Genomic DNA, 54,399 nt, shown 5'->3' with positions numbered 1-54,399 from the left:
GCACCGCCTGCTCGTCCAGCTCGGCCTGGGCCTGCTCGGTGCGTCCGGCGTTCTGGAACGCCTCGGCGGCCTCGCGCCGCTTCTTGGCCTCCTTGGTCAGCACCTTGATGACCTCGTCATCGCTGAGCTCCCTGGCCGCCTTGCCCGCCACCTCCTCGACGTTCACGGCCGCCAGAGCCATGCGAATCGTCCGGAGACGGACTTCGTCCCGGCTCTTCATCGAGGCCGTGAGATCGGCCTTCAGCTTGTCCTTCATTGCGCTCATGCGGTCCATCTTGCCGTCTGCCGGGACGGCTCGTGCCCGTTGTCAGGCATCATGAGTACGTGAGGAAAGCCGTCGCAGTGCCCCTGTCCATGATCGGTCTCGGCCTGGCCGGGCTGGGCTACGCCTCCGTCGTGGAGCGCAACTGGTTCCGCCTGCGCCGCTTCGACGTGCCGGTGCTGGAGCGCGGGCGGCGTCCCGTACGCGTGCTGCACCTGTCCGACCTGCACCTGACCCCCAGGCGCACGATGCTCATCAACTGGGTGCGCTCCCTGGGCGCCCTGGAACCCGACCTGGTGGTCAACACCGGCGACTCGATCGCCCACCCCGAAGCGGTCCCCGCGCTCCTGCACGCCCTGGAGCCGCTGCTGTCCCGTCCCGGCCTGTTCGTCTACGGGTCCAACGACCTCTACGCCCCGCAGCCGAAGAACCCGGCCCGCTACCTCTGGCGTACCTCGAAGAACGACCGCCGCCAGCACATCCCCAACCTCCCGTGGGAGGAACTGGGCGCCGGCATGGCCGCCGAGGGCTGGCTGGACATGAACAACACCACCGCCCGCGTCAAGATCGGCGACCTCGACGTCGCGGTGGCGGGCATCCACGACTCCCACATCTCCCGCGACCGCTACGACCTGGTCGCCGGCCCGGCCCCCGCCGACGCCGACCTCCGCCTCGGCGTCATGCACTCCCCCGAGCCGCGCAACATGACCCGCTTCGCCGAGGACGGCTACCAGCTCCTGCTCGCCGGCCACACCCACGGCGGCCAGCTCTGCGTCCCGTTCTACGGCGCCCTGGTCACCAACTGCGGCATCGACCGTGCCCGCGTGAAGGGCCTGAGCCGGCACGAGAACGCCTGGCTGCACGTGTCCGCCGGCCTCGGCACCTCGCCGTACGCACCGGCCCGTTTCGCGTGTTTCCCGGAGGCGACGTTGCTCACGCTGGTTCCGCGGCGCTGAGGCGGTCACGAGTACCCGCGAAGTCCGCTAGACTTTCTCAAGCACGCGCAAGACGGGCGTGCACCGGGGTGTAGCGCAGCTTGGCAGCGCGCTTCGTTCGGGACGAAGAGGTCGTGGGTTCAAATCCCGCCACCCCGACACAGTTTGACCAGGTAGAGGGCTTGATCCGCTTAGCGGGTCGAGCCCTTTTCCGTTTCCGGAAGCCGAGGGGAGCCATCTCACTCGGACTCAACCTGTCGGAGCAGCGCTGCGGTCCCCTTGCTTGACCGCGCCGCGCGGACGGCCGAATCGGAGCACTACAGAGGTTGGGTTGAGGTTCTTCGGTGTGCTGACGGGGTTGAGCCTCGCCGTGCCACTGGGACGTAACGGTGCATCGAGGCCCGGCTAGCAGTGGAAATGCGGCGAACTGCCCGTCGTCGGGCGACTTGGTTCGCTCGCTACGATACGCGGCGTGAGTGATGACTCTTCGTGATGAGCACCGGGCGCCTGGAGGCGTTCAGCGACGGCGTTTTCGCCATCGCGATCACGCTGCTGGTGCTTGAGATCCGGCTGCCCGAGGGCTGGAAGAGGACCTCGGGGGTGCGCTGATCCGCCTGTGGCCGTCCTACCTCGCCTACATGGTGACGTTCCTGCTGGTGGGGATGATCTGGATGAACCACCATCGGATGTTCCACTTCATCCGCCGGACCGACGGCCCGCTGCTGGCCCTCAACGTGCTCCTCCTGATGGATGTCGCCTTCTTGCCGTTTCCCACGCACGTGCTGGCCGAGGCGCTGCACGCCGACCACGGCACCCAGATGGCCGCCGTCTTCTACGGAATCGTGCTGGTGATCGGCGGCATCTTCTACAACGCCGTGTGGTGGTACGCCTCGTCGGGACACCGCCACCTCGGCGGGCACATCACTCCGGCCGAGGCGCGCTCGTTGCGATTCCGCTGGGGCATGGGGCCGGTGCTCTATCTCGTCGCGACCGTCATCGGCGCGTTCAGCGCGATTGGCGCGCTCGTGTTCTACGTGTTGCTGCTCGTCTTCTACATGTTCGACATGCGTCCCAGGCGACAGGCTGCGTAGCGCCCCACGGAACGTGAGGCGAACACGAGCAGGCCACCGTCGACGGGCGACGGGGGTGTTACCGTTGCGCACGCTGGTGCGGGAGGGAGGCGGGGCAGGGCGATCAGATTTGTCCGGGGTGGCGGATGGGGGTGCCGGACAATTCTCCGGCGGCCGAGACTGAGGGTCGTGAGAGCGCCGGCTAGTGGCGCGGCGCTCGCCGCGCAGCCCGCGTCCGGGCGGCTTCTCGCGCATCCCCTTCCTCCAGAAAGGCCGCCGCCATGCCTCGAAGAATCCCGCGCCCCGCGGCGCGGCCGGGCCGATGAGTCCGTCCTCGCGGTGGCGGCGGTGGCTGGCCTTCGCGGGCGTGCTGGCCACGGTCGCCGCCGGCTCGGGAGCCGCGGTCCCGACGCCGGCGCTCACCGCTTCTCGTGATCCCACGCCGCGGGACGAGGCACTCTTGCACGACGCGGAGGAGCTCCTCATCCAGCGATGCATGCGGCAAGGAGGTTTCGCCTACTGGGTCGTCGAGTACGCGCCGCCCCCGCGTTCCCCTACGTCGTGGACGACGTGAACGCGGCCGGCGCCCGCGGCTACGACACCGGCGGAACGCGTGGCGGATCACCCCACCCCAACCAGGTGCACGGGATGAGCCTCCCGCCGGAGCGGCGGCACGCCTGGCTCCTCGCCATCCACGGCAGCCTGACGGACGAGCAGTTCGAGGCGAATCTGCCGTCGGGCGGACGCGTACGTCACAGCTCGCGCGGCTGCACGTCCCAGGCCCAGCAGCAGCTCTACGGCGACGCCCGGACGTGGTTCCGCGTCAAGGAGATCAGGACGAGCCTGCGCGCGGTCCGGTACGAGGCCGTCAGCGGCGATCCGGCCTTCGCCACGGCCATGGCCGGATGGGCGGCCTGCATGCGCGGGCAGGGGCAGGCGTTCGCATCCCCCGTGGAGATCCGGGTCGCCCTCGACAACAGCCGCCAGAACGGGACGGAGGCCCGGTGGCGCCGGACCGCCGTCGCCGAGGCCACCTGCGCCCTGCGGACGGGCTTCGCCGCCACGGCGCGCCGCCTGGACCGGCACTACGAGCAGCGCATCCGCGCCCGATACCGCGAGGAGCTGGCGACCTGGCGCCGCCTGGCGCTCTCCGCGCTTCCGCGAGCCCGAACCGTCACCGAGTCCCTCTGAGTTCCCGCCTTCTGTCGAACGCGAGAAAGGATCACCATGCGCACCATCATCTCCGTGGCCGCGGGGCTGGCCGTCGCCGGCCTGGCCGCCGTCCTGCCTGCCGGCCAGGCCGTGGCAGACGACACCGCGCCCGCCGCGCCCGCCGTGTCCACCTCGTCCGCCTCGTCCCCCTCGTCCGGCGCTCCCGCCGACGGCACGGCGGAGAAGGCGGTCACGCCCGCGAACCTCCTGATCCCTGACGGGTTCTTCTACGCGGCCGAGCATCCGAACGGGCTGGGCAAGTACTGCAGGTGGCTCCTCTACGACACCTCCTGGGCCGACTGCCTGAACGGCGAGAACCAGACCATCAGCATGGAGAACCAGGCTTCCCAGATGTTCAACAACGGGTTCCCGGGCGGTTACAGCGTCGTCAAGCTCTACTGGGGCCGCAACTACACCGGCGCCTGGCGCTGCCTGGCGAGCGGCAACCACTGGGACAACCTCTCGCTGGGACGCGAGACCTTCAACGGCGGCGCCGGCCTGTCCGGTTACGGGCAGTCCCTCAACGACAACGTCGCCTCGCACAAGTGGGTCGACGCCTGCTAGGACGTTCGCGAAGGACCCGCCGGTCCATCGAGCCGGAGAGCTCCCGGGCGGCCTGCACTCCATCGGCACACCCAAGCCTCATCCGGAGTCACGGCCACAGGCGGGCCGGAAGGCCCGGGAAGTAGGCGGCCGCCTACTGGTTCCCGGGTCGGTAGCCGGGCGGCGGGCCGTTCTTGATGTGCCAGGTCCTGCCGGTCGCCAGGTCGAGGAAGAAGTTCTTGCGCTCCCCGTCCCCCGAGTCCCGGCGGACCTGGAACGGGCCCTTGCTCGACCAGCCGGTGCCCGAATCGATCGGGTCCCCGTCGGGGAGTCGGGGGCGCACGCGATGGATGCGCTCGCCGGTGGTGAGGTCGTAGGTCTCGACGAGGTTCCCGTCGTCACTGATGATCAGAAGTCGGCTTCCGTCCGGTTTGAGGAAGGCGGTGTGGGATCGCAGGAGCCCGTCCGGGATGGCGGTGCTCAGCAGCTCCTTGCCGCGGTGGTCGTAGGCGATCAGGCGGGAAGCCGTCCTGACCACCGTCCCCGCCGAGTTGACTTCGAGCACCTTCAGCACGCCGGGAAGCGTGATTCCGCTCCAGGCCCTGGTGTCGATGACGCGGGTGCCGTTCCTGGTCAGGGCGACGTACCTGCCGCGTTCGCTGATGCTCACCTCGGGCACGTCCGTGTCGGCGAGCGGCCCGCCGAGTTCATGCCGGTTCGCTTCGTTCTGGTGGACCATACGACGCGAGGTCCGGTCCAGGTAGACGACGGATCGCCGATCGGGGCTCACCACGAACGGCGCCGCCTTCGGCGCCCCACCCTTCATGACGACATATGGCGCGGCCTGCGGGAACGGCACGTCGTCAACCAGCCAGTAGCGGCACGGCGCGTCCAGTTCGTCGATCCACGGACAGGTGGGCCGCTTGACCTCGCCGATCTCCTGGAACGAGACCTGCTGCTCCTCGACCCGTATGGGCATCGTGTACTGCGGCGATTCGCTCGGCAGCGCCCGTCCGGGAGCCAGGAAAACGCCAGCCAGCACAATCGCGGCGCCCGCCGAATAGCGCGCGCGAACAGACCATCGGCCAATGGCGGACTCGGTTTCATCTGCCTTTTCCGGCCCGGCATTCCGCTCGGCGTACAGTATCGCCGCTATCACCGCGACCACGATGACGGCGTGCGCAAGCCGCGTGAGAGTGATTCCCTGCGCTGCCAGGAGGTAGCAGCCTGTCACGGCGGACGCGAATACGGCGAGCAGCCATGCCTGGCGATATACGGCCTCCGTGACCGGCGCCCGTACGACGCGGAACACCGAAACGGCGCACCACCCCACGACGAGATAGAACGGATCCGCGGTCAGCCCCGCCACGGGGGCCGCCAGGACGACGGCCGCCAGCCGCCACCGGCGCACACCGGCGAGATGGCCGACGACCCGGCGGGCGTCGGTCTCCTCGGCCGGGAGGCCCGTCAGGGCGACGAACCTGCCGAGACGCCCCTGACCGAGGGGCGCGGCTGCCGCCGGCACGGTGATCAGCGCCGCCGCCCAGAAGATCAAGGGGGGTATCGTCACAAGGCGTCACGATATATGGTTCCGTCTCGTGAGTTCAGCGGATATATGGCAGCAATTTGGCGTCGCCCCGCGTACACGATTACCGTTCGTGGTGTCCGGTTGTCTCGTGCTGATGTGCGTCGCGGGCGGCTTGTGGTGGACGGGGTCGATAACGCCGAACATCCGCTGGAGAATCGACAGCTTCTTTCTCACCGCCCACGTTGACGACAATGGCGTGTTGTCCACCAGAGCCTGGATCGAGCTGGAGAACCAGGCGATTTCTCCATTCACCATCACGGATATCTCGATGGCCATACCGGGCCTGCGACTGCTCCCTCCCGAGGACACGCAGGACGATCCCGCCAAGTTCACCGTCAGGGGCGACGACTCGGAGACGGTGATCCGGCGGATCGTCATCACCGACTGCGCGGCGGTGCCGCACGAGCCGCAGCCGATCCGATTCACCTACCGGACCTGGCTGGTCTCGGGCACGTCTGAGGTGGTGCTGGACCCGTGGCAGATGACGGTGGGCGAGCGTCGCGTTCCCGTGGCCTGGCAACGCGCCCTGGCCGGCACGGTGTGCAACAAGGCAGTGAGCGGCGAGTTCTGACGACCACCTCAGGGCCTCGGGAGAGAAGGGCACCACGTGCGTCCCGTCACGAAGATCGCCACCGGGCTGGTCATCGCCTTCGGTGCGCTCCGCCTCAATGGCCTCGACCTGCTGTTCGACCCCGTCGGCTGGGGCCTGTGCGCCGCCGGGCTGCTCTCGTTGCAGCGACCGGGCGACGCCTTCGCCACGGCCCGGCAGTGGGCGTTCTGCATGGGCCTCGTCTCGCTGGTGCCCGTCGCGATCGGCCCAGGCACGGACGAGCCGATCAGGCTGGTGATCGGCTTCGTCGGCACGGCCGGCCCACTGATCACGGTCTGGCTGATCGCGGACGCCCTTATCACCGCCATGCGCGCACACGGCGACAACTCCCAGGCCGCCCTGCTGGACGTGTTGCGCTGGGCCGTGGCCGGTCTGGGCGCGGCCGGCCTGCTGGCCGGGTACGGCTACGCCGAGCTGTCACCTGTGCTGCTCGTCGCGTGGTTCGCCGCCTTGGTCGTGCTCATCGTCGTGCTCTATCGCTCGTCCGGCCTGCCGTACTTCTCCGCGCCCTCGCCGATCCCCGACGACGAGGTGAGCTCGACGTAGCACGCGCACGGGCGGCGGGTGAGTCAGCCGGCTGTGCCCGGCCGTGCCCCCGATGCACGGCCGGGCACCGGTTCAGCCCACCGCGTAGGCGCGGATGACCGTCTGGGTCAGCCGGGTGGTGGGGGTGTCCGTGACGGTTGCGCGCAGGGAGACGAATCCCGCTGTGCGGGGGTTGAGGACCACCGCCAGCCAGCCCCGGGCGGATCGTGTTACCGGGACGGGACGCCAGGTTCGGCCGTCGTCGTCGGAGGTCTCAAGGCGTACCCGGGTGCCCTCCTGGCGGGATGAGGGGTCGAGGGTGAGGGGGGTGCGGGTGCCCGGGCGAGCGCGGTTGTGGTCGTCCAGGGTGGGGGTGAGGCGGACCGCCGTCAGGGGCGGCGGGCGGTGGCCGTCGGCGCTGGAGGCGCGGAACGTCCAGACGGACTCGACGGCGGTCGAGAGGGCGGAGTAGGGCACCCCGCGGCGGGCCGACGCCTTCAGGGTGTACGTGGCGGGCTCCGGACGCAGGGCGGCGTGGAGCACGCACTCATTGGGCCGTTCCGTCGCGCATCCCGCCAGGTCGGTCTCGGCCAGCGTCCGGCCGCCGGCGGTGAGGGTGGCGGTGCCGGTGGCCGCGTCGTCGGCGCCCCTGTGGCCGGCGACGCCGTCGGCGAACAGGTCGCCCACGAACGGTCAGCTCGTCACCCGATCGGGTCGCGACGGGCGCGGACGGGCCGGTCACGGCGGCGTTCCACACCTCCGTGGTGCTCCCCCGCTCCAGCCTGACCGGGGCACCGGCCACGAGGGACGTGCCGACCTGGAAGCCGCTGTCCCACACCAGTCCCGGCGTCCGGTAGTGGGTGAGGATGCTCGGCAGTTCCACGTCCTGCCCGGGGGCGGCCATGATCCCGGGCCTGTCCTCGACGAGCCTCGGGCCGAAGTACGGAAGTCCGGTCGCCGCCGCGGCCGCGGCCCGGTACGTCGCCGTCACCTTGACCAGGTCAACCCGCCGGGCGGCGTAGAAGGGGTTGTCCGGCAGCCCGTCGGTGTGGGTGTTGACCAGGTCGTAGACGTACGGGCTCGGCGTGCGGGTCCTGCTCGTCCACATGTTCCTGGTCAGGAATCGCAGGCCCGGCGCGCGTGCCGGGACGACGTAGGTGTCCCAGCCCGGTGCGGACCAGCTCGAGAACCCGTAGGACCACGCGCCGTCAGCCAGTTCGACGATGAGTTCGGCGCCCGGCACGGCGTCCGGGTCGTCCACGCTGAAACCGGCTCGCCTGCCGTCGCGGGCGTCGACGGTCACCTGCCGGTCCTGGTCGAGATCGAGCCGGGCGTGGGCCAGGGTGTGTCTCGCGTCGTCGTAGATCTCGGTGTACAGGTTCCACTCGCGCTCGGGCAGCCTGAGCCGGGCCGTCCCGTCAACGAGGGGGACGTCGCGGCCGGCGCCCGTCCGCGCGTCGTACACCTGGATGAAACCCGCTTCGGCGGGCCGGCCAGCCCGGTCGAGCGCCTTGACGGTCACGTTGTGGGACTCGGGCTCGACGTACGCGCCGGCCAGGGTGCGGATCACCGTGTCGCCCGACCTGGCGATAATCGTGGCCAGGTGATCGCCGGACGCCTGTCCTTGGCGTCGATCGTCACCGTGACCGTCGCCTGCCCCTTGGCGGGCACCTGGAGACGTCGCGCGGAGAGCCGCACCACCTCGCCGTCGGCGGTCAGGTCGAGGTCGACGGGGGCGTCACCGGCGTTGTCGTACGTGACGGTCCCGGTGGAGACCCGCTCGCCCGTCCCGTCGGAGGGGAAGTACGCCCACACGCGCTCCGGCACGGCGACGACCTGCTGGGCCAGCGCGCGGACGACGTCCACCCGGCCGGTCCCCTGCCGGTACGGCGTCAGGCCGGGAAGCGGCGTGGCGCTGCCCGTCAGCGCGGCCTTGAGCCGTTGCCCGGTCCAGTCGGGATGAAGCTGGGCGAGGATCGCCGCGGCGCCCGCCACGTGCGGCGCGGCCATGGAGGTGCCCGACATCGCCACATGCGCCTCGGTCCCGGCCCCGCCCGCCTTCGCAGCCACGATCCCCACGCCGGGCGCGGTGATGTCCGGTTTGATGGCGTGATCGCCCTCACGGGGGCCGCTGCCCGAGGAGGCGGCGATGCGGTCCTGGTGGTCGACGGAACCGACGGTGAGCGCGGCGTCCGCGCTGCCGGGGCTGGTGACGGTGGTGCTCCGGTTGCCCGAGGCCGCGACGAACAGCGTGCCGTACCGCTGCGACAGCGTGTTCACCGCCTGCTCGACCGGGTCGAGGTCCAGGGTGTCGGGGGCGCCGAAGCTCAAATTGACGATCTTGGCCTTGACCTCGGCGGCGGCCCACTCCATGCCCGCCAGGATCGCCGACTCGGTCAGTCCGAAGGCGGTGCCGGCCTTCGCGACGGCGAGCTTCGCGCCGGGCGCGATCCCCCGGTACTTCGCGTCGGCTCCCGCGATGATCGAGGCGACGTGGGTGCCGTGCCCGGTGTTGTCGCGGATGTCGGGCTCGTCGGTGAAGTTCTTCTCCTGGGGGACCACGCCTTTCAGGTCGGGGTGGTCGGGGTCGTATCCGCTGTCCAGGACGGCCACCGTGACCCCCTTGCCCGTCATACCCTGCTTCCAGGCCTGGGTCGCGCCGATCTGCTCGGCGCTCTGGTCGAGGCTGTAGGAGCGGCGGCCGTCCAGCCACAGCTTGGTGGATCCGGCCGTCAGGGAGCGGGCGCCGGCCGCCAGGTCTGCCCGGCGGACGCCTTGGCAACGTTCATCGCGCTCATCCCGAGCCCGCCGAGCGGCCGGGCCCGCTCGGTCCCCCGGAGCGCCGGGGCCGTCCCTCGGGACGACTGGACGATCAGCGGGATGTCCGGCCGGTCGGCGTCGCCGTACCGCCAGGCCAGCAGTTGGGTGACGTCGAACAGCCGCCGGTCGAGCAGGTTCGCCGCGACCAGCGGCCGGGCGTCGGACGGGATCACGTACAGGTGACCGTCCTGGACCTGGCCGCTGAACGCCACCCGCCGGCCCGGACCCGGTTGCACGCGGTATCCGCCGCCGCCGGTGACCACCACGCGGTCACCGGTGATCAGCGTGACGCCGCCCGCCCGGCCCGCGTCCACGGGCTGCGGAAGGTCGTCCTGACGGTCCGGCGCGGGCACGACGCCGACCGTCGCGGCCACCAGGACGGCGGCCAGCGCCTTGTTCGGGATCACGGGCATCCGGCCTTCTCCTTCAGCGTGCGCACGAGGTCGGCGGGCAGGTCCGAGTCGCTGACCTGGACTGCCGCCTTGCCGGCCATCGTCAGGTAGCCGCCGACGACGTGCATGGACTCCGGGACCGACGTCTTGGTCACCGGCTCGGTGTTCTTGCCCTCGTCCGTCCAGAAGGCGGGACCGAGGACGTCGAACGCCTGGATGTCCACCCCCCGGTCCTTGAGCAGGGCGCGCACCTCGCTGACGGGCCTGTTGTAGTACGGCGCGCAATGCATGGGCTCGCCGGGCACGTCGAAGCCGGTGATGATCTGGTATTCCTCACCGGGACGCGCCTCCCGGCCGAGGAAGAGCTCGGCCGAGCCCTTGAAGTCCCGGCGGACCTTGATGCTGATCGGGCAGCCGCCCACCGCCTCGCAGCCTTCCTGACGGTCGATCACCTTGATCCCGTCCGGTTCCACCATGCTCGGGGCGACCGAGCCGACGCTGCTGGGCGTGGAGGGCAACAGGCGCAGCTTGATGTCGAGGCCGGCGTCGCGCAGCTGCCGCTGGTACTCCTCCGGCTTGGCGAACACGTCCTTGACCTCGATGACGAAGTAGCCGCCCTCCTCCTTGACGTCCAGGGCAGAGGCCGAGGCGGGCCCGAGGGCGACGACGACGGCCAGCGACGCCGCGAGGGCGCCCAGCGCGGCCGGCAGCACGAACAGGGCACGCCGCCTTTTGGGCGCGGGCACGGCCGGAGCGGGCTCGTCCTCCATGATCTTGTACATCGTCTCCATGGCGCCGGGCGTCAGTCCCGGCCCGGCGGGCGGGGCGAGCCGCCTGACGATGTCGTCGGGCTGCGGGTTCATGAGGTCTCCTTGGCGAGACGGACGGCCCGCGGGCCGTACCGGGCGAGATCGGGGTCGGCGGCGGCGAGCTCGGCGGCCAGGCGCTTGCGTGCGCGGTGCAGGCGCTGCCGGACGGCGAGGCGCGAGCAGCCGAGCACCTGCGCCAGCTCGGCGTTGCCGAGCCCCTCCCAGGCGACCAGCGAGAGCACCTCCCGGTCGTCGGCGGACAGCCGCATGAAGGCCGCGCGGGCGGTCTCGGGCACGGGGTCCGCCGCCGGGCCGGTCCATTCCGCGAGCTCGGTGCGCAGGCGCGTGGTGAGCGCCGCCCGGCGGGACTCGCCGCGGCGGTGGTTGGCCAGGGTGCGCCGGGCCACGCCGTACAGCCAGAGCCGGGCGCGGTCGCCGGTCGGCACCTCGCCGAGCCGCCGCCACGCGGTCGTGAACGTCTCGGCGATGACGTCGGCGACGTCGTGAGGGTCGTCGCTGCGCCGCCGCACATAGCCGGAGACGGTCGCGTAGTGCTCGGTGTAGAGCTCCTCGAAGCGTTGCCGGGGGTCCGGTGGGCCCACGCGGTCGTCCCTTCCGTAGGGGTATGTCACAACAAGCAGGTGTCCGGATGGTTCCAGGCGTGACAGACGAATACGGAGAAGGCCGCTCGGCGTCGGTGCCGCTATCTCGGAGGGTCGGTGACGCCGCCTTCGCCCTGCCGGTCGGCGTTAGCGCGGGCCCCGGAGGTCGTCTGGCCGAAGAAGAAGCCGAGAATGACCAGGAAGGCGCTGGCCACGAGCTCGGGGATCGCGGTCGCGGTGAACATCGCGATGACGAGGGCGACGCCCAGCAGAATGAGCAGCACCGCGCCGATGAGAATGGCCACCGGTTCGCGCTCGAGGAACGACCAGCGCATCCGCCATTTCCGCTCGCTGATCTCGATGTCCCTCAGGGCCATGTCGATGTCGTCGAGCTGCGAGGCGGCGGTCTGCTCAGCCAGCGCGCGCTGCTCGGTGAGCAGAGAAGAGATCATCCCGTAGAGCTCGTCGCGGACCTCCGGGTCGTCGACCTTCCGGCTGACGACCTCCTGGACGTCCTGCAGTTGTTCCTGCGGATAGACGACGCGAATACGGTCGATGACGGCTCGCTTTCGCTCCAGCAATATGGGCAGGGCGCCGATGGAGACCGTCGCCTCGGCGCCGGTCTTGGCGATTATCGCGCCGGCCGAGGCGCTGATCTTCAGCGCGAGCGTGCCGAACTGTGACGGGTGCGCGATGGCCCGGTTCACCCGGTCGAGCGAATCCTTCAGCTCGGTCAAGGACTGCTGCTCGATCTGCTGCTGGCCGAGCCCCATGAGCTGCATCTGAGGTTCGTAATAAGCCCGCGCGGTCTCCACGTAACTCGCCAGTTGTGAAACCGGGACGATGGGCGTTCGGCTCATGACCGGAAACCCTAACCGGACCGGCAGGTGAACAGCGGCGGAAATCTGGGACTGGCGTTATCGATGTTATTGATGGGATGATCCCACAACTGATTGTCGATTCCAGCAGAAGGGGTTGTCGAATGAGTCCGTCTTCCCGGGCGCTGCCGATGGCGGGGTTCATGTTCTCCGCCGTCGGAGTGGGCGGCGTGGTTCTGCAGATGTTGAGCGTGGCCTATCCGGACGGCGATCCGGCGAAGGCGCGGGCGGCCGCGGGGTTGTTGCGGCAATTGGCGGGACGCGTGGACGCCAGCCTTGACGACGTCGAGGAGGTCGCGTCCCGGGTCTGGCTGCCGCCGAATTCCGGCGTGGGCATCGACGCGTTCCGGACGTATTTCAACCAGGAGATCGCGCCCTATCCGCCGCGCGTCGCCGCCTACATCCGAGGACTGGCGGACGCGGTCGAGGATTACGCCGAATTGCTGGAACGGACCCAGCACACATTGCGCACGATGGCCATGATCCAGTGGATCGAACTGCTGATGTTCTTCTGCTGGCCGGCGATCGACAAGAAGGTCCAGGTGATGATCAACTGGGCGATACGCAGGTCGCAGGCGCGGCTGTTGCTCAAGATGTTCGAGAACGCCGTGGGCAAGCGGTTCATCTACGCCGTCGGGGGCAGCCTGGCCTACACCGTGCTCGACCAGGCGGTCGTCGACGGGCTCAAGCTCGCGAGGGGCGAGGACACCGGCTCCTGGGGGGACCGCGGCGAGTACATGCTGAAGAACTTCGCCGCGGCCATGGTCTTCTACCACGTGGACCCGGCCAACTTCGGCAAGGCCGCCAACGTGCTGCCGAAGAACCCGGCGGCGCGGAACGCGGTCGTGTTCCTGACCGGGTCCACCATCTTCAGCACCACCGCCAACGCGCTCAACCGGCCGGGCGACGTCGTGGACGACCCGGTCAGCCTGTTGCCGACCTGGCAGCAGATGCTCGCCAAGCTGGGGGTCGCCGCGGGCCAGGACCAGTTCAGGCGGTGGCGCCGGTACTGAGTGCCGGTCACGTCGTCAGTCCCGGGTGAAACGACGGATCTCGTCGGCGAAAGGGCTCAGACCGGTCGTCATCAGGCCGGTCATCTGGGCGGCGAGGTCCTCGGCCGCGGCGTTCGCGGCGGCCAGGACGGCCTCGGCCAGGGCGTCCGCGCCCAGTCGCATGGCCCGCGGATCGATGCGCAGGCCGCCGAGCGCGCCGGTCGGCAACACCTCGGCCGTCACCTGGCCGTCGGCGGCCTCGCCACGGCCGCGGACGGCGTCGAGGCTCTCCTGCAACTCCTCCAGCGGGCGGACATCGGCCTGGAACTGGCCGAGAAGGTGGCGCATCTCGTCGTCGAGGTAGGGGGTGGGGTCTTCGGGGGTGGTCATCGGGGGCTCCAGGGGTGTCAGATGAGCTGTCCGTCCTTGGGGGCGAGCTTGGGCGGGTCGGACACTTCGGGCAGGGATGCGATGGTGGCCCAGTTGGCGACGTCGAAGCTGGTCCGCATGTCGGCCAGGCGGTCGGCCACCGCCGGGTAGACCTCGCGCAGGGCGTCGACGTAGGTCTCGGCCTTTCCCAGGGCCGTCGCGTAGTTCTTCTTGAAGGTGTTCGCGGTCTCGTCGGTGCCTGCGAAGTCGCCCAGTGCGTCGAGGGCGTCGAGGATGCGGCGGGTGTCGTTCGCGAATTCGGTGCGCTCGGCCAGGAAGGCGCCGGCGGCCTTGGTGAAGGTGGTGCCGTGCACCTCGGTGGTCGGCATCCCAGGGCCCGGGGGGCCGGCCGCGCCCGGGGCGGGGGCCGAGGGGGTGGCGCTCGGGGCGGGAGCCACCCCTGAAGGGTTCGGTGTCGCACTGGGGGTGGTGGTCGCGGTGGGGGTCGGGCTTGCGGTGGGGGTCGGGGTGCCGGTGGGGGTCGGGGTGCCGGTCCCGGTCGGGGTCGGCGTCGGCGTCCCGGTCGGAGAGGCTGTCCCGGTCGGAGTGGGGGTTCCGGTCGGAGTGGGGGTTCCGGTCGGAGTCGGGGTCCCGGTGGGCGACGGGGTTGCCGTGGAGGTGGGGGTCGGGGTGGGGTACGGGGTCGTGGGGCTGGGGGTCGGGGGCTCACTGGGGGTCGGGGGCGTGGGGCTCGGGGCGGGCGTACCGGTCGGGGTGGGGGTGGGCGGCTCGTAGGTGGGCATGGCGGTTCTCCTGTCGGTACGTGGCCGCCGGCGGCGCACGGAGTTGTCCACAATACCGACAGGAATAGCAGGAACGCGTTACGCCTCGTGGACGGGGGCGAGATCGGCGAAGATGCGGTAGTCCGAGATCAGGCCGTCGTCCCGGGTGCGCCAGATCGACACGGCCACCACCGCGGCGTCCTTGCCGTCGAGCCGCCGGTACGTCACCTCGGTCTCGGCGATCGTGTCGGCCCCCACCTGCCAGTCCCGGACGATCCGGTGCCGCAGGCCGCCGATGGTCGAGTAGAACGTCCGCAGGCCGGCGGCGACGGCGTGGCGTCCCACCATGGGCTCGGCGTTGCCGAACACCAGGGTGGCGTCCTCGGCCAGCAGCTCGGCGAACGTGTCGGGGTCGAACGAGTCGACCGCCTGGAAAACGCGTCGTACCACATCGTGGGACATGTTGATCATTCCTCACGTGGACGGGGTCCGCTGGTGGGGACGATACGGGACGACGCGTTCCCGTGCGACAGGCCGGCGCGTCCGGCGCTTCCGGCACACAGCCGGGCGTTCCGGCGGGTGCTCAGGCGGGCGAGGTCCCGCCGGGAGCGGCCGGCGACTCGAAGGTGATCGACACGATGGCACTGATGGCGAGGTTGTGCTCCCGGACGCCGGAGGTCCGCTCCGAGGACTCGACGGTGACGACGGAGTCGCCCCGGCGGGTGACGTGGCCGGTGAAGGAGTCACCGCTGAGCAGGCGTACCGAGATGACCCGGTTCTCGTGGCGGGCGTTGTCGAGGAGCGCGATCCAGGAGGTGATGAGCCCGGCTCCGGGGGGTTCAAAAGGGTCTTGGGTCATGAGCAGCCCTCTGCCCCGAACAAGGGGAAGGGAACGGCCGGTCCGGGGACCTCACCGGCAGGAAAGGACGCCCGGCTCGGGCTCAGCGCGTGCAGCCCTCGCCCGACAGGGAGCCGTTCCAGGAGAAGGCCGTGCGGCACAGGTACGTGCCGAGGTCGGGGCCGGCCATGATCGTGACGTTGACGTTCACGTAGCCGACGCCCTCGCAGTCCCGGCCGGAGATCGTGCCGTGGTCGATCCGGCCGAGGAAGCAGGTGTAGGCGCCGTCGGCGCGGGCGGCCTGCGCGGGCAGCAGCGAGCAGATGAGCGCGGCCGCCGCGGCGACGGCCGTACGCCGGATGAGGATCACGGCTCCACGGTAGGAAGCCCTCGGAGGACCACCTAGTACGACATGTCACCGGCCATCGATAAATTTCGCAGAATGTCGTGTGACGAATTCACGCGCCCTTCAACGGCAGGACATCCAGCGTGGATACCTTTCGACCCTTATCTGTAGATTTGCTGTCAAGGGAAGCGTCATGTCTCGTTCGTTCATCGCCCTGCTGGCCGTCGGCGCGGCCCTCGCCACCACCGTCGCCGCGCCCGCCGACGCCGCCTCGGGACGGCAGCCGCGCGTCCTGTCCGACGTGACGCTGCCCGCCCCCGACCTGGCCGCCTTCGAGCCGGACATCGTCAAGAACTCCCGCGGCGTCAAGCTGGGCGGCCTCGGCAGCGGCCTGTTCCCGGCCAGGCGCGCGGGCGAGTACTGGATGGTCACCGACCGCGGCCCGAACGGCGAGCCCAAGATCAACGGCGAGAAGCGGCGCACGTTCCCGGTGCCGGAGTTCGCCCCGGCGATCGTCCGCGTGGCCGTGCGGCACGACACGGCGCGCATCGTGCAGAGCATCCCGCTGAAGACCTCCGACGGCACCCCGATCACCGGCCTGTCCAACCAGTCCGGCCACGACGAGATCCCCTACACCTGGGACGGCCTGACGCAGCTCCCCTACGACCCGAACGGCCTGGACACCGAGGACCTCGTCACCGACGGTCGCGGCGGCTTCTGGCTGGTGGACGAGTACTCCCCCTCGCTGCTGCACGTGGCGGGCGACGGCCGCGTCCTGGCCAGGTACGTGCCCAAGGGCCTGAAGCTGACCGGCGCCGGCTACCCGGTCCACGAGACGCTGCCCGCGATCCTGGCGACCCGGCAGCAGAACCGCGGCATCGAGGCGCTCGGCGTCTCGCAGGCCGAGCGCGCCCTGTACCTGGCCGTGCAGAGCCCGCTCGCCAACCCCGACAAGAAGACCGGCAAGGCGTCGAGCACGGCCCGGATCCTGCGGGTGGACCTGCGTACCGGCCGCCCGACCGGCGAGTGGGCCTACACCATGGAGAACGTCGCCGCCTTCGACCCGGCGGCCGAGCAGGGCGACATGAAGATCTCCGCCCTGAACGTGCTGAGCCCCGGCCGCCTGCTGCTCCAGGAGCGCACCGACGCCGTGGCCCGCCTCTACACCGTGGACCTGCGCCGGGCGACGAACCTGCTCGGCGGCCGGCACGACGACCCGGCCACCACGCCCTCGCTGGAGGCGTCGCTGCCGTCGGACGTCACCGTCGCCACCAAGGCCCTGGCCGTGGACCTGGCGGCGATCCCCGGCCTGCCCGGCAAGATCGAGGGCGTCGCCCTGCTCGACCCGGTGACGCTCGCCGTGGCCAACGACAACGACTTCGGCCTCGGCACCTTCGACGCCGACGGCCGCCTGGTGGACTCGGGCGTGACCAGCCGGATCCTGACGATCCGGCTGGCCAAGCCGCTCTTCTGAGCCGTCCCGTCAGGACAGCGTGCTCGCGTACGGGTCCCAGCCGGCGGGCAGGGGCTCGGGGGCCGTCGCGGCCGAGGTGATCGGGCGGAACTCGGCGCGTTCGCCCGACTCGGTGATGGCCGTCATGAGCTCCAGCACGTGCAGCGTCAGCTCGCCCGAGGCCCGGTGCGGCGTGCCCGCGCGCAGCGACCGGGCCAGGTCGAGCACGCCGATGCCGCGCCCGGCCTGCTCGGCGGCGACGGGCAGCTCGCGCCAGTCGGCGTCGTGCGGGCCGCGGACCAGCAGCGGGCCGCCGAAGGTGTTGGGGTCGGGCAGCAGCAGGGCTCCTTCCGTGCCGATGACCTCGATCAGCTTGCGGCTGACGGGCGAGTCGAAGCTGAAGGTCGCGGTGGCGGTGGCCGTGCCGGGGAAGTCCAGCAGGGCGTTGACGTGGGTGGGCACGTCCACGGGGAACAGGGTGCCGGCCTTGGGGCCGGAGCCGACGACCCGCTCGGCGCGGGCCCTGCGGGTGCCGCCCGCGACCCGGGCGACCGGGCCGAGCAGGGAGACCAGCGCGGTCAGGTAGTAGGGGCCCATGTCGAACAGGGGGCCGCCGCCGGGCCGGTAGTAGAACTCGGGATCGGGGTGCCAGGACTCCGGGCCCAGGTTCTGGAAGGCGACGGTGATCCCGACCGGCTCGCCGATCAGGCCGGAGCGCAGGGCGTGCGCCGCGGCCTGGAGCCCGGGGCCGAGGAAGGTGTCGGGGGCGCCGCCGACGCGCAGGCCCAGGTTCGCGGCCTCGGCCATGACCTTGGCCGCCTGGTCCATGTCCAGGGCGAGCGGCTTCTCGCCGTACACGTGCTTGCCGGCGCGCAGGGACTCCAGCGCGACGGCCGCGTGCGCGGCCGGAACCGTCAGGTTGACCACGATCTCGACCTCGGGCAGGGCGAGGATCTCGGCCAGGCCGCCCGAGGCGGGCACGCCGTGCTCGCGGGCCGCCGCGGCGGCCCGGCCGGTGTCGAGGTCGGCCACGCCGAGCACCCGCACGTCGGGGAAGGCGGTGAGGTTGCGCAGGTACTGGGCGCTGATCACGCCGGCGCCGACGACCGCGACACCGACGGGCCCGCCGCTCACGAGCCCTCCAGGCCGGTCAGGTGGGCGTGGCTGTCGGCCAGGGCGGTGAACAGGTCGGTCGCGCACGTGTCGAGCTCGACGATCCGCCAGGCGTCCGGCGCGGCGGCCAGGATCTCGGGCACCGGCATCGCGCCCGCCCCCACCGCCGTGTGCGGCTCGCCCTTGACCATCGGCCCGTCCTTGACGTGCAGCGCGAGCGTGCGCCCGGCCAGGCGGCCGAGCAGGGCGGGCACGTCGGCGCCGCCCACGGCCGCCCAGTACGTGTCGATCTCCAGGAACACCTCGGGGACCAACAGGTCGGCCAGCGCCTCGATGGCGTGCCGGCCGTCGATCCTGGGCTCGATCTCCCACCAGTGGTTGTGGTAGCCGATGCGCATGCCGTGCCCGGCCGCCTGCTCGGCCAGGCCGTTCAGCAGGTCGGCGGTGCGCGAGAGGCCGTCGCGGGTGGTGAACTCGGCCTCGGGGACGCCGCCGGGGATGATCACCAGGTCGGCGCCGACCGTGGCGACGGCGTCGAAGACCTCGGCGGGCTCCTGGCTGAGCAGCGCGTACGCGTGCGTGCTGCTCACCGCGAGCCCCAGGTCGTCGATCACCTGGCGGAAGCCCTTGGGGTCGGCGGTCGGGTCGAAGGGCTCGACGGCGCCGTAACCGATGCCCGCGATGCGCTCAAGGGTGCCGTCGCGGTCGGCGGCGAGCTGCTCCCTGACGGTGTAGAGCTGGACGCTGAGCGGCCTGGTCATCCACGGACCCCCATGAGGTGTTCGAGGGCGAGCTGGTTGAGCCGGGTGAAGTGGAAGCCGCGCCGGGCCGCCGCCTCGGGGTCGAAGTCGTCGCCGGCCAGGTCCTGCCAGGTCTCGCCGGCGGCCAGCGTGGGCCGGGCCAGCTCGTCCACGCGGGAGGCGCGCAGGGCCTCCTGGACCTCGGGGTCGGCGCGGAAGGCGCGCGACTTCTCCTTCAGGATCAGGTACGTGCGCATGTTCGCGGCGGCCGAGTCCCACACGTCGTCGGGGTCCTCGGTGCGCAGCGGCTTGTAGTCGAAGTGCCGGGGGCCGTCGTAGCCGCCGTTCTCCAGCAGGTCGACCAGGAAGAAGGCGCTCTTGAGGTCGCCGTGGCCGAAGATCAGGTCCTGGTCGTACTTGGGGCCGTGCTGGCCGTTGAGGTCGATGTGGAACAGCTTGCCGTGCCACAGCGCCTGGGCGATGCCGTGGACGAAGTTGAGCCCCGCCATCTGCTCGTGGCCGACCTCGGGGTTGAGGCCCACCATCTCGGGGTGCTCCAGGTCGTTGATGAGCGCCAGGGCGTGGCCGATGGTCGGCAGCAGGATGTCGCCGCGCGGCTCGTTGGGCTTGGGCTCCAGGGCGAAGCGCAGGTCGTAGCCGCGGTCGAGGACGTACTGGCAGAGCAGGTCGAGGCCCTCCTTGTAGCGGTCGAGGGCCGCCTTGACGTCCTTGGCCGCGTCGGACTCGGCGCCCTCGCGTCCGCCCCAGCACACGTACGTGGTCGCGCCGAGCGAGGCGGCCAGGTCGATGTTGCGCATGACCTTGCGCAGGGCGTACCGGCGCACGTCGCGGTCGTTGCTGGTGAACGCGCCGTCCTTGAACACCGGGTGGGTGAACAGGTTCGTGGTGGCCATCGGGACCTTCATCCCGGTCTCGTCCAGGGCCTTGCGGAAGGCGGCGATCGCCTTGTCCCGGTCGGGCTCGACGGCCAGCAGGTCGTCGTCGTGGAAGGTGACGCCGTACGCGCCGAGCTCGGCCAGCCGGTGCACGCTCTCGACGGGGTCGAGCGCGGGACGGCTCGCGTCGCCGAACGGGTCACGGGCCTGCCAGCCCACGGTCCAGAGTCCGAAGGTGAAGCGATCGGCGGGTGTCGGAGTGAAGGATGACATTTGCTGACGTCCCCTACCTTTAGTCCATAATCTGTACATAATCCTGAGGAGGCATGCATGGTGGCGTCAAGGGGGGTCCGGCATGATTCCATGCGTGCCCGTAATCTGGCCGTGGTACTCCAGGCCGTCCACGGGCACGGCCCGCTCACCAGGGCGGCGCTGGCCGAGCTCACCGGGCTGACCAAGACCACCGTGTCCAGCCTGGTCGCGGCCCTGCTGGAGGCCGGCGCGGTGAGCGAGTCGGGCGCGGTGCGCGACGGCGAGCGCGGGCGGCCCGGCGTGGCCGTGGAGCTGAGCGGGCACCGGGTGGCCGCGCTCGGGCTGGAGGTCAACATCGACTATCTGGCCGCCTGCGTGGTCGACCTGACCCGGTCCGTACGCCTGCGCCGCATCCGCCCGGCCGACAACCGCGGCTCCGACCCGGCGGGCGTGCTGCACCTGCTGCGCGACCTGGTGAAGGAGGTCGCCGCGGAGGCCGAGGCGGCCGGGCTGCGGATCATCGGCGCCGCCCTGGCCGTGCCCGGCACGGTCGAGGACGGCCTGCTGCGCAACGCCCCCCACCTGGGCTGGCGCGACGTACGGGTGGCCGACCTGCTCGACCTGCCGTGCGCGGTCGACAACGAGGCGAACCTGGCGGCGCTGGGCGAGTTGTGGTTCGGCTCGCGGGCGACGGACTTCCTCTACGTCTCCGGCGAGATCGGCGTCGGCGCCGGGCTGGTCGTGGACGGGACCGTGTTCCGGGGCACGTACGGGCTGGCCGGCGAGCTGGGGCATGTCGTCGTGACCCCTGACGGCCCCGCCTGCCGCTGCGGCGGCCGGGGCTGCCTGGAGGTGTACGCGGGCCAGGACGCCCTGCTCGGCGACCTGGACTCGGTCGCCGCCCTGGCCGCCGCGCTGGCCGGCGGCGACCGCCGCGCGCTGGCCGCCTGCACGCGGGCCGGGGAGGCGCTCGGGGTGGCGCTCACGTCGGCCGTGCACCTGCTGGACCCCGGCCGGATCGTGCTCGGCGGCATCTTCGCCCCGCTGTTCCCGTGGCTGGAGACCCCGGCCCGGGACGTGCTGGCGGCCCGGCTGGGGCAGATGCGCGGCACGCCGCCCGCCCTGGTGGTCTCGGCCAACGGCGCCGACGCGGCGGTGCTGGGGGCGGCCGGGCTGATCATCCAGCGGATCGTCGCCGACCCCGCGGACGTGCTGGGCGTGTGACGGGTCAGTAGTAGCCCTTGTTCCCGTCGACCAGCTCTCTGACGATGTCGAGGTGGCCGGCGTGCCTGGCGGTCTCCTCGACCATGTGGATCAGCACCCAGCGCAGCGAGGAGGCCGCCGACCGGAAGTCGGGGTGCTTGCCGACGTCGTCGAGCGAGTGGGCGGCGACGATCTCGTTGGAGCGCTCGCACTGCTTGGCGTAGTCGTCGAGGAGCTGGGCCAGCGTGACGCCCTCGACCAGCATGTCGGCGTCTTCGGGCTCGTCCTGGAACTGCGGGTTGCCCTCGGCGCTGCCGCCCAGGAAGAGCACCTCGAACCAGCAGTGCTCGGTCCAGCGCATGTGGGAGACCAGGCCGGCCACCGTCATCAGGGGCGAGGTCGGCAGCACCGGCCGGTGGGCGTCGGCCTCGGCCAGCCCCTCGCACTTCCAGTGGACGATCGCGCGCTGCATGTCGAGCCAGCCGACGAGCTGGGTACGTTCGTCGGCCACGAAGGGCGGACGTACACGGGGTGGCGTCATGCGCCGGAGGCTACTGCAGGGCTCGTCGGCGACGCACCGGATTTTCGGCCGGTTCGCGTATGACCCGGGCGAGCCGCGACAATGGCTCGATGGCGGAAAGTGCAGAGGCCGACTGGGTCTCCAGGTTCGCGGACGAGGTGATCTCCGAGGCGGAGCGTCGTGCCCCGGGCAAACCGATCGTCTGCGCCTCCGGGCTCAGCCCCTCGGGCCCCATCCACCTGGGCAACCTGCGCGAGGTCATGACCCCCCACCTCGTCGCCGACGAGATCAGGCGGCGCGGCCTCGACTGCGTGCACCTGCTGTCCTGGGACGACTACGACCGTTTCCGCAGGGTGCCCGCGGGCGTCGACCCGTCCTGGGCCGAGCACATCGGCAAACCGCTGACCTCGGTGCCCGCCCCGCCGGGCAGCTCGCACGCCAACTGGGCCGAGCACTTCAAGGCGCCGATGACCGCCGCGCTGGCCGAGCTGGGCGTCGACTACCGGGGCATCAGCCAGACCGAGCAGTACACCTCGGGGGCCTACCGGGAGCAGATCCTGCTGGCCATGCGCGAGCGGTCGCGGATCGACGCGATCCTGGCGGCGTACCGGACCAAGGACGGCGGCCGGGAGGTGGCCGACTACTTCCCGTACAAGCCGTACTGCGAGCTGTGCGAGCGCGACCTCACCAAGGTCACCGCGTACGACGACGAGACGACCGAGCTGGCCTACACCTGCGAGTGCGGGTTCGGCGAGACCGTGCGCCTGGCCGAGCACGACCGCGGCAAGCTGGTGTGGAAGGTCGACTGGCCGATGCGGTGGGCGCATGAGGGCGTGGTCTTCGAGCCGTCGGGCGTCGACCACCATTCCCCCGGCTCGGCCTGGATCGTCGGCGGCCAGATCGTCGGCGAGATCTTCGGCGGCGAGCAGCCCATCGGCCCGATGTACGCCTTCGTCGGCATCACCGGCATGGCCAAGATGAGCAGCTCCAAGGGCGACGTGCCGACCCCGGCCGACGCGCTGGAGATCATGGAGGCGCCCGTGCTGCGCTGGCTGTACGCCCGCCGCAAGCCCGCGCAGTCCTTCAAGATCGCCTTCGACCAGGAGATCCAGCGCCTCTACGACGAGTGGGACGCCCTGGCCCGCAAGGTCGCAGCCGGCCAGGCCCAGCCCGCCGAGCTGGCCGCCCACGCCCGTGCCGTGGGCACCGCCGCCGGGCCCCTGCCGGCCACGCCGGTCCCGGTGCCCTACCGCACACTGGCCTCGATCCTCGACATCACCACCGGCCACGACGAGCAGGCGCTGCGCATCCTGCGCGACCTCGACGCCGTCGACCGGCTCGACGAGGCCCGCCCCCGGCTCGACCGGGCGCAGCGCTGGGTGGCCGACCACCTGCCCGCCGACCAGCGCACCCACGTGCGCGAGACGCCCGACCAGGAGCTGCTCGACTCCCTCGGCCAGACCGAGCGCGAGTCGTTGCGGCTGCTGGCCGACGGCCTCGACGACTGGACGCTCGACGGCCTCACCAACCTGGTCTACGGCGTGCCGAAGCTCCAGGCCGGCCTCGACGCCGACGCCAAGCCCACGCCGGAGCTGAAGGCGGCCCAGCGCGCGTTCTTCGTCCTGCTCTACCGGCTGCTGGTCGGCCGCGACACCGGGCCGCGGCTGCCCACGCTGCTCATGGCGGTGGGCGCCGACCGGGTGCGGAAGCTGGTCGGCGGGTGAGGGGCGGCCGCGGGTGAACGGCGTCGTCCTGGTCACCGGGATCTCGGCCGCGGGCAAGTCCACGGTCGCCCAGGCGCTGGCCGAGCGCCTGCCGCGGTCGGCCCACGTCCGGGGCGACACCTTCCGCCGCATGGTCGTGGGCGGCCGGGCCGAGATGACGCCCGGGTCGGAGGAGGAGGCGGTGCGCCAGTTGCACCTGCGCTACCGGCTCGCGGCCCGGACGGCGGACTTGTATTTCGAATCCGGATTTACAGCAATTGTGCAAGATGTGGTTCTTGGAGAGGACTTGGAGCGGTTCACTCGGTGGATCCGCACCCGTCCGCTGCGGGTGGTCGTGCTCGCCCCCGACGCCGCCGCCGTCGAGCGCCGCGAGCGCGAACGCGCCAAGACCGGCTACGGCACCTGGACGATCGCCCAGCTCGACGCCGCCCTGCGGGCCGGGACGCCGCGCATCGGCCTGTGGCTGGACACCTCCGCCCAGTCCCCCGCCGAGACCGTCGAGGAGATCCTCGCGCGGGCGGACGAGGCATTGGTCGGTGGAGATCGCATATAAGTAGGATCACTGCAAGGCAGTGTCAAGTGGGCTGCATGTGTGCAGGTGCACCTTGTACCCATGAACAAGCAGCCCTTCGCCGCCAGTGTCAGTGTCATCGTCCCCGCGATGAACGAAGCCGAGAACCTTCCCCACGTCTTCGCCACGCTGCCCGACTGGATCGACGAGGTGATCCTGGTCGACGGCAACTCGACCGACGACACCGTCGCCGTCGCGCGCAGGCTGCGCCCCGACCTCCGGGTCGTCGTGCAGAGCCGGCGCGGCAAGGGCAACGCCCTCATCGAGGGCTTCCAGGCCGCCCGGGGGGACATCATCGTCATGATCGACGCCGATGGATCCACCGACGGCAAGGAGATCCGCTCGTTCGTCGAGACCCTCATCGACGGCGCCGACTTCGCCAAGGGCTCCAGGTACGCCCCCGGCGGCGGCTCTGACGACCTCAGCCCCATCCGGTCGCTGGGCAACAAGTTCCTCACCGGCCTGACCAACATGCTGTACGGCACCCGTTTCACCGACCTGTGCTACGGCTACAACGCCTTCTGGCGCGACCACCTGGACGTCATGGAGCTCGACTGCGACGGCTTCGAGATCGAGACCCTCATGAACGTCCGGGCCGCCCAGGCCGGCCTGGTCATCCACGAGGTGCCCAGCCACGAGCGCTCCCGGATCCACGGCGCGAGCAACCTGCACGCGGTGCGCGACGGCTGGCGCGTGCTGAAGACGATCATGCGCGAGCGTACGCGCGGGACCGCCCTGATGCCGCAGACCGAGGTGGCGCTGGCGAAGTAGGAAGTGACATCCTCCGACAATGCGCTACATAGTGATCGGAGCAGGAGCAGTCGGCGGCACCATCGGCGCCCGCCTCCACCAGGGCGGGCACGAGGTCGTGCTCGTCGCGAGAGGCGCGCACCACGAGGCGCTCAAGCGTGACGGACTCCGCCTGATCACCCCCGATTCCGACGAGACCCTGGCCATCCCCGCGGCCTCCAGCCCGATCCCCACCCGCGACGACGACGTGCTGATCCTGGCCACCAAGTCCCAGGACACCCTGGCCGCCCTCGATCCCTGGCCGACGGACCTGCCGGTCGTGTGCGCGCAGAACGGCGTGGCCAACGAGCGCACCGTCCTGCGCAGGTCCGAGCGGGTCTACGGCATGTGCGTGTGGCTGCCGTCCCAGCACCTCGAACCCGGCGTCGTGGCCGCCCACGGCCACCCGTACTCGGGCCTGCTGCACGTCGGCCGCTATCCCCAGGGTGTGGACGACCTCGCCGGGAAGATCGCCGACGACCTCGGCAAACACGGGCTCCTCGCCCGCGCCACCCCCGACGTCATGCGCTGGAAGCACGGCAAGCTGCTCAACAACCTCGGCAACGCCGTCGAAGCCCTCGTCGGGCACGCCGACGGCATGGCCGAGCTCGCCGACCGGGCCCGTGCCGAGGCCATCGGCGTGTTCGAGCACGCGGGCATCCCCTACTCCACCCCCGAGGACGAGCGCCGGGTCCGCGGCCACCAGGTGGACGTCGTCCCGATCGAAGGCGTCCGGCGCGGCGGCGGGTCGTCCTGGCAGAGCCTGGCCAGGGGCAGCGGCTCGATCGAGGCCGACTACCTCAACGGCGAGATCGTCCTGCTCGGCCGCGAGCACGGCGTGCCCACGCCGGTCAACGAAGTGCTGCGCCGCGAGGCCAACCGGGTCGCCCGCGAGAAGCTGCCGCCCGCCTCGATGCCGGTGGCCGAGCTGACCGCGCTCATCGACGCGCGTTCCGCAGCCTGATCCCGCTGAACTCCATGCTGCTGCCGGTCACCTCGTGCCAGAACGGCCACAGGTTGTCCAGCACCCGCAGCTGGATCCCGGCCTGCTCGTGCAGCTCGAACAGGTCGCCCACCGGCTCCGGCGGGCCGATCGGGACGACCGGCTCCCTCGACACCAGGGCGTGCGGCGGGTCGCCGATCGGCGCGAACCCGGCCGCGGGCAGGCGGTAGGCGTACAGGCGGACGTCCATGACGGCCCTGAGCCAGGCGTACTCGACGGCGTGCACGCGGTCGCCGCAGCCCGCGCCGGCGATCCTGGCCACGTCCTCGTCGGTGGTGTGCGGCCCGCGCCAGGCCATCGCCCGCGGGCAGGCGCGCGGGAACCAGTGGTCGGGGCAGCGGTCGTGGCCGACCGCCCACACGTACGGCTCGCCGAGCGAGGACGTCTGCGCGACCCGGGGCACGAACCGCTCGATGGTCGGGTCCTCGGAGAAGTGCAGCACCTGGCCGGGCTCGGGTCTCATACCCGCCATCATGCGCATACCCCGTCTCCGTCAGGGCAGAAGAAACGCGCTCTGACGACAAGGGGTGAGTTCGGATGGTCTTATTGGGTCTGATCCTGGTCCTGCTCGCCGGCGGCGCCGTCGCCCTGGTGGCGACGGAGGAGAGCTCCAGGTACATCCTGTTCGGCAACACCTACCAGCTCGACCACGTCCAGATGTTCCTCGCCGGAGCGGTCGTCGCGGCCGCCCTGCTGGCGGGGATCTGGCTGATCGGCGCCGGGTCGCGCAGGACCGCCAGGAAGCGCCGCAGGCTGCGGGCCGCCCGCGCCGAGGAATCCGACCGGGTCTCCCGCCTGGAGAACGAGAAGCGGGACCTCGAACGGCGGCTCGAACGCGACCGCAACCGCGCCGCGCACGACGGCGTGACGGACGGCGGAACGGACGGCCGCGTCGCACACGAACGGGTCGCGAGCGAGCGAGCCGCGCACGAACGGGTGGACGGCGACCGGCTGGTGGCCGGCGGCCGCCGCCCCGACGACACCAGGCCGTGAGCTCATGGGCGCGAGGGCAGCAGCTTGCCCTCGCGCCAGAGCGCGAAGCCCGTGACCAGCGCTCCCACGCCTTCCCAGAGCCCCACGCCGAAGAACTCGCCCGGCGCCGCCCCCGTGACGACCAGCGTCGTGAAGACCGCGAACGTCACCAGCCGGAACGGCACGGTCCACCGGAAGAACGGCGTGTAGTCGGCGGATGCCGCGAAAACGTAATAGACCCCCATGTTCACCGCCGCCATCGACGAAGCCGCCATGTAGACCAGCGTGTAGTCGCCGGACGGCCGTACGCCGAGCACCTCGAAACCCAGCAGGACCAGCAGGGAGTCCGGCGACAGCAGCCCGACGAGCCCGAGCGCGAAGGCGAGCACGCCGAAGACGCCGATGGTCCAGCCGGCGGCGGAACGCGGAAGACGCACAGAAATCCTTCCAAAGGGGGGTGTAATCTGCGAGGCGATCTCATCATGCACCCGGAGGTCGCATGCCCCCCACGCGTGGCCGTCCCATTGCTCTGAAGCTCCTGATCCTCCTGCTCGTGCCGCTGCTGTCCCTGGTCGGGCTGTGGGCGTTCGCGGCGGGCCTGACCGGCGGTGACGGCCTGCGCCTGCTGGAGATCAACAAGCTCGCCTCCAACCTGGCCACGCCGTCGGAGCGCGTCAACGCCGAGCTCCAGGACGAGCGGCTGGCCTCGGTCGAGTTCCTGGCCACCCACCGCGGCGCGGACAAGCTGGCCAGGCAGCGCGGGCAGACCGACCGGGCCGTCGCGGCCTTCCGCAAGCTGGCCAAGGACCAGCGCGGGATGTCGCCCGAGATGCGCACCCAGCTCGACGCCCTCAACGCCAAGCTCGACCTGCTGTCCGGCATCCGCGCCGAGGTGGACGGCAACACGGTCGCGCCGCTGACCGTGATCGACGGCTACAGCCAGATCGTGGACGCCTCCTTCCGCATGTACGACGCGATGGTCCTGGTGCCCGACATGTCGCTGTACCGGCAGGCGCGGGCCGTCACCATGCTCGGCGAGGCCAAGGACCTGGTCTCCCGCGAGCGCGCGATGATCGTCGTGGTGCTGGCCAGAGGGCGGGTCGAGGCGGTCGAGCGGGAGGCGTTCACCGGGATGGTGGCGACCCGGCGGCTGCTGTACTCGCAGGCGCTCTCACACCTGGACGGCGGCCTGCGCGGCCCGTACGAGCAACTGGCCGCCTCGCCCGTCTACAAGGAGTTCCTCGACGCCGAGGACGCCATCCGGGGCCAGGCCGCGATGAACGGCCTGCCCGCCACCGCCGCCACCTGGGAGATCGACGGCCAGAACCTGTGGGCCGTGCTCGAACGCGACCAGGGCCAGGCCGTGGAGGGCATCGTGGCCCGGGTGACGCCGGCCGCCGGGAGCATCCTGATCAAGATCGGCGTGGCCGGCGGCGTGGGCCTGCTCGCCGTGCTCGCCTCGATCCTGCTGTCGCTGCGCTTCCGCAGGCGGCTGGTCCGCGAGCTGGCCGGGCTGCGCGACGCGGCCACCGAGCTGGCCGAGGTGCGGCTGACCGGGCTGATCGAGCGGCTGCGCACGAACACCCGCCCGCCCACGGCCGCCGAGGTCGCGCCGCTGGAGGTCAGGACGGAGACCTCCGAGGTCGCCGACATCGTACGGGCCTTCAACCACGTGCAGTCCACGGCCGTGGAGGCCGCCGTCGACCAGGCCAGGCTGCGGCACGGCGTCAGCCAGGTCTTCGTGAACCTGGCCCGGCGCAACCAGTCGCTGCTGCACCGCCAGCTGCTCCAGCTCGACAGCATGGAGCGGGCCACCGAGGAGCCCGACCTGCTGGCCGACCTGTTCAAGCTCGACCACCTCACCACCCGCATGCGCAGGCACGCCGAGAGCCTGATCATCCTGTCCGACCAGGCCCCCGGACGCGGCTGGCGCAACCCGGTGGCCATCCTCGACGTGCTGCGCGCGGCCGTCGCGGAGGTCGAGGAGTACGAGCGCGTCGAGATCCTGCCGCCGCCGCAGACCGCGCTGCTCGGCGCGACCGTCACGGACGTGGCCCACCTGCTGGCCGAGCTGGTCGAGAACGCCACCCTCTTCTCACCCCCGCAGACCAGGGTGGACGTGCGCAGTTCGAGCACCCCGAACGGCCTGATGATCGAGATCGAGGACCGCGGCCTCGGCCTGCCCCGCGTCGAGCTGGACGAGCTCAACGACCGGCTGGCCAAGATGCCGGAGTTCGACCTGGCGCAGAGCGACCGGCTGGGCCTGTTCGTGGTCGGCCGGCTGGCCGCCCGGCACGACATCAAGGTCACCCTCGCGCCCTCGCCCTACGGCGGCCTGACCGCGATGGTCTTCCTGCCCTCAGCCATCCTGGCCGACCAGCCGGTCCTCGCCGGGAGCTAGGTAGGCCGTCCCGCCCGAGGCCCGCGCCCGCGCGGCCGCCAGCAGCCGCCGGTGGCCGTGGGCGGGCAGCAGGCGGGCGGCCTCCTCGTGGGTGTAGAAGCCGTGGTCGTCCAGCTCCTCGGCCTGCAAGGTGATCACCGTGCCCGGCGGCAGCTCGCCGCAGTCGAACATGAAGTTGACCATCGCGTACGGCACGTAGGCCAGGCCGTCGACCCAGCTCACGGCGAGCAGCCGGCCGACCTCCAGCGTCAGGCCGAGCTCCTCGGCCACCTCCCTGGCGCGCGCCTGCGCCGGGTGCTCGCCCGCGTCGATGATGCCACCGGGGAAGGACCAGTGGTCGCGGTAGTTGGGCTTGACGAGCAGGGCGCGGCCCCGCTCGTCGGTGATGTAGGCCGCGGCCCCGGTGACGACCCTGTTGACGGTGGACCAGAAATCGTTCACCGGGCCAACGTTACGGCAGCACCTGCAGCAGCGCCTGGGTCCTGGCCTTGGCCGGTTCCTCGATCCGCTGGCTCTCCTTGCCCGCCGCGTCCAGCACGACCAGCGTGTTGTGCGCGCCGCCCGCCACGCGGACGACCAGCCGCCCGTCGGCCAGGTAGAAGGCGCCGATCAGCCGGCCCTTGACGGCCGGGGTGAGCTTCCGGCCCGTCACCAGGTCGACCACGGCCGGCTTGAAGGCCGCCGGCCAGCTGCCATCGCCGAGCGCGGCGGAATCGGCGGGGACCGCGACGACCGCGTTGCGGCCGTTCGGCGACAGGCTCTGCACGTGGGTGACGAGCTTGACGCCCTTGGCCCTGACGGCCTTCCCGGTCTGGACGTCGAGCCGGTAGACGGCGTCGGCCTCGCCGGTGTAGCCCGCCAGGTACCGGCCGCCCGCCGCCCACGCCAGGTGGCACACGCCCTTGGTCGTGCCGAGCCGGCGCCTGCCGGTGCCGTCGGCCTTGACCGCCATGACGGTCTCGCCCTTGCCGACGTAGGCGACCTGCGTGGAGTCGGGCGACCAGACGGGAGTCAGGCATGGCGTGCCGCCCTGGAGCTTCGTGGCCGCGGTGACGGTCTTGGCGCCGTCCTTGACCTGGAGGTTGCCGCCGTCGGTCACCCAGGCGGCCTTCCTGCCGTCCGGCGAGACGGCGAACTGCGGCAGCGCGCCGATCTTGGCGAGGGTGCTCCACTCCCCGCCTTCGTAGCGGGCGAGCCGGTGGCCGTCGCCCGCGTAGACGGCGGCGCCGGAGAGCTCGGGCGCGGTGGCCGCCGACACGGGGGCGGGGGCCAGCAATGCGACGCCGAGGGCGAGCCCGGCCACAACACGAATCTTCATGACAGCCTATGGTGCCGTAACGGATCAAAGACGCATGAACGGCTCGCTGAAGTGCGCGGTGGCGATGGTCGCCCGCTCGGCCCGCAGCGCCGCCAGGACCTCGGTGCGCGTGCGCGCGGCCGTCTCCTGGTCGTCGTCGTAGGCGTAGTGGATGCCCGGGTCGGCCAGTTGCACCGGGTGGAGCACGAGGTCGCCGGTGATGGCCAGGTCGCCGACCCTGGCGATCTGGTGGCCGGCGGTGTGGCCGGGCGTGTGCTGGACGTGGACGCCCGGCGCGATCTCGGCCTGCCCCTCGACGACGTGGAGCTGGTCCTTGAGCAGGGTCAGCAGGTCGGACATGGCTCCGGAGGCCGAGTCCACCTCGGCCCGCTGGAGCACGTGGCGCGCGTTCTCGAACACCGGCCGGCCGCCCGTGACCGCGCCGCTGGCGTGGTCGCTGTGCAGGTGGGTGAGGACGACGGTGCCGATGTCGGCGGGCGTGACGCCCACCGCCGCCAGCTCGTCCGTCAGGACGCCGGGCACGGGCGCCCAGCCGGCCGCCGGGGAGTCCTCCCCGCCGATGCCGGTGTCGACGAGGGTGAGGCGGCCTGCGCCGTCACGCAGCAGGTAGCAGTGGAAGTGCAGGACCCACGGATCGTCCGCCGGGCCGGAGCCGGGGAACATCTCGGCGAGCGGGAGGCGGATCGCGGGGCCCATCGGGCCCACCGCGTCGCAGAGCGGCGTCACCTCGACGCCGGAGACGGTGATGGGGCTGTGCTTCATCCCGCCTAGGTTAGGCGGCGACGGGCTGCCGCGGAACGTACTCGTTCTCCAGGTCGGCGGCGTAGACGGCGCGGCAGCAGTGGGCGCACCGGTACATGATCGGGCCCTCGTCGAGCGTGTGCTGGCACTGCGGGCAGTGGACGGTGTTCATGGCGTTCCCCCAAGGAGCTCGGATGTGTCCATGGAACCCCCGCCGAGTTGCAGGGGTCCTGCATGTCACTTGACACGGTGCCGCTGCGCTGATGGGGGTTGTGTGTCTTCGCCGCACCGCCGGCCGGGCGTCTTCCTCACGGCGTGGTGCGATGAAGAACATTGTCACGCGTACGGGCCGGGACGCGCGGCAGAACACACCAGAACCGTCCGGGAATAGTCCAAGAGGGCTAGGCGTTTTATGGGGCGGAACGTGTGGTATCTTCCCCACAAGCGTTGAGCTTCTGCTCCGCTGGTTTTCCTCGTCAAGCCCCGCCCAGGCTCTCCGGGCCCGGCTTCTTCATCGAACTCGCCGATCCCGCATCGGCGCATCTCCCCCAAAGGGGCTCATCATGTCTATTCACACCATTCCGCAACAGCGCGCGGAAACGCCCGCAGGGCAGGTGAGCGGCCTCCTCGACGTGCAGGAGAAGTCCGCCTTCATCCGCGCGGAACACCTTCCCGGGCCGGGCGACGTACGCCTGCCGGTCGAGCGGGTCAGGCAGCTGGGGCTGCGGCGCGGCGACCACGTCGTGGCCTCCGTGGCCGGGAACAAGCCGGCCGCCGTCCAGTCCGTCAACGGCCTGACCGAGTGGCGGGACCGGCCGCGTTTCGAGGAGCTGACGCCCGTCCACCCGGACGAGCGGCTGGTCATCGAGACCGGGTCGCTCAGCACCCGGGTCATCGACCTGGTCGCGCCCATCGGCAAGGGGCAGCGCGGTCTCATCGTGGCGCCGCCCAAGGCCGGCAAGACGATGGTGCTGCAGGCGCTGGCCGCCGCGGTCACCCGCAACCATCCCGAGGTGCACCTCATGGTCGTGCTCGTGGGCGAGCGGCCCGAGGAGGTGACCGAGATGCGAGCCTCCGTCCAGGGGGAGATCTTCTCCTCCACCTTCGACCACCCCGACCGCGACCACGCCGCCGTCGCCGAGCTGGCTCTCGAACGCGCCAAGCGCCTGGTGGAGGGCGGCCGCGACGTCGTGCTGCTGCTCGACTCGCTGACCCGGCTCGGCCGGGCCTACAACAACCTCGCGCCCGGCGGCGGCCGGGTGCTCACCGGCGGCATCGACGCCCGCGCCCTCTACCCGCCCAAACGTTTCTTCGGCGCGGCCCGCAACGTCGAGGGCGGCGGCTCGCTGACCATCCTCGCCAGCGCCCTCGTGGACACCGGCTCGCGCATGGACAACAGCCTGTACGAGGAGTTCAAGGGCACCGGCAACATGGAGCTCCACCTCGCCCGCGACCTGGCCGAGCGGCGCCTGTTCCCGGCGGTCGACCTGGAGGCCTCCGGCACCAGGCGCGAGGAGATGTTGCTGCATCCGCAGGAGCGCCAGGTGATCTGGCGGCTGCGCCGCACGCTCGCCGGGCTGGACCGGCAGCAGGCCCTGGAGACGCTCGTCGGCAAGCTGCGCGCGACGCCGTCCAACGCCGCGTTCCTGCTGGAGGCGCTGCGCGCGGCGGCGTGAGGCCGCTGGAGAATGGGCGCATGCTGGCCGACATCGTCGAACACCTGATCTGCCCCGTCTGCCACGCGGACGTGGAGCTCGCCGAGGGCGCCCTGCGGTGCGCGCGGGGACACTCCTTCGACGTCGCCAAGCAGGGGTACGTCAGCCTGCTCACCGGGTCACGCCCGCCCGGCACCGCCGACAGCCCCGCGATGGTGGCCGCGCGGGCCGAGTTCCTGGCGGCCGGGCACTACGCCCCGCTGGCGCAGGCGCTGGCGGAAACCGTACGCGTACGGGTGGCGGCCGGAGAAAAACGTGAATCTTCTACTGAATCGAATGACGAAACCGGGCCGAGAGCGTACGGTGGGGCGGGAGTGGAGGCCGGTCCGCAAGATGGGCCGGTGACCGTCGAGGGTCTCGGCGCGGCGGGCAGGGTCGCACCGCTGATCGTCGACGCCGGCACGGGCACCGGACACTATCTGGCGGCCGTGCTCAATGCGGTGGACGATGGCATCGGGATGGCGTTCGACGTGTCCAAGCACGCCGTACGGCGGGCGGCGCGGGCGCATCCGAGGCTGGGGGCGTTCGTGGCGGACGTGTGGCGGCCGCTCCCGATCCGGCATGGGGTGGCCGATGTGGTGATCGATGTGTTCGCGCCCAGGAACGGGCCCGAGTTCCGGCGGATCCTGCGCCCTGGAGGGGCCGCGGTCGTCGCGACCCCGGCCGCGGCGCACCTGAGCCCGCTGGTCGAGGAGCTGGGGCTGCTCTCGGTGGACGAGGAGAAGGATCGCCGGGTCGCCCGCAGCATGCAGGGGTTCGCTCAGACCGGGCGGCGCACGATCGAGTTCGACATGGAGCTCGGACCGGACGAGCTGATCCAGGTCGTGGGAATGGGCCCGAGCGCGTGGCACACTGATTCCGCCGAGCTGGCCGCCCGCATATCCGGTTATTTCCGCCGACATGCCAAGAATGGCCAGAAGAAAGTTACGGTCAGAGCCGCGTTTCATCTGTCTATCTTCGAGCCTGAGTCCCGTTCAAGACCTGTTCCTTGACGGGCATCTGCGACTGGTGTTACTGATGGGGCATTTAGTCCGAAATTCCCCCACATTCCCCGAGTATTTCCCCGACTCAGGCGCAATACTGGACGGCATCCCGCACCCAGAGGGCGTGGGCCATCGATGGGAGGGGGCGCGCCGGATGAAGGCGGAGGAACGCTGGCAGGCCAGGTTCCGCGCGTCGCGCATGACGCTGCCGACCTGGGCCCGCCAGGCCCCGAACCGCTCCATCTACCGCTCCAACGCCACCGGGACGTGGGAGGTCTACGCCTGGGACCGGGCGACGGGCGCCGTGCGCCAGGTCACCGACCGGCCCAAGGGCACCGCGTACGCGGCGATCGACCCGGCGGGACAGTGGATCTACTGGTTCGCCGACACCGACGGCGACGAGTTCGGCACCTGGTGGCGCCAGCCGTTCGCCGGCGGTCCGAGCGAGCCGGCCGCGCCCGGCCTGCCGCCGGGTCAGCCGGGCGGCATCGCGCTGTCGGCCACCGGCCTGGCCGCCATCAGCCTGGCCAGCGAGGGCACGTTCCGGATCCATCTGGTGCCTCCCGGCGGGCCGGCCGAGCTGCTGTACGAGCACGCCGAGGCCGCCTGGGTGACCGACATGTCCCTCGACGGCTCCCTCATCGCCATCAACCACGGCGAGTACGGCGACTTCCGGCGTCCGGCGCTGCGCGTCGTCGACCAGCACGGCGAGACCGTCGGCGAGCTCTACGACGGCCCCGACAAGGGCGTGCACGGCCTCCGCTTCGCCCCGGTGCTCGGCGACCGCCGCCTGCTGACCCTGCACGAGCGCCGCCAGCGCCACGAGCCCCTGGTCTGGGACCCGGTCACCGACGAGCAGCGCGAGATCTGGCTGAAGGACCCCGGCGACCTGGCCGCCGAGTGGTTCGACGACGGCCGCGGCCTGCTGATCGTGCGCGACCACCGTGCCCGCAGCTACCTGCACCGCTACGACCTGGCGGGCGGCGTACTGACGCTCATCGACACCCCGCACGGCGTGATCGACGAGGCCGCGCCGCGGCCCGGCGGCCACATCGAGTACTCCTGGTCCAGCGGCTCGCGCCCGCCGGTCATCCGGTCGAGCAACGGCCAGGTCGTGCTCAACGCGGGCGGCCCGCCGGCGCCGCCGAGCGTGCCCGTCGAGGACCTCGACGTCGAGGGGCCCGGCGGGCGCATCCACGCGCTGGTGTCCAAGCCCGAGACCGGCGCGGCGCCCTATCCGGCGGTCTTCCTCATGCACGGCGGCCCGACCGACCACGACCGCGACGCCTTCTCCCCCGAGGTCGCGGCCTGGGTCGACGCGGGCTTCGCCGTCGTCCGCGTCAACTACCGCGGCTCGACCGGCTACGGCTCCGCCTGGCGCGACGCGCTGCACGGCGACGTCGGGCACATCGAGCTGGCCGACATCGCCGCCGTCCGCCAGTCGCTGGTGGACCGGGGCACGATCGACCCCGCCCGGCTGATCCTGGCCGGCACCGCCTGGGGCGGCTACCTCTCGCTGCTCGGGCTCGGCGTCCAGCCCGGCCTGTGGGCCGCGGGCATCGCCGCGGTGCCCATCGCCTGCCACCAGACCTGCTACGAGGACGAGGCCGAGAGCCTGCGCGCCTACCAGCGCGCCCTGCTCGGCGGCTCCCCCGACGAGCAGGCCGAGCGGTACGCGTTCTGCTCGCCGATCACGTACGTGGACCAGATCAAGAGCCCCCTGCTCATCCTCGCCGGCGAGAACGACACCCGCTGCCCGCTGCGCCAGATCGAGAAGTACGTGGCCAAGCTGGCCGAGCACGGCCGCGAGCACGAGCTCTACACCTACGGCGCCATCCGCGGCTCGCTCGTGGTCGCCGAACGCATCGCGCAGACGGCCCTGCAACTGGAGTTCGCCCGCAAGCACGTGCACGTCGGCTGACCTGTCGCGCACGTCGTGGGAGCGCTCCTGCGGGGGCGTCCCCGGGCGGGTCAGCGCGCGCGCAGGACCACGATGGCCAGGTCGTCGGCGCTCGGCTCGGCGGCGAACTCCGCCGCGCCCCTGCGGATGCGCTCGGCCACCGCCCTGGCCGACAGCCCGGCGCACTCCGCCAGCAGCTTGGCCAGGCCGCCGTCGTCGTCGAGCAGCCGCCCGCCCGAGCGCCGCTCGGTCACGCCGTCGGTCACCGCCAGCAGCACGTCGCCGTGGTCGAGATGGATGGTGTCGGCCTCGAACACGACCTCGTGGAAGACGCCGAGCAGCGACTGGGGCGTGGTCACCGCCTCCACCTTGCCGCTCGGCTTGAGCCGCAGCGCCTCGGGATGGCCGGCGGACACCAGCCGCACCTCCAGACCGGACTCCACGGGCGTGATGTCGCCGTGCAGCAGCGTGAGGAACCTGGCCCGCTCGCCCTCCTCCAGGATCGCCTGGTTGAGCCGGCCGAGCACCGCGGCGACGCCGTAGCCCTCGCGGGCCAGCAGGCGCAGCGTGTGGCGGGCCAGGCCGGTCACCGCGGCGGCCTCGGGCCCGGTGCCGCAGACGTCGCCGATGGCGAAGCGCCAGGAGTCGTCGCCCGCCTTGAACAGGTCGTAGAAGTCGCCGCCGACCTCGTTGGCCTCGCCGGCGGGCTCGTAGATGACGCCGTAGTCGAGGCCGGGCACCTCGGGCTCGTTGGGCGGCAGGAGACTGCGCTGCAGCGCCCGGTTGGCCGCGGCCTGCTGGGCGTAGAGCCGGGCGTTGTCCATGGCCAGCGCGGCGCGCCTGCCGATGTCGTCGGCGAACTGGATGACCTCGTCGGGGAAGCGGTCGGACCGGCCCAGGCACATCATGCCGAGCCCGCGGCCGCGCGCGGTGAGCGGCACGGCCAGCACCTGGGAGTCGTTCAGGTGGATGACGGACGTGGCCCTGGTGTCGGCCGCGCCGACGTCCATGTCCGTGAGCTGCTCGCGCAGGCCGTCGATGCGGGCCTCGTCGGCGTGCCAGAGGTAGACCAGCCGCAGCGGGCCGCCCGAGTTGCCGGCGGTGTAGACCGCGCACCAGCTCGACAGGCGGGGCACGACGATCTGGGCGATGATCGCCGGGACCATGTCGGGGTCGAGGGTGCCGGCCAGCAGGTCGCTGGCGTCGGCCAGGAACCCGAGCCAGTGGGGGCCCCGCGCGCTCTCCTCCGCCCATTCGGCGGCCACCTGGTCCACGGAGCCGGGTAGCGTGAGCCTTGCCCAATGGACACGGGAATCGCCCGCGAAGGTGACTCCCCACTCCTCCACGTTCACGGAAGGAGCCTTCGGGTCACCGTGCGCGGTGATCCGCTGCCGCAGTTCGACCTGGACTGCGTCCCCGTAATGCTTCCAAATCACCTCAAACGGCTCGTCAGAGACCTGCTCCGCCAGATCGCCGGCCACCTGCTCGGCGGTGTGGAGCACGCTGACGGTGGCCCACGCGGTCATCACCTCGCGCGTGAACCTCATCGCAGCCGTCACAGCGGTATCGCCAGGCGCGAAGGTCGCGGCCAGGACCGCGTGGGGAGAAGCAGTCATCCCATCGTGCCTACCACACTTCTCACTGACTTGGGGTAAATCCAAGGGCAGGACTACGAGCTACTCATCGTGACAGACTTGAATCACTCGCCGGGACCCATCGCGAGTGAAGGAGGCCCCATGACCACGGCCAAGGCCGCATCAAGCCCGGAGGAGCGGACCTATACAGAATCGGATCTCGTTCCCGTGCTGGAGACTCTCTTCTCCTGGCGTGACGGCGATTTCCGGCGTCGGGTCCCGCACGCTCCTCCCGGCATCCTCAGCGAAGTGCGCCTGCTGCTGAACGAAGTGGCCGACCGCCGCGAACATCTCGCCAACGAGCTGGCAAGGGTTCGCAAAGAGGTCGTCAAGGAAGGGCGCTTCGGCGAGCGGCTGACGCCCGGCCCGGGCGTCGGGGCGTGGTCCGAGAGCGTCGAGTCGGTCAACATGCTGATCGACGCCCTGGTGAGCCCGGTCAGCGGCGCGGCCGACGTGATCGACGCGGTCGCCAAGGGCGACCTGTCGCGGCGCATCGACCTCGACCGGTCGGCGCGCGGCGAGGTGCGCCGCCTGGGCAAGGCCATCAACGGCATGGTCGACCAGCTCGCCCTGTTCAACTCCGAGGTCACCCGGGTCGCCCGCGAGGCGGGCACCGAGGGCAGGCTGGGCGGCAGCGCCAACCTGCGGGGCATGTCGGGAAGCTGGCGCGACCTCACCGAGGCCGTCAACACGATGTCCTCGCGCGTGGCCGCGCAGGTCCGCGACATCGCCGTGGTCACCACGGCGGTCGCCAAGGGCGACCTCAGCCGCAAGGTCACGGTCGACGCCGTGGGCGAGATGTTCGAGCTGAAGAACACCGTCAACACGATGGTCGACCAGCTCTCGGGCTTCGCCGAGGAGGTCACCCGTGTGGCCCGCGAGGTGGGCACCGAGGGCCAGCTGGGCGGCCAGGCGCAGGTCACCGGCGTGTCGGGCGTCTGGAAGGACCTCACCGACAACGTCAACTTCATGGCCAACAACCTGACCTCGCAGGTGCGCTCGATCGCCACCGTCGCGACGGCGGTCGCCCAGGGCAACCTGTCAAAGAAGATCACCGTTGACGCCGAGGGCGAGATCCTGCAGCTCAAGGACACCCTCAACACGATGGTCGACCAGCTGTCCTCCTTCGCCGACGAGGTCACCCGCGTCGCCCGCGAGGTCGGCACCGAAGGCAAGCTCGGCGGACGCGCCGAGGTGAAGGGCGTGTCGGGCGTCTGGAAGGACCTCACCGACAACGTCAACTCGATGGCCAACAACCTGACCTACCAGGTGCGCAACATCGCCCAGGTGACGACGGCCGTGGCCAACGGCGACCTCACCCGCAAGATCGACGTCGACGCCCAGGGCGAGATCCTCGAACTCAAGTCGACCATGAACACGATGGTCGAGCAGTTGTCCTCGTTCGCCTCCGAGGTCACCCGCGTGGCCCGCGAGGTGGGCACCGAGGGCCAGCTCGGCGGCCAGGCGCAGGTGCGCGGCGTGTCCGGGGTGTGGAAGGACCTCACCGACAACGTCAACTCGATGGCCAACAACCTCACCTCGCAGGTGCGCCAGATCGCGGCCGTCTCGTCCGCGGTGGCGCAGGGCAACCTGTCGAAGAAGATCACCGTTGACGCGCAGGGCGAGATCCTGCAGCTCAAGGACACCCTCAACACGATGGTCGACCAGCTGTCGTCGTTCGCCGACGAGGTCACCCGCGTCGCCCGCGAGGTGGGCACGCAGGGGCAGCTCGGCGGCCAGGCGCGGGTGCAGGGCGTGTCGGGCGTGTGGAAGGACCTCACCGACAACGTCAACTTCATGGCGAACAACCTGACCTATCAGGTGCGCAACATCGCCGAGGTCACCACGGCCGTGGCCAACGGCGACCTGACCCGCAAGATCGACGTCGACGCCCAGGGCGAGATCCTGGCGCTGAAGACCACCATCAACCGGATGGTCGACCAGCTGTCCTCCTTCGCCTCCGAGGTCACCCGCGTGGCCCGCGAGGTGGGCTCGGAGGGCCAGCTCGGCGGCCAGGCCCGGGTCGAGGGCGTCGAGGGCACCTGGAAGCGGCTCACCGAGAGCGTCAACGAGCTGGCCGGGAACCTGACCACGCAGGTGCGCGCCATCGCGACCGTGACCAGCGCCGTGGCCCGGGGCGACCTGACCCGGTCGATCGCCGTCGAGGCGCAGGGCGAGCTGGCGGAGCTGAAGGACAACATCAACTCGATGGTGGCCAACCTGCGCGAGACCACCCAGGCCAACCAGGAGCAGGACTGGCTCAAGTCCAACCTGGCCCGCATCTCCCGGCTCATGCAGGGCCACCGCGACCTGTTCGAGGTGGCCAAGCTGACGATGAGCGAGCTCACCCCGCTGGTCTCGGCCCGCTACGGCGCCTTCTACGGCATCGACCCCGAGGGCGACCACGAGCTGACGCTGATCGGCGGCTACGGCGTGCGTCCCGACCGGGGGCCGCGCCGGCGCTTCGCGATCGGCGAGGGCATCGTCGGCCAGGCGGCGGCCGAGGGCCGGCACATCATCCTCGACGACGTGCCGCCGCAGTTCATCACCATCGACAGCGGGCTCAGCCAGTCCACGCCCGCGCAGATCGTGGTGCTGCCGATCCTGTTCGAGAACCGCGTGCTCGGCGTGCTGGAGCTGGCCTCCTTCACCCCGTTCGGCGAGGTGCACCTCGACTTCCTGACGCAGCTCGTCGAGACCATCGGCGTCACGATGAACACGATCATCGCCAACTCCCGCACCGAAGACCTGCTGACCGAGTCCCAGCGGCTCACCCGTGAGCTGCAGGAGCGCTCCGACGAGCTCCAGCGGCAGCAGGAGGAGCTGCGCAGGTCCAACGCCGAGCTGGAGGACAAGGCGGCGCTGCTGGCCAAGCAGAACCGCGCGATCGAGATCCAGAACTTCCAGATCGAGCAGGCCCGCCGCACCCTGGAGGAGCGCGCCGAGCAGCTCGCGGTCTCCTCGCGGTACAAGTCCGAGTTCCTCGCCAACATGTCCCACGAGCTGCGCACGCCGCTCAACAGCCTGCTGGTGCTGGCCAAGCTGCTGACCGAGAACGCCGAGGGCAACCTGACGTCCCAGCAGGTCGAGTTCGCCCGCACGATCCACAGCGCGGGCTCGGCGCTACTGCAGCTCATCAACGACATGCTCGACCTGTCGAAGGTCGAGGCGGGCCGGATGGACATCCACCCGATCCAGGTGTCGCTGCCCAAGATGGTCGACCTGCTGGAGGCGGCCTTCGCGCCGCTGGCCCAGGACAAGGGCCTGTCGTTCGGCGTCGAGGTGGCCTCCGACGTGCCGAGCGAGCTGCGGGCCGACGAGCAGCGCCTGCAGCAGGTGCTGCGCAACCTGCTGTCCAACGCGGTGAAGTTCACCCCGAAGGGCGAGGTCAAGCTGCGGGTCGCGGCGGCGCCCCGGGACGTCGACTTCGACGACGACACCCTCCACGACGCCACCGACCTGCTGGCCTTCCAGGTGATCGACACCGGCATCGGCATCGCGCCCGACAAGCGCGAGGTCATCTTCGAGGCGTTCAGGCAGGCCGACGGCACCACCAGCCGCAAGTACGGCGGCACCGGCCTCGGCCTGGCCATCTGCCGCGACATCGCCCGGCTGCTCGGCGGCGAGATCCACGTCGAGAGCGAGCTGGGCAGGGGCAGCACGTTCACCCTCTACCTGCCGGCCTCCTACACCGGCCCGCTGGCCGCCACCGACGGCAGCACGGCCCCGCGCCGGCAGCTCATGACCTCGCCCGCCGAGGAGCAGGCCGCCGCCGCGACCCTGCCCGAGCCGCCGCCGCTGGACATGCCGATGCCCGAGCTGGTCGAGCCGCCGGTGGAGACGCCCGCCCAGTGGCAGGGCGACGACCCGCTCAACGGCGCCAAGATCCTCATCGTCGACGACGACATCCGCAACGTGTTCGCCCTCACCAGCGTGCTGGAACGACACGGATCGACGGTCGTCTACGCCGAGAACGGCCGCGAGGGGATCGAGCAGCTCGAACGGAACGAGGACGTCGCGCTCGTGCTGATGGACATCATGATGCCGGAGATGGACGGCTGGGCCACGACCTCGGCCATCCGGCGCATGCCGCAGTTCGCCGACCTGCCGATCATCGCGCTGACCGCTAAGGTCATGCGTGGTGATCGCGAGAAGAGCATCGCCTCGGGCGCGTCCGACTACGTGCCCAAGCCGGTCGACGTCGATCGCCTGCTCGAACGGCTGCGCGGCTGGCTCAGCCGTGGGCGGGGAGCCACGACCGACTCGTCGCCCTCAACCGCTGAAGGGTCGTGATCGATGCCGGACCGTGCAAAGATCCTCCTGGTCGACGACCGCGAGGAGAACCTGATCGCCCTGGAGGCGATCCTCAGCTCGCTCGACCTGGTGCCCGTACGCGCCAGGTCCGGCGAGGAGGCGCTCAAGGCGCTGCTCAACACCGAGTTCGCGCTGATCCTGCTCGACGTCCGCATGCCGGGCATGGACGGCTTCGAGACGGCCGCCCACATCAAGCGGCGGGAGCGGACCAGGAACATCCCGATCATCTTCCTGACCGTGGTCGACAGCGCCCCCGACTACGCCTTCCGCGGATACGCGGCGGGGGCGGTCGACTACCTCACCAAGCCGTTCGACCCTTGGGTGCTGCGGGCGAAGGTGTCGGTGTTCACCGAGCTCTACAACATGAACAAGCGCCTGGCCGAGCAGGCGTCGTTGCTGCGCGAGCGGCTGACCGGCGAGTTGCCGCCCGGAGCGGGTGACCACGCCTCGGTGCTGCCGGAGTTGTCCCGGCGGCTGACGGCGGTGGAGGACGAGCTGGCCCGGGTGCGGGAGCTGGCCCGCAAGTCGCAGGATCCGGCGCTCGCCGTGCCGCTGGCCGACCTGGGCGATCGGCTCGCCCACCTGCGCGCCGGCTTCGACGCGCTCTCCTGACCCCGTGCCGTCCGACGCCCGGGCCGCCGCTCACGGCGCCCGGGCGTCCGGCTTGCTGTGCGGGACGGGTCAGTGGCGGGCGCGTTCGAGGGCGTCCCAGAAGCCGCGGCGCAGGGCGTGGCGGACCTCGTCGTGCAGCAGGAAGTCGATCGGCAGCGAGGAGCCCTGCAGGAGGCGGGCCTCCAGGTCGGAGGGCATGCGGGGCTTGCGGGCCAGCACCGCCTCCAGCCACAGCGCGGGCGCGTCGCGGGCCACGGACTCGCCGAAGTCGTGCCCTTCGCGATGGGCGGCCTTCACGGCGTCGGCCAGCGTGGTGGCCCCGGCGGTGACGGCGGGCGGCGGCGAGACGGGCGCGGCCTGCGGCCCGGTGTACGGCCCGAGCTGCGCCGGCTGGTAGGCGCCCCCCGAGGACGGCGTGGCGAACTGCCCGGTGGTGGGCGAGGCGGACTGCGGCTGCTGCAGCGGCCCGGTGGCCGGCGCGGACGGCGGCACGGAAGGCGGGATCGACGGCGGCTGCTCCTGGTACCCCGAGTACGAGGGCAGCACCGGCGGCGTGGCCGACCGCCCGCCCGAGGACGCCTGCCCGTTGGCGGACGACTGGCCGGAGGAGGGGGCCGCGTGGCTCCCGGAGGGCTGCCCGGCCGCGTGGCTGCCCGCGGACGGCGCGGACGGCGCGGTCGGCGCGGAAGGCGCCGGCGGCAGCGAGGCCGTCGGGGTCACCGGGGGCGCGGCCGGCGGCGCGGGCGGCAGCGAGTGGGCGGCGTGCCCGTTGCTGAGCGGCTGGTGGTGGCCGTTGGAGGACTCGGTGACGCCGCTCACCATCGTGACGTAGGGCCGCAGGTGGGCGTTGCCCAGCTCGACCAGGTCGTCGCACTCCTGCCGCAGCGACCGGGACACGGCCCACCCGCCGTCGGCGGCGATGTGGATGACGGTGACCCTGATGCCGAGGTCTTGTGCGTCGCACACCACCTGGGCGAGATCTTCGTCGCCGCTGACGACGACGGCGTCGCAGATGGCGTTGTTGCGGGCGAGGGTCATGAGGTCGCGGTGGACCTGGGCGTCGACGCCTTCGCGGCGGCCCGGCCGGATGCGCGAGAGCCTGAGCTTGAGGCCCGGGATGTCGGCCAGCGCGTCGTGCTCCGGGGTGCGGCGGCCCTCGATGGTCGCCTCGTACCAGTAGCACCGCAGCAGCGGCAGGCCCGTGCGTTCGCGCGACAGGTTGGTCATCAGCTGGAGCAGCCCGGGATAGTCCCAGGCGACGGCCTCTCGATGGCGAGTGCCGTGCACGGCCATCGCTCCGTCTGCCAGCAGATAGCCGGCGTCCACGAACAGCGCACAGCGATCCACTGACACCGCCCCTTTCCTGGTGGTCCGACCTTGCTGGCTCTGCACCGTCAGAGACCGGACTCGGCGGCCCTCTTTCAGGGTAATGAAAGCAGGTGATCGCGCGAGGGTGAATCCCGACGATTCGACCGCGGGCCGCCGTGCAGCCAGACCATTTAGGCAGACCGTACCAGTTCGTCCTGTTTGCGGTCATGAGCGTGCCCGGACGGTCAGCGCGGCCGCTCCGAAGAGCACGACGTCCTTGTCGGTCACGATCGTCAGCGCCGGATCGCGGCCCAGCTCGGCGTCGACCGTGTCGACGTCGACGCCGAAGGTCATGCCCGTGGCGCCGTTGGCGGAGCCGTCGAAGACGTTGGCGCGCTCGCGGTCGCCGCCCTCCGGGACGATCGCGCCGGTGCCGAGCGAGACCTTGTCGCCCTGGAGGTCGGCGTCGCCCTCCCAGGTGACCAGCTCGGCCCGGGCCGGCGCGGCGGCCCGGCTCAGACCGCCGAGCGGCATGCGCACCTTCCTGGCCGCACCGCCGATCACGGTCGCCGTGTCGAGCACCACGGCCTGGCTGTACGGCTCCCGCGGCCCGGCCACGACCACCACCAGGCTCCACCCGGCATGGCTGGAGGCCCCCTCCGCCATCGGCGCGTCGGCCGCCCACCACAGACCGCCCGGCCGTGCCTGCCCGGCCAGCGCGGTGACGTCGGCGAACGCCTGGTAGGCCGGGCCGAGCGGCATGTCGAGCGCCGTGACGTGGTCGGGACGGACCGACACGTACGTGCGCCGGCCCGGCGCCCTGACCTTGACCGGCCCCGCCGCCGCGCCGCTCGCCGACCAGTAGAGGCCGGCCCACACGACCCGGCCGTCCTTGGGCAGGGTGAGCCGGGCCGCGCTGGAGGCGCTGGTGGCCGGGCTGGAGTCCTGGTCGAGCGGGGTCATCGGCCACAGGTCGTTGTCGCGCTGGTCGCCCTGGCGGCGCCTGGCCTCGGGACAACCGTCGTGCTCCTCGGGACAGCTCAGCAACGTGTTGCCGATCGCCCGGACGGCCACCCTGCCCTCGGTGGCGAACCGGGCCGACGCCCCCACCGTGCGCACGCCCTGCGCGGCCCGCGCGTTGACGTGGAGGTCGTCGGCGTCGACGCGCACGGCGGGCCCGGCGCCCTCGGGGGCCAGCTCCGACACCTGCACGCGCAGGAACACCGCCGTGCCCTGCCCGGCGGCCAGCGGCTGCCTGGCGCACCGGGCGCCCTGGCCGGCCTGCCGGCAGGACCAGCCGTCGACCGTGCCCACGGGTTCGAGCAGCGCCACGCCGTGCCCGCGCCTGGCCGGGGGCAGGAGCGTCACGCCGGGCGGCAGCTCGACGGTCGCGGCCAGCTCGCCGCTCGGGCCGTCGCCGTCGTTGCGCAGGCGCATGCCGACGATGCCGGGCTGGGCGCGTACGAGGGCGCCGAGCGCGCCGATCGTGGCCCGCAGCCGCGCCCTGCCCCGCGGCTCCTTCCGCGGCGGCGGGACGCGCGCCGGCGGCTCGCTCGCCACGGGCAGCGGCACCGGCCGCACCGACGCAGAGGGCTGGGCCAGCGGCGTGGGCGTGGCCGCCGGCCGCTCGGCCACCGGCGACTCCCCGGACACCAGCACGAACGCCGCCACCGCCGCGGCCGCGACCGCGACGCCGCCCGCCGCCACGACCTGCTGCCGCGAGGGCGCCCGCCGCAACCAGCCGAACAGCCGCAGCAGCCAGCCGGCTCCGCCGCCGGCCGCGCCCGCCTTGGCCAGCGCCGCGGCGTAGCCGCCGAACACCGGGCCGGCGATCAGCGGGCCGACGATGACGCGCAGGCCGCGGTTGACGTCGGTCAGTTCGAGCAGGACGCCGTGGCACTCCTCGCACTCGTTGACGTGCTCGTCGACCGCGCGCGAGTCACGCCTGGCCAGGCCGCCCCTGACGTAGGCGCCCATCTTGCCGAGCACCGGACGGCACTCGTGCTGCGGCGCCGCGCGCAGGTGCATCTGCAGGTACGCCTGCCGCAGCCCCTCGCGCGCCCGGTAGGCCAGCGCCGCCACCCCGTTGGCCGACAGCCCGAGCAGCGGCGCGACCTCGGCGGGCTTGCACTTCTCCACCTCGGTGTGCCAGAGCACCGCCCGCCACCGCTCGGGCAGCGACAGGAACGCGCGCGAGATCATCGACCGCTCCAGGCCGACGAGCGCGGGATCGACGAAGGGCACGCCCGCGTCGTAGCGCTCGATCTCGCCCGTGGTCACCTGGCGGCTCTCGACCCGGCCGCGGTCGTAGACGGTGCGGCGCACGACGGTCAGCAGGTAGGTGCGGAACCCCGACTCGGGCCCGCCGCCCCTGCCCACCAGGTCGAGGATCTTCGTGAACGACTCGGCCACGACGTCCTCGGCCTCGGACTCGCCCCTGACGAGCTGCCTGGCCAGCGCACGGGCCGCGGCCACGTGACGCTCGTAGAGCCGTCCGTACGCGGTCGCGTCGCCGGCCCGGACCTCCTTCAGCAGGTCCGCATCGCTTCGCGGCGATTCCACACTCATTGTGACCTCACGATTACAGCGGGTTGCCCCGCGCAATCATTCCGCATTCTGCGTCATGACTAAACCGAAGCGCCGTCTTTACCTCCGAGGACCACGGGAGGACGCATGGACGAGGACGTCACCGATCGGGGCGAGCCGACGTTCCCGCTGGTACGGGCGTACGCGGCCGGGTGGGCCGAGCAGAGCTTCGCGCCCATGAACGACCTGCAGTGCGAGGACCCGCTGACCGGGCTGGCCACGGTGGCCTACCTGCGTACCAGGGTGGGCGAGCTCTACCGGGGGGCGGTCGCGGGCGGGCACCTGCTGGTGGTGGCCGAGCCGTACGGGCGGATCGCGGAACTGGCCGAGCGGCTGGCGGCGGCGCTCAACCTGGCCACGGCGCTGCGCAGGGCCTTCACCGGCGACGAGACGCTGGCGCTGCTCGCGCCCACCCGCGTCGGCGCGGTGACCAGGGAGGACGATCGGCTGGCCGAGAAGGTCGCCGAGCTGCGGGCCACGGAGATCCTGTACGGCCGCCACCCTCGTGTCCGGGTGCGCCGGCTCCCCCGCGCGCACGCGCAGGCCCTGGCTCTCATCAGGACGCTGAGCCTGGGACCCTAAGCTTGGGCGCATGACAGACCGCGACAACCTGCTGGCCGAGATCAAGCGCAAGGCCGTCGTCCACGGCAAGGTCACGCTCTCCTCGGGCAAGGAGGCAGACTTCTACCTCGACCTGCGGCGGATCACGCTCGACGGGGTGGCCGCGCCGCTCGTCGGCAAGGTGATGCTCGACCTGACCGACGATCTCGACTTCGACGCCGTCGGCGGGCTCACGATGGGGGCCGACCCGGTGGCCTGCGCGATGCTGCACGCGGCGGCGGCGCGCGGGCGCACGCTCGACGCGTTCGTGGTGCGCAAGGCGCAGAAGTCGCACGGCATGCAGCGCCGGATCGAGGGCCCCGAGGTGAAGGGCCGCCGGGTGCTGGCCGTGGAGGACACCTCGACGACCGGCGGCTCGCCGCTGACCGCCGTGGAGGCGCTGCGGGAGGCGGGCGCCGAGGTGGTGGCCGTGGCCACGATCGTCGACCGGGGCGCGGCGGCGCGGATGGCGGAGGAGGGGCTCGACTACCGCACCGCCTTCACCCTCCAGGACCTCGGACTCTGAAGACCTCCCTCGCGCCCTGCGCACCAGGGCGCGCCTGCACCCGGCAGTGACTCCGGGCCCCCAGCGCCGGCGCCGGACGCTAGTGCTGGGGGTCGGTGCTGGAGGGCACGCGGTGGTGCTTGCCGTTGGGCAGCGGCAGCCGCTTGCGCTCGCGGCGCTTCTTGACGACCTCGACGATGATCGGGATCAGCGAGATGAAGACGATGATGAACACGCCCGGCAGGATGTACTTGTCGATCTGCTTGGGATCGACCTTGCTGCCGAGGAAGTAGCCGAGCAGCACCAGGCCCTCGACCCAGACCACGCCGCCGATGACGTTCCACACGAAGAAGCGCCTGGCGGGCATCTCCAGGACGCCCGCCACCGGGTTCATGAACGTGCGGACGATCGGCACGAACCGCGCCAGCACGACCGCCCGCGCCGGGCCGAACTTCTGGAAGAACTCCTCGGCGCGGATCACGTGTTCGCGTTTGAACAGCCGCGAGTCGGGCCGGTCGAACATCTTCCTGCCGAACCTGGCCCCCAGGAAGTGGCCGAGCTGGGCGCCCGCGATGGCACACAGCGGTGTGCCGATCACCAGGACGGGGAAGGAGATCGGCGGCGCCTCGCCCACGACCAGCGACGCGGAACTGAAGATCCCCGCCGCCACCAGCAGCGAGTCGCCCGGCAGGAAGAAGCCGAGCAGCAGACCCGTCTCGGCGAAGATGATCGCCAGGACGCCGATGGTGGCGAAGGCGCCGAGGATGGTGAGCCACCACGTCGGGTCGAGGAGATTCCAGAGCCAGTCCACCCCGTGAGCCTACCTGGAGCCGAGCGAATCGGATGTGGCCATCCGGCTCGCGTTGTCACTACCAGTTGTGGTTGGGAGCCGGGATACTGGGCAGGCGCGAAGCCGTACTTCTCAGGGAGATGACTCATGCCCATCGCGACTCCAGAGGTCTACGCCGAGATGCTCGACCGTGCCAAGGCGGGCGGGTTCGCCTATCCGGCGATCAACGTGACCTCTTCTCAGACCTTGAACGCCGCGCTGCGCGGGTTCGCCGAGGCCGAGAGCGACGGCATCGTGCAGGTGTCCACCGGCGGCGCGGAGTTCCTCTCCGGCACGACGGTCAAGGACATGGTGACGGGCGCGACCGCGCTGGCCGAGTACGCCCGGGTGGTGGCCGCCAAGTACCCGGTCACGGTGGCGCTGCACACCGACCACTGCCCGAAGGACAAGCTCGACGGCTACATGCGGCCGCTGATCGACATCTCGCTGGAGCGGGTGTCCAAGGGCCTCGACCCGCTCTTCCAGTCGCACATGTGGGACGGCTCGGCCGTGCCGCTGGAGGAGAACCTGGAGATCGCCAAGGAACTCCTGGACAAGTGCGCCCGCGCCCGGATCATCATGGAGATGGAGATCGGCGTCGTCGGCGGCGAGGAGGACGGCGTCGTCGGCGAGATCAACGAGAAGCTCTACACCACCGCCGAGGACGCGCTGGCCACGGCCGAGGCCGTCGGCGTCGGCGACCGGGGCCGCTACATGCTGGCCGCCACGTTCGGCAACGTGCACGGCGTCTACAAGCCGGGCCACGTGAAGCTGCGGCCGAGCGTGCTGAAGGAGATCCAGGAGGCGGTCGGCGCCAAGTACGGCAAGGACAAGCCGTTCGACCTGGTCTTCCACGGCGGCTCCGGCTCGCTGCTGGAGGAGATCCACGAGGCCATCTCCTACGGCGTGGTGAAGATGAACGTCGACACCGACACCCAGTACGCCTTCACCAGGCCGATCGCCGACCACATGTTCCGCAACTACGACGGCGTGCTGAAGGTCGACGGCGAGGTCGGCAACAAGAAGGCCTACGACCCACGCGCCTACGGCAAGAGCGCCGAGACCGGCATGGCGGCCCGCGTGGCGGAGGCCTGCCACAACCTCAAGAGCAGTGGGACGAAGATCTCCTAGCCACTTGGGCGGCACGGCGGGTATGACTTGTCCTATGGATAACCTTCTCGCCGGGCCGCCCCCGACTCACCTGCCGGACCTGCCCGAGGCCAGGGAGGCGCTGGAATCCGGGGCCAAGGCCGCCGACGTGGCCGCCCGCTTCCCCGCCCACCCGGCGGCCTGGGCCGCGCTCGCGGAGGAGTACTTCGCGCAGGGCCATGCCGTCACCTCCTACGCCTTCGCCCGCACGGGCTACCACCGCGGCCTCGACCAGCTGCGCAGGAACGGCTGGAAGGGCCACGGTCCCATCCCTTGGGAGCACGAGCCCAACCGCGGCTTCCTGCGCTGCCTGCACGCCCTGTCCAGGGCGGCGCAGTCCATCGGCGAGAAGGACGAGGCCGAGCGTTGCCTGCAGTTCCTCAAGGACAGCAGCGAGACCGGATATGAGGCGCTGACCAAGGGTTAGCGGCGCGTTGGGCCCGCATTGGACCCACGCGCCTTGGGACGAATGGGCAGACTCGGGTAGTCTCTCTACGCAAGAGCCCCTGTCGCACTTGCGCCAGGGGTTTCGTTTTGTGCTCGGGAGACTGAACAATGCCGGCTGCCGTTCTCGTTGGGGCCCAGTGGGGCGATGAGGGCAAGGGCAAGGCCACCGACCTGCTCGGTGGCGACGTCGACTACGTCGTCCGTTATCAGGGTGGCAACAACGCGGGACACACCGTCGTCATCGGTGACCAGAAATACGCTCTGCATCTTCTGCCGACGGGGATCCTGTCGCCGGACGTCGTACCGGTAATCGGCAACGGTGTGGTGATCGACCCGGGGGTGCTGCTGAGCGAGATCGACGGGCTGGCCGAGCGGGGCATCTCCGCCGAACGCCTGCTGATCTCCTCCAACGCGCACCTGATCATGCCGCACCACAAGGCGCTGGACAAGGTCACCGAGCGCTATCTCGGCAAGGCCAAGATCGGCACCACCGGACGCGGCATCGGCCCGGCGTACGGCGACAAGATCGCCCGGATGGGCGTGCGGGTCCAGGACCTGCTCGACCCGGGCATCCTGGCCAAGAAGATCGAGGTCGCCCTGACCGAGAAGAACCAGGTGCTGACCAAGGTCTACAACCGGCGCGGCATCGACCCGGCCGCCGTGCTGGAGGAGTACCTGGCCTACGCCGAACGGCTCAAGCCGCACATCGCCGACACCTCGCTGGTGCTCTCCAAGGCGCTGGACGAGGGCAAGTTCGTGCTGCTGGAGGGCGGTCAGGGCACGCTGCTGGACATCGACCACGGCACGTACCCGTTCGTCACCTCCTCCTCGCCGACGTCCGGGGGCGCGTGCGCCGGGGCGGGCATCCCGCCGAACCGGCTCACGAAGATCATCGGGATTCTGAAGGCGTACACGACCCGCGTGGGCTCGGGGCCGTTCCCGACCGAGCTGACCGACGAGACGGGCGAGTGGCTGCGCAGGACCGGCGGCGAGTACGGCGTCACCACCGGCCGCGACCGTCGCTGCGGCTGGTTCGACGCGGTGATCGCCCGCTACGCCACCCGGATCAACGGCATCACCGACTACTTCCTCACCAAGCTCGACATCCTGTCGGGGCTGGAGCGCATCCCGGTGTGCGTGGCCTACGAGGTCGACGGCGTGCGGTTCGACGAGATCCCGATGACCCAGACCGACTTCCACCACGCGGTCCCGGTCTACGAGGAGCTGCCGGGCTGGAAGGAGGACATCTCCAACGCCAAGTCGTTCGACGACCTGCCGCCGAACGCGCAGTCGTACGTGCGCGCCCTGGAGGAGATGAGCGGGGCGCCCATCTCGGCGATCGGCGTCGGCCCCGGCCGCGACCAGACCGTCGTGGTGCGGTCGCTGGTCTGACCGGCACGTGAGAAGGGGCCCGGCGCGGGAACGCGCCGGGCCCCTCGCGTGTCTCCGGACTACGGCCGGCCGGCGGGCTGCTCGTCCGCCGGGCCTCCGGCGGTGAGGACGGCGGCGGTCATCGGGGTGTGCAGGGTCCAGCCCAGGGTCTCGTACAGGGCCTGCCCCGCTTCGGTGGCGACCAGGATGCCCGTGCGGGCGCCCCGGGAGACGGCGGCGGCGGCGAGCGCGGCCATGACGACCGTCCCGAGGCCGCGCCGGCGGTGTTCGGCGGCCGTCTCCACCTGGTCGATCACGGCGGCCCGGTCCGCGACGGCGAACTGGCCGCGCGCCGCGACCTCGCCCGCGGCCGTGAGCAGCCGCGCCACGGTCACCCCCGCCCTGGTGGTGATCGCCAGGGTGTAGCCCGCGGGGGCCTTCGGGGTGGTGCGGGTCAGGGACGCGGTGGTCATCATGTACTCCTGCTCCTGCACGGACCACCGCGGAGGCAGGGAGGGGGCGACCGCCTCGGCGGGGGCGCAGAGCTTGAGCCAGGTGCCGGGGACGGTGAGGGTGCCGGTCAGGTGGTCCAGGATCTCCGCGGTCGGGGCGGGGACGACGTGCCGCGTCACGTGGCCGGGGAGGCCGACGTCCACTCTGAGGCCCCACGGTTCGGGCACGGGCCGCGGGGCGTTGCGGGAGATCACCCAGCCGTCCACCCATGCCCGGACTGTTGCGGAATGGGCATGTTTGAGAACCTCCGTCATGAGCTCCAGCTTATTGCAAGGTAGTTGCATTTATCGTGCAATAGGCGGGCGGAGAGTTCTCTTGGCACCTTCACCGGCGACCGGGGCGTAGCAGGATAAAAAGGACACGGCGTGGCACTGCCTCAGCGGGCCTCGCGGCGGGTAGTGTCCCCGGTGTGCGCGTTGAGATTCATGGTCACCGAGGAGCTCGGGGCCTGTGGCCGGAGAACACCCTGCCAGGGCTGAGCCACACGATGGAGCTGGGCGTTCACGCGCTCGAGTTCGACGTCGCCCTCACCGCCGATCGCCGCCTCGTGCTCACGCACGACCTGACGGTCTCGGCCGTCACCAGTGCCGACCGCCGGCCGCTGCGGCCGGGCGATCCGCTCTTCCCGTACGTGGGCAAGCCGATCAACGCGCTCAGCCTCGCCCAGCTGCGCACGCTCGACGTGGGCGTACGCCTGCCGCGCCACCTCGACGACCCGTTCGCGCTCACCCAGGTCGCCATGCCGGAGACCAGGATGCCGACGCTCGGCGCGGTGCTCGGGCTGGTCAACGCCTACGAGGCCGAGCACGTACGGCTGCACGTCGAGCTGAAGTCCGACCCGACCAGGCCGGAGCTGACGGCCGACCCGGAGATGTTCACCGAGCTGGTGGTCGAGGAGCTCGACCGGCACGGCAGGCTGGGCAACGCCGCCCTCCTCAGCTTCGACTGGCGCGTCATCGGGCACGCGGCCCGGCTGGCCCCGGCGGCCAGGCGGTTCGCGCTGATCGAGCTCGACACGCTCCACTGGCACGAGGGCGGGCTGGGCGACGACATCCCGGCCGCCGCCCGTGAGGCCGGGGCCACCACGCTCTCGCCCGAGCACGTGATGGTCGACGAGAAGCTGATGGCCCAGGCGGCCGCGGCGGGCCTCGACGTGGCGGTCTGGACGGTCAACGACCAGGCCCTGGCCGCTCGCATGATCGACCTCGGCGTGGCCGGGATCGTGACCGACTACCCCGACCGCATGCGGGAGCTGTGGCGCGAGCGCGGCCTCGATCTGCCGGAGGGCGTCCGGCCGCTCAAGCCCGTGAGCGTCTGAGCGCCGCGAGCCCCGAGCGTCCGGACGCGTCGTTCAGAGCCAGCCGTTGCGGCGGAAGCCGCGGTGCAGCAGCACGCAGGCCGTGATCATCACAGCCAGCACCGCCGGATAGCCCCAGACCTGCTTGGTCTCGGGCATGAAGTCGAAGTTCATGCCGTAGATGCCGGCGATCATCGTCGGCACGGCCAGGATGGCGACCCACGAAGAGATCTTGCGCATGTCCTCGTTGGCCAGGGCGTTCGAGCGGGCCAGGGCGGCCTGCAGGATCGAGCTGCACAGTTCGTTGGAGGACTCGACCTGCTCGCACACGCGGGACAGGTGGTCGCCGACGTCGCGGAAGTACTCGCGCATCTCCGAGGGGATCACGCGGCGCTGCGGCAGCGCCGACAGCGGCGACTGCAGCGGGGTCACGGCCCGCTTCATCTCCAGCATCTCCCGCTTGAGCTGGTAGATCCGGTTGATGTCGCGGGAGCTGACGTCGGCGAAGACGGTCGCCTCGACCTCTTCGAGCTCCAGCTGCATCAGGTCGGCCACCTGGAGGTACTGGTCGACGACGTGGTCGGCGATGGCGTGCAGCACGCCGGCCGGGCCGCGGTTCATCAGCTTGGGCTTGTCCTCAAGGCGCTCGCGGACGAGGGTGAGCGGGCAGTGCTCGCCGTGGCGCACGGTGACCACGAAGTCGACGCCGAGGAAGACCATGATCTCGCCGGTGGCGATGATCTCGCTGTTGGCCGTCAGCTCGTCGTGGTCGAGGTAGGCGACCGTCTTCAGCACCATGAACAGCGACTCGCCGTAGCGCTCGACCTTGGGACGCTGGTGGGCCTTGACCGCGTCCTCGACGGCCAGCGGGTGCAGGCCGAAGACCTCGGACAACCACTCCACCTCGGGCGCCTCGGGCTCGTGCAGCCCGACCCAGACGAACGCGTTCGCGCCGTCGGAGCTCTTGTTGTGCTCGCGGACGAGTTCGAGGGACTCGACGATGCCCGGGGCGCAGACCTTCTTGCCCTGGATGTAGGCACCGAATTCGACGATGGAGTCGACAGGGGGCACGCAGACCTCACGCACCGGCTTGGTGAGCGGGCGTGCGGCATGCGGCTGAACAGGGTGACGGTTGATGCGACGGAAAAGCGTGGACGAGCGCATGGCAGTCCCTTTCCGCCCGACCTGGCACGCTCCACGCGCGATGAAAAGTCACCTCAATCGACACAAATGCGTGGAGGCACGATCAGGCTGCCGGATTGGAGTGGTCGGGGGTAACTGGGGCGTACGTGGGAGAGCACGTACTGCTGGGATCACCAGGTTTCATCCCGGACCACCTCCAATCACAAGAGACGCCGCAAAGCCGC

The 54,399-nt window shown here is 71.2% G+C and carries 58 protein-coding genes and 1 tRNA gene (1 of these 59 only partly in view); 29 read left to right on the top strand and 30 right to left on the bottom strand.

Annotated elements, in window-relative coordinates; translation table 11 throughout:
- Positions 1-265, bottom strand: partial view of a GatB/YqeY domain-containing protein gene (locus tag AB0J71_RS22815; RefSeq protein WP_352321362.1) — the 5' portion only. 191 nt of this gene lie to the left of the window's left edge; the window shows 265 of its 456 coding nt (coding positions 1-265); it begins with the start codon at positions 263-265; its stop codon lies beyond the left edge, outside the window.
- Positions 266-354: 89 nt separating this feature from the next.
- Here AB0J71_RS22815 and AB0J71_RS22810 point away from each other — a divergent pair, with 89 nt between their 5' ends.
- From AB0J71_RS22810 to AB0J71_RS22780, 7 genes are all read left to right on the top strand, one after another.
- Complete coding sequence (locus tag AB0J71_RS22810; protein WP_352321394.1) at positions 355-1,218, top strand: metallophosphoesterase; 864 nt, start codon at positions 355-357, stop codon at positions 1,216-1,218.
- A gap of 64 nt (positions 1,219-1,282) precedes the next feature.
- Positions 1,283-1,356 (top strand) — tRNA-Pro (locus tag AB0J71_RS22805).
- Between the two features lie 333 nt (positions 1,357-1,689).
- On the top strand, positions 1,690-1,806 hold the full coding sequence (locus AB0J71_RS22800; protein WP_352321360.1) for a TMEM175 family protein: 117 nt from the start codon (positions 1,690-1,692) through the stop codon (positions 1,804-1,806).
- A gap of 29 nt (positions 1,807-1,835) precedes the next feature.
- Positions 1,836-2,288, top strand: a complete 453-nt coding sequence (locus tag AB0J71_RS22795; protein WP_352321358.1) for a TMEM175 family protein — start codon at positions 1,836-1,838, stop codon at positions 2,286-2,288.
- A 301-nt stretch (positions 2,289-2,589) separates the two neighbouring features.
- Positions 2,590-2,841: a hypothetical protein gene (locus AB0J71_RS22790; protein WP_364415865.1), complete on the top strand. Its 252-nt coding sequence runs from the start codon at positions 2,590-2,592 to the stop codon at positions 2,839-2,841.
- Positions 2,829-3,458 (top strand): hypothetical protein, encoded by a 630-nt coding sequence (locus AB0J71_RS22785; protein ID WP_364415863.1) that lies wholly within the window; start codon positions 2,829-2,831, stop codon positions 3,456-3,458. The genes AB0J71_RS22790 and AB0J71_RS22785 overlap by 13 nt, the downstream gene beginning before the upstream one ends.
- A 36-nt stretch (positions 3,459-3,494) precedes the next feature.
- On the top strand, positions 3,495-4,043 hold the full coding sequence (locus AB0J71_RS22780; protein WP_364415861.1) for a hypothetical protein: 549 nt from the start codon (positions 3,495-3,497) through the stop codon (positions 4,041-4,043).
- Between the two features lie 133 nt (positions 4,044-4,176).
- Here AB0J71_RS22780 and AB0J71_RS22775 read toward each other — a convergent pair whose 3' ends face one another.
- Positions 4,177-5,577 (bottom strand): hypothetical protein, encoded by a 1,401-nt coding sequence (locus tag AB0J71_RS22775; protein WP_364415859.1) that lies wholly within the window; start codon positions 5,575-5,577, stop codon positions 4,177-4,179.
- A 43-nt stretch (positions 5,578-5,620) separates the two neighbouring features.
- On the opposite strand from AB0J71_RS22775, the gene AB0J71_RS22770 reads away from it, so the two are divergent.
- Entirely contained in the window at positions 5,621-6,181 is a 561-nt protein-coding gene (locus AB0J71_RS22770) for a hypothetical protein (protein WP_364415857.1), read from the top strand.
- Between the two features lie 36 nt (positions 6,182-6,217).
- Positions 6,218-6,766, top strand: a complete 549-nt coding sequence (locus tag AB0J71_RS22765; protein ID WP_352321348.1) for a hypothetical protein — start codon at positions 6,218-6,220, stop codon at positions 6,764-6,766.
- Between the two features lie 72 nt (positions 6,767-6,838).
- Here AB0J71_RS22765 and AB0J71_RS22760 read toward each other — a convergent pair whose 3' ends face one another.
- The 7 genes from AB0J71_RS22760 to AB0J71_RS22730 all read right to left on the bottom strand — a co-directional run bounded on the left by AB0J71_RS22760 (position 6,839) and on the right by AB0J71_RS22730 (position 12,228).
- Positions 6,839-7,288, bottom strand: coding sequence for a hypothetical protein (locus tag AB0J71_RS22760; protein ID WP_364415856.1), 450 nt, complete (start codon positions 7,286-7,288; stop codon positions 6,839-6,841).
- Between the two features lie 4 nt (positions 7,289-7,292).
- Positions 7,293-8,315 carry a hypothetical protein gene (locus AB0J71_RS22755; protein ID WP_364415854.1) on the bottom strand — a complete coding sequence of 341 codons (1,023 nt, stop codon included), beginning with the start codon at positions 8,313-8,315 and terminating at the stop codon, positions 7,293-7,295.
- Positions 8,312-9,379, bottom strand: a complete 1,068-nt coding sequence (locus tag AB0J71_RS22750) for a S8 family serine peptidase (protein ID WP_364415852.1) — start codon at positions 9,377-9,379, stop codon at positions 8,312-8,314. The genes AB0J71_RS22755 and AB0J71_RS22750 overlap by 4 nt, the downstream gene beginning before the upstream one ends.
- A 98-nt stretch (positions 9,380-9,477) precedes the next feature.
- Positions 9,478-9,978 carry a hypothetical protein gene (locus AB0J71_RS22745; protein WP_352321343.1) on the bottom strand — a complete coding sequence of 167 codons (501 nt, stop codon included), beginning with the start codon at positions 9,976-9,978 and terminating at the stop codon, positions 9,478-9,480.
- Complete coding sequence (locus AB0J71_RS22740; RefSeq protein ID WP_364415850.1) at positions 9,969-10,820, bottom strand: hypothetical protein; 852 nt, start codon at positions 10,818-10,820, stop codon at positions 9,969-9,971. Before AB0J71_RS22740 ends, AB0J71_RS22745 begins: the two co-directional genes overlap by 10 nt.
- A complete protein-coding gene (locus AB0J71_RS22735; protein WP_364415848.1) occupies positions 10,817-11,368 on the bottom strand; it encodes an RNA polymerase sigma factor in 552 nt (183 codons plus the stop codon). The genes AB0J71_RS22740 and AB0J71_RS22735 overlap by 4 nt, the downstream gene beginning before the upstream one ends.
- A gap of 101 nt (positions 11,369-11,469) precedes the next feature.
- Positions 11,470-12,228 carry a hypothetical protein gene (locus AB0J71_RS22730; RefSeq protein WP_352321337.1) on the bottom strand — a complete coding sequence of 253 codons (759 nt, stop codon included), beginning with the start codon at positions 12,226-12,228 and terminating at the stop codon, positions 11,470-11,472.
- Positions 12,229-12,350: 122 nt separating this feature from the next.
- Here AB0J71_RS22730 and AB0J71_RS22725 point away from each other — a divergent pair, with 122 nt between their 5' ends.
- Positions 12,351-13,259 carry a hypothetical protein gene (locus AB0J71_RS22725; RefSeq protein ID WP_364415846.1) on the top strand — a complete coding sequence of 303 codons (909 nt, stop codon included), beginning with the start codon at positions 12,351-12,353 and terminating at the stop codon, positions 13,257-13,259.
- Between the two features lie 15 nt (positions 13,260-13,274).
- Here the strand turns inward: AB0J71_RS22725 and AB0J71_RS22720 are convergent, their stop codons facing one another.
- The 5 genes from AB0J71_RS22720 to AB0J71_RS22700 form a co-directional block, all read right to left on the bottom strand.
- Positions 13,275-13,628, bottom strand: a complete 354-nt coding sequence (locus AB0J71_RS22720) for a YbaB/EbfC family nucleoid-associated protein (RefSeq protein WP_352321333.1) — start codon at positions 13,626-13,628, stop codon at positions 13,275-13,277.
- Positions 13,629-13,645: 17 nt separating this feature from the next.
- Positions 13,646-13,996, bottom strand: a complete 351-nt coding sequence (locus AB0J71_RS22715; protein WP_352321331.1) for a hypothetical protein — start codon at positions 13,994-13,996, stop codon at positions 13,646-13,648.
- A gap of 492 nt (positions 13,997-14,488) precedes the next feature.
- Positions 14,489-14,851 carry a nuclear transport factor 2 family protein gene (locus tag AB0J71_RS22710; protein ID WP_364415844.1) on the bottom strand — a complete coding sequence of 121 codons (363 nt, stop codon included), beginning with the start codon at positions 14,849-14,851 and terminating at the stop codon, positions 14,489-14,491.
- Between the two features lie 121 nt (positions 14,852-14,972).
- A complete protein-coding gene (locus AB0J71_RS22705; protein WP_352321328.1) occupies positions 14,973-15,248 on the bottom strand; it encodes a hypothetical protein in 276 nt (91 codons plus the stop codon).
- Between the two features lie 82 nt (positions 15,249-15,330).
- Positions 15,331-15,597, bottom strand: coding sequence for a hypothetical protein (locus tag AB0J71_RS22700; RefSeq protein WP_364415842.1), 267 nt, complete (start codon positions 15,595-15,597; stop codon positions 15,331-15,333).
- A gap of 169 nt (positions 15,598-15,766) precedes the next feature.
- Between AB0J71_RS22700 and AB0J71_RS22695 the strand changes: the two genes are divergently transcribed.
- Positions 15,767-17,047: an esterase-like activity of phytase family protein gene (locus tag AB0J71_RS22695; protein WP_352321326.1), complete on the top strand. Its 1,281-nt coding sequence runs from the start codon at positions 15,767-15,769 to the stop codon at positions 17,045-17,047.
- A gap of 9 nt (positions 17,048-17,056) precedes the next feature.
- On the opposite strand, the gene AB0J71_RS22690 is transcribed toward AB0J71_RS22695, so the two are convergent.
- Genes AB0J71_RS22690 through xylA form a run of 3 tightly spaced genes read right to left on the bottom strand, consistent with a single transcriptional unit; the run spans position 17,057 to position 20,048 of the window.
- Positions 17,057-18,160 (bottom strand): Gfo/Idh/MocA family oxidoreductase, encoded by a 1,104-nt coding sequence (locus AB0J71_RS22690; protein WP_352321325.1) that lies wholly within the window; start codon positions 18,158-18,160, stop codon positions 17,057-17,059.
- Positions 18,157-18,900 (bottom strand): sugar phosphate isomerase/epimerase, encoded by a 744-nt coding sequence (locus tag AB0J71_RS22685; RefSeq protein WP_364415840.1) that lies wholly within the window; start codon positions 18,898-18,900, stop codon positions 18,157-18,159. The genes AB0J71_RS22690 and AB0J71_RS22685 overlap by 4 nt, the downstream gene beginning before the upstream one ends.
- Positions 18,897-20,048: a xylose isomerase gene (gene xylA / locus AB0J71_RS22680; RefSeq protein ID WP_352321322.1), complete on the bottom strand. Its 1,152-nt coding sequence runs from the start codon at positions 20,046-20,048 to the stop codon at positions 18,897-18,899. The genes AB0J71_RS22685 and xylA overlap by 4 nt, the downstream gene beginning before the upstream one ends.
- A gap of 90 nt (positions 20,049-20,138) precedes the next feature.
- Here xylA and AB0J71_RS22675 point away from each other — a divergent pair, with 90 nt between their 5' ends.
- Positions 20,139-21,251: an ROK family transcriptional regulator gene (locus AB0J71_RS22675; protein WP_364415838.1), complete on the top strand. Its 1,113-nt coding sequence runs from the start codon at positions 20,139-20,141 to the stop codon at positions 21,249-21,251.
- 4 nt (positions 21,252-21,255) lie between these two features.
- Here the strand turns inward: AB0J71_RS22675 and AB0J71_RS22670 are convergent, their stop codons facing one another.
- Positions 21,256-21,771, bottom strand: a complete 516-nt coding sequence (locus AB0J71_RS22670; RefSeq protein WP_352321319.1) for a DinB family protein — start codon at positions 21,769-21,771, stop codon at positions 21,256-21,258.
- 89 nt (positions 21,772-21,860) lie between these two features.
- Here AB0J71_RS22670 and lysS point away from each other — a divergent pair, with 89 nt between their 5' ends.
- Genes lysS through AB0J71_RS22650 form a run of 4 tightly spaced genes read left to right on the top strand, consistent with a single transcriptional unit; the run spans position 21,861 to position 25,798 of the window.
- Positions 21,861-23,474: a lysine--tRNA ligase gene (gene lysS / locus AB0J71_RS22665; RefSeq protein ID WP_364415836.1), complete on the top strand. Its 1,614-nt coding sequence runs from the start codon at positions 21,861-21,863 to the stop codon at positions 23,472-23,474.
- Positions 23,475-23,487: 13 nt separating this feature from the next.
- A complete protein-coding gene (locus tag AB0J71_RS22660) occupies positions 23,488-24,027 on the top strand; it encodes an AAA family ATPase (protein ID WP_364415834.1) in 540 nt (179 codons plus the stop codon).
- A gap of 60 nt (positions 24,028-24,087) precedes the next feature.
- Positions 24,088-24,816 (top strand): glycosyltransferase family 2 protein, encoded by a 729-nt coding sequence (locus AB0J71_RS22655; RefSeq protein WP_352321313.1) that lies wholly within the window; start codon positions 24,088-24,090, stop codon positions 24,814-24,816.
- A 19-nt stretch (positions 24,817-24,835) separates the two neighbouring features.
- Positions 24,836-25,798: a 2-dehydropantoate 2-reductase N-terminal domain-containing protein gene (locus AB0J71_RS22650; RefSeq protein ID WP_364415832.1), complete on the top strand. Its 963-nt coding sequence runs from the start codon at positions 24,836-24,838 to the stop codon at positions 25,796-25,798.
- Here the strand turns inward: AB0J71_RS22650 and AB0J71_RS22645 are convergent.
- A complete protein-coding gene (locus AB0J71_RS22645) occupies positions 25,773-26,300 on the bottom strand; it encodes a DUF6886 family protein (protein WP_364415830.1) in 528 nt (175 codons plus the stop codon). The genes AB0J71_RS22650 and AB0J71_RS22645 overlap by 26 nt on opposite strands.
- A gap of 74 nt (positions 26,301-26,374) precedes the next feature.
- On the opposite strand from AB0J71_RS22645, the gene AB0J71_RS22640 reads away from it, so the two are divergent.
- Positions 26,375-26,830 (top strand): hypothetical protein, encoded by a 456-nt coding sequence (locus AB0J71_RS22640; RefSeq protein WP_352321308.1) that lies wholly within the window; start codon positions 26,375-26,377, stop codon positions 26,828-26,830.
- A 2-nt stretch (positions 26,831-26,832) separates the two neighbouring features.
- On the opposite strand, the gene AB0J71_RS22635 is transcribed toward AB0J71_RS22640, so the two are convergent.
- Positions 26,833-27,246, bottom strand: a complete 414-nt coding sequence (locus AB0J71_RS22635) for a hypothetical protein (RefSeq protein WP_364415828.1) — start codon at positions 27,244-27,246, stop codon at positions 26,833-26,835.
- A gap of 62 nt (positions 27,247-27,308) precedes the next feature.
- On the opposite strand from AB0J71_RS22635, the gene AB0J71_RS22630 reads away from it, so the two are divergent.
- Positions 27,309-29,210 carry a nitrate- and nitrite sensing domain-containing protein gene (locus tag AB0J71_RS22630; protein ID WP_364415826.1) on the top strand — a complete coding sequence of 634 codons (1,902 nt, stop codon included), beginning with the start codon at positions 27,309-27,311 and terminating at the stop codon, positions 29,208-29,210.
- On the opposite strand, the gene AB0J71_RS22625 is transcribed toward AB0J71_RS22630, so the two are convergent.
- From AB0J71_RS22625 to AB0J71_RS22610, 4 genes are read right to left on the bottom strand one after another with little or no spacing between them, the layout of a single operon-like run.
- Positions 29,169-29,651 (bottom strand): NUDIX hydrolase, encoded by a 483-nt coding sequence (locus tag AB0J71_RS22625; protein WP_364415824.1) that lies wholly within the window; start codon positions 29,649-29,651, stop codon positions 29,169-29,171. The two genes, AB0J71_RS22630 and AB0J71_RS22625, sit on opposite strands and share 42 nt — an antisense overlap.
- 10 nt (positions 29,652-29,661) lie before the next feature.
- Complete coding sequence (locus AB0J71_RS22620) at positions 29,662-30,528, bottom strand: hypothetical protein (protein WP_364415822.1); 867 nt, start codon at positions 30,526-30,528, stop codon at positions 29,662-29,664.
- 24 nt (positions 30,529-30,552) lie between these two features.
- Positions 30,553-31,290 carry an MBL fold metallo-hydrolase gene (locus AB0J71_RS22615; RefSeq protein ID WP_364415820.1) on the bottom strand — a complete coding sequence of 246 codons (738 nt, stop codon included), beginning with the start codon at positions 31,288-31,290 and terminating at the stop codon, positions 30,553-30,555.
- Between the two features lie 10 nt (positions 31,291-31,300).
- Positions 31,301-31,441: a hypothetical protein gene (locus AB0J71_RS22610; protein ID WP_352321299.1), complete on the bottom strand. Its 141-nt coding sequence runs from the start codon at positions 31,439-31,441 to the stop codon at positions 31,301-31,303.
- Between the two features lie 391 nt (positions 31,442-31,832).
- Between AB0J71_RS22610 and rho the strand changes: the two genes are divergently transcribed.
- From rho to AB0J71_RS22595, 3 genes are all read left to right on the top strand, one after another.
- The gene (rho, locus tag AB0J71_RS22605) at positions 31,833-32,945 is read left to right on the top strand and encodes a transcription termination factor Rho (RefSeq protein WP_364415818.1); all 1,113 of its coding nucleotides are present in this window, start codon (positions 31,833-31,835) and stop codon (positions 32,943-32,945) included.
- 20 nt (positions 32,946-32,965) lie between these two features.
- The gene (locus tag AB0J71_RS22600) at positions 32,966-33,976 is read left to right on the top strand and encodes a putative RNA methyltransferase (RefSeq protein WP_352321295.1); all 1,011 of its coding nucleotides are present in this window, start codon (positions 32,966-32,968) and stop codon (positions 33,974-33,976) included.
- A gap of 145 nt (positions 33,977-34,121) precedes the next feature.
- A complete protein-coding gene (locus AB0J71_RS22595; protein ID WP_364415816.1) occupies positions 34,122-35,888 on the top strand; it encodes a prolyl oligopeptidase family serine peptidase in 1,767 nt (588 codons plus the stop codon).
- Between the two features lie 50 nt (positions 35,889-35,938).
- On the opposite strand, the gene AB0J71_RS22590 is transcribed toward AB0J71_RS22595, so the two are convergent.
- Positions 35,939-37,414 carry a GAF domain-containing SpoIIE family protein phosphatase gene (locus AB0J71_RS22590; RefSeq protein ID WP_352321292.1) on the bottom strand — a complete coding sequence of 492 codons (1,476 nt, stop codon included), beginning with the start codon at positions 37,412-37,414 and terminating at the stop codon, positions 35,939-35,941.
- A 189-nt stretch (positions 37,415-37,603) separates the two neighbouring features.
- On the opposite strand from AB0J71_RS22590, the gene AB0J71_RS22585 reads away from it, so the two are divergent.
- Together AB0J71_RS22585 and AB0J71_RS22580 are read left to right on the top strand one after the other, a co-directional pair.
- Entirely contained in the window at positions 37,604-41,794 is a 4,191-nt protein-coding gene (locus tag AB0J71_RS22585; protein WP_352321290.1) for a HAMP domain-containing protein, read from the top strand.
- A 3-nt stretch (positions 41,795-41,797) separates the two neighbouring features.
- Positions 41,798-42,427, top strand: a complete 630-nt coding sequence (locus tag AB0J71_RS22580; protein WP_352321288.1) for a response regulator — start codon at positions 41,798-41,800, stop codon at positions 42,425-42,427.
- Positions 42,428-42,496: 69 nt separating this feature from the next.
- Here AB0J71_RS22580 and AB0J71_RS22575 read toward each other — a convergent pair whose 3' ends face one another.
- Together AB0J71_RS22575 and AB0J71_RS22570 are read right to left on the bottom strand one after the other, a co-directional pair.
- Positions 42,497-43,774: an NYN domain-containing protein gene (locus AB0J71_RS22575; protein ID WP_364415814.1), complete on the bottom strand. Its 1,278-nt coding sequence runs from the start codon at positions 43,772-43,774 to the stop codon at positions 42,497-42,499.
- Positions 43,775-43,960: 186 nt separating this feature from the next.
- A complete protein-coding gene (locus tag AB0J71_RS22570) occupies positions 43,961-46,297 on the bottom strand; it encodes a sigma-70 family RNA polymerase sigma factor (protein WP_352318002.1) in 2,337 nt (778 codons plus the stop codon).
- 111 nt (positions 46,298-46,408) lie between these two features.
- Here AB0J71_RS22570 and AB0J71_RS22565 point away from each other — a divergent pair, with 111 nt between their 5' ends.
- On the top strand, positions 46,409-46,903 hold the full coding sequence (locus AB0J71_RS22565; RefSeq protein ID WP_352318004.1) for a hypothetical protein: 495 nt from the start codon (positions 46,409-46,411) through the stop codon (positions 46,901-46,903).
- A gap of 10 nt (positions 46,904-46,913) precedes the next feature.
- On the top strand, positions 46,914-47,447 hold the full coding sequence (gene pyrE, locus AB0J71_RS22560; protein ID WP_352318005.1) for an orotate phosphoribosyltransferase: 534 nt from the start codon (positions 46,914-46,916) through the stop codon (positions 47,445-47,447).
- A gap of 79 nt (positions 47,448-47,526) precedes the next feature.
- On the opposite strand, the gene AB0J71_RS22555 is transcribed toward pyrE, so the two are convergent.
- Complete coding sequence (locus AB0J71_RS22555) at positions 47,527-48,237, bottom strand: DedA family protein (protein ID WP_352318007.1); 711 nt, start codon at positions 48,235-48,237, stop codon at positions 47,527-47,529.
- Between the two features lie 126 nt (positions 48,238-48,363).
- On the opposite strand from AB0J71_RS22555, the gene fbaA reads away from it, so the two are divergent.
- From fbaA to AB0J71_RS22540, 3 genes are all read left to right on the top strand, one after another.
- Positions 48,364-49,386, top strand: coding sequence for a class II fructose-bisphosphate aldolase (fbaA, locus tag AB0J71_RS22550; RefSeq protein WP_352318009.1), 1,023 nt, complete (start codon positions 48,364-48,366; stop codon positions 49,384-49,386).
- 34 nt (positions 49,387-49,420) lie between these two features.
- Positions 49,421-49,831, top strand: a complete 411-nt coding sequence (locus AB0J71_RS22545) for a DUF3151 domain-containing protein (RefSeq protein WP_352318011.1) — start codon at positions 49,421-49,423, stop codon at positions 49,829-49,831.
- A gap of 128 nt (positions 49,832-49,959) precedes the next feature.
- Positions 49,960-51,243, top strand: coding sequence for an adenylosuccinate synthase (locus tag AB0J71_RS22540; RefSeq protein WP_352318013.1), 1,284 nt, complete (start codon positions 49,960-49,962; stop codon positions 51,241-51,243).
- Between the two features lie 59 nt (positions 51,244-51,302).
- Here the strand turns inward: AB0J71_RS22540 and AB0J71_RS22535 are convergent, their stop codons facing one another.
- The gene (locus tag AB0J71_RS22535) at positions 51,303-51,989 is read right to left on the bottom strand and encodes a GNAT family N-acetyltransferase (protein WP_352318015.1); all 687 of its coding nucleotides are present in this window, start codon (positions 51,987-51,989) and stop codon (positions 51,303-51,305) included.
- A gap of 155 nt (positions 51,990-52,144) precedes the next feature.
- On the opposite strand from AB0J71_RS22535, the gene AB0J71_RS22530 reads away from it, so the two are divergent.
- Positions 52,145-53,053 carry a glycerophosphodiester phosphodiesterase family protein gene (locus AB0J71_RS22530; protein ID WP_352318017.1) on the top strand — a complete coding sequence of 303 codons (909 nt, stop codon included), beginning with the start codon at positions 52,145-52,147 and terminating at the stop codon, positions 53,051-53,053.
- A gap of 33 nt (positions 53,054-53,086) precedes the next feature.
- On the opposite strand, the gene corA is transcribed toward AB0J71_RS22530, so the two are convergent.
- Positions 53,087-54,103, bottom strand: coding sequence for a magnesium/cobalt transporter CorA (gene corA, locus AB0J71_RS22525; RefSeq protein WP_352318019.1), 1,017 nt, complete (start codon positions 54,101-54,103; stop codon positions 53,087-53,089).
- Positions 54,104-54,399: the final 296 nt, after the last annotated feature.

It is taken from the genome of Nonomuraea sp. NPDC049637, from assembly GCF_040675235.1.
Taxonomy (GTDB): domain Bacteria; phylum Actinomycetota; class Actinomycetes; order Streptosporangiales; family Streptosporangiaceae; genus Nonomuraea.
The sequence above is the reverse complement of the archived record's forward strand: the minus strand, read 5'-3'. Positions and strand labels throughout refer to the sequence as shown.

Bases quoted from the DNA above. Each gene is read 5' to 3' on its own strand.
- AB0J71_RS22810 (WP_352321394.1), top strand. From the start codon at position 355: ATGATCGGTCTCGGCCTGGCCGGGCTGGGCTACGCCTCCGTCGTGGAG.
- AB0J71_RS22800 (WP_352321360.1), top strand. From the start codon at position 1,690: ATGAGCACCGGGCGCCTGGAGGCGTTCAGCGACGGCGTTTTCGCCATC.
- AB0J71_RS22795 (WP_352321358.1), top strand. From the start codon at position 1,836: ATGGTGACGTTCCTGCTGGTGGGGATGATCTGGATGAACCACCATCGG.
- AB0J71_RS22790 (WP_364415865.1), top strand. From the start codon at position 2,590: ATGAGTCCGTCCTCGCGGTGGCGGCGGTGGCTGGCCTTCGCGGGCGTG.
- AB0J71_RS22780 (WP_364415861.1), top strand. From the start codon at position 3,495: ATGCGCACCATCATCTCCGTGGCCGCGGGGCTGGCCGTCGCCGGCCTG.
- AB0J71_RS22750 (WP_364415852.1), bottom strand. From the start codon at position 9,379: ATGACGGGCAAGGGGGTCACGGTGGCCGTCCTGGACAGCGGATACGAC.
- AB0J71_RS22745 (WP_352321343.1), bottom strand. From the start codon at position 9,978: ATGCCCGTGATCCCGAACAAGGCGCTGGCCGCCGTCCTGGTGGCCGCG.
- AB0J71_RS22740 (WP_364415850.1), bottom strand. From the start codon at position 10,820: ATGAACCCGCAGCCCGACGACATCGTCAGGCGGCTCGCCCCGCCCGCC.
- AB0J71_RS22730 (WP_352321337.1), bottom strand. From the start codon at position 12,228: ATGAGCCGAACGCCCATCGTCCCGGTTTCACAACTGGCGAGTTACGTG.
- AB0J71_RS22725 (WP_364415846.1), top strand. From the start codon at position 12,351: ATGAGTCCGTCTTCCCGGGCGCTGCCGATGGCGGGGTTCATGTTCTCC.
- AB0J71_RS22720 (WP_352321333.1), bottom strand. From the start codon at position 13,628: ATGACCACCCCCGAAGACCCCACCCCCTACCTCGACGACGAGATGCGC.
- AB0J71_RS22715 (WP_352321331.1), bottom strand. From the start codon at position 13,996: ATGCCGACCACCGAGGTGCACGGCACCACCTTCACCAAGGCCGCCGGC.
- AB0J71_RS22710 (WP_364415844.1), bottom strand. From the start codon at position 14,851: ATGTCCCACGATGTGGTACGACGCGTTTTCCAGGCGGTCGACTCGTTC.
- AB0J71_RS22705 (WP_352321328.1), bottom strand. From the start codon at position 15,248: ATGACCCAAGACCCTTTTGAACCCCCCGGAGCCGGGCTCATCACCTCC.
- AB0J71_RS22695 (WP_352321326.1), top strand. From the start codon at position 15,767: ATGTCTCGTTCGTTCATCGCCCTGCTGGCCGTCGGCGCGGCCCTCGCC.
- AB0J71_RS22685 (WP_364415840.1), bottom strand. From the start codon at position 18,900: ATGACCAGGCCGCTCAGCGTCCAGCTCTACACCGTCAGGGAGCAGCTC.
- xylA (WP_352321322.1), bottom strand. From the start codon at position 20,048: ATGTCATCCTTCACTCCGACACCCGCCGATCGCTTCACCTTCGGACTC.
- AB0J71_RS22675 (WP_364415838.1), top strand. From the start codon at position 20,139: ATGCGTGCCCGTAATCTGGCCGTGGTACTCCAGGCCGTCCACGGGCAC.
- AB0J71_RS22670 (WP_352321319.1), bottom strand. From the start codon at position 21,771: ATGACGCCACCCCGTGTACGTCCGCCCTTCGTGGCCGACGAACGTACC.
- lysS (WP_364415836.1), top strand. From the start codon at position 21,861: ATGGCGGAAAGTGCAGAGGCCGACTGGGTCTCCAGGTTCGCGGACGAG.
- AB0J71_RS22655 (WP_352321313.1), top strand. From the start codon at position 24,088: ATGAACAAGCAGCCCTTCGCCGCCAGTGTCAGTGTCATCGTCCCCGCG.
- AB0J71_RS22650 (WP_364415832.1), top strand. From the start codon at position 24,836: ATGCGCTACATAGTGATCGGAGCAGGAGCAGTCGGCGGCACCATCGGC.
- AB0J71_RS22645 (WP_364415830.1), bottom strand. From the start codon at position 26,300: ATGAGACCCGAGCCCGGCCAGGTGCTGCACTTCTCCGAGGACCCGACC.
- AB0J71_RS22640 (WP_352321308.1), top strand. From the start codon at position 26,375: ATGGTCTTATTGGGTCTGATCCTGGTCCTGCTCGCCGGCGGCGCCGTC.
- AB0J71_RS22630 (WP_364415826.1), top strand. From the start codon at position 27,309: ATGCCCCCCACGCGTGGCCGTCCCATTGCTCTGAAGCTCCTGATCCTC.
- AB0J71_RS22620 (WP_364415822.1), bottom strand. From the start codon at position 30,528: ATGAAGATTCGTGTTGTGGCCGGGCTCGCCCTCGGCGTCGCATTGCTG.
- AB0J71_RS22615 (WP_364415820.1), bottom strand. From the start codon at position 31,290: ATGAAGCACAGCCCCATCACCGTCTCCGGCGTCGAGGTGACGCCGCTC.
- AB0J71_RS22610 (WP_352321299.1), bottom strand. From the start codon at position 31,441: ATGAACACCGTCCACTGCCCGCAGTGCCAGCACACGCTCGACGAGGGC.
- rho (WP_364415818.1), top strand. From the start codon at position 31,833: ATGTCTATTCACACCATTCCGCAACAGCGCGCGGAAACGCCCGCAGGG.
- AB0J71_RS22600 (WP_352321295.1), top strand. From the start codon at position 32,966: ATGCTGGCCGACATCGTCGAACACCTGATCTGCCCCGTCTGCCACGCG.
- AB0J71_RS22595 (WP_364415816.1), top strand. From the start codon at position 34,122: ATGAAGGCGGAGGAACGCTGGCAGGCCAGGTTCCGCGCGTCGCGCATG.
- AB0J71_RS22590 (WP_352321292.1), bottom strand. From the start codon at position 37,414: ATGAGGTTCACGCGCGAGGTGATGACCGCGTGGGCCACCGTCAGCGTG.
- AB0J71_RS22585 (WP_352321290.1), top strand. From the start codon at position 37,604: ATGACCACGGCCAAGGCCGCATCAAGCCCGGAGGAGCGGACCTATACA.
- AB0J71_RS22580 (WP_352321288.1), top strand. From the start codon at position 41,798: ATGCCGGACCGTGCAAAGATCCTCCTGGTCGACGACCGCGAGGAGAAC.
- AB0J71_RS22565 (WP_352318004.1), top strand. From the start codon at position 46,409: ATGGACGAGGACGTCACCGATCGGGGCGAGCCGACGTTCCCGCTGGTA.
- pyrE (WP_352318005.1), top strand. From the start codon at position 46,914: ATGACAGACCGCGACAACCTGCTGGCCGAGATCAAGCGCAAGGCCGTC.
- fbaA (WP_352318009.1), top strand. From the start codon at position 48,364: ATGCCCATCGCGACTCCAGAGGTCTACGCCGAGATGCTCGACCGTGCC.
- AB0J71_RS22545 (WP_352318011.1), top strand. From the start codon at position 49,421: ATGGATAACCTTCTCGCCGGGCCGCCCCCGACTCACCTGCCGGACCTG.
- AB0J71_RS22540 (WP_352318013.1), top strand. From the start codon at position 49,960: ATGCCGGCTGCCGTTCTCGTTGGGGCCCAGTGGGGCGATGAGGGCAAG.
- AB0J71_RS22535 (WP_352318015.1), bottom strand. From the start codon at position 51,989: ATGACGGAGGTTCTCAAACATGCCCATTCCGCAACAGTCCGGGCATGG.